This window comes from uncultured Limimaricola sp. (genome assembly GCF_964022235.1).
Lineage (GTDB): Bacteria > Pseudomonadota > Alphaproteobacteria > Rhodobacterales > Rhodobacteraceae > Limimaricola.
On the sequence record NZ_CAXHZL010000013.1, the window covers coordinates 1 to 55,277 of the forward strand.

The following is a 55,277-nucleotide window of genomic DNA, read 5'->3' on the forward strand; positions in this document are numbered from 1 at the left end:
GGATCATGTCACGAGACCCCGACCGCCAGACCGCCGAAATCCAGATCCGCATCGCCATGATGAACCGCTTCTCGGCCCTCGGCAGGGCCGAGATCGAAGCCGTCCGCTGAAGAAAGGCGGGAAAGGGGGCAGTCATGCTCAGGGCTGATTTACGCAACATCGCCGATTGAAATGGTGCCGGCTGAGGGACTCGAACCCCCGACCCCCTGATTACAAATCAGACGCTCTACCAGCTGAGCTAAGCCGGCCCCGACGCCGATGTATCCAGACGATGGCGGGCTGGCAAGCGGGTAGCGCCTGCCAAGTGATACATCTGGCGACAAAACTCCGGGGGGATCGGGGCGGGCCACGCTGGCAACCGCCCCCTTGGGTGCTCTAGAACGAAGGCCTCAAGGCCCGCAGGAGACCGCCCATGACTGAGACCGCCGAGCAGATCCTCGTTGTCGATGACGCGCGCGATATCCGTGAGCCACTGGGGCAGTACCTAAAAAAGCAGGGCTTTCGGGTGCGGCTGGCCGCCAGCGCCTCCGAGGCCCGCGGCATCGTAGAGACGGCGCGCATCGGGCTGGTGGTGCTCGACGTGATGATGCCGGGCGAAGACGGGCTGAGCCTGTGCCGCTGGCTGGTGGCGCGGGGCGGGCCACCGGTGATCCTGCTCACCGCCATGGCCGACGAGACCGACCGCATCGTCGGGCTGGAGCTTGGCGCCGACGACTATGTGACCAAGCCGTTCAACCCACGCGAACTGCTTGCTCGCGTACGGGCCGTGCTGCGCCGCGCGCCGCTGGCCGCCCAGACGCTGGACACGACGCCGCGCCGTTTCGCGGGCTGGACCCATGATCCGGTGGCGCGCGGCCTGCGGCATGACGACGGGCGCCAGGCCGAGCTGACATCGGGCGAGAATCGCCTGCTGGGTCTGTTTCTCGACGCGCCGCGCACCGTGCTCGACCGCTCCAGGCTGCTCGACCTGATGGCCGGGCGCGAGGCCAAAGCCTATGACCGCGCCATCGACAACCAGATCAGCCGCCTGCGTCGCAAGATCGAAGACGACCCCAAGCAGCCGCGTCTCATCGTCACCGAATGGGGCGGCGGCTACCTTCTCGCCGCCGATGTCGAGACGCCGCAATGACCGCATGGCTGATCCGGTTGCTGCCCGAAGGCCTCGCCGCGCGCTTTGCGCTGCTGCTTGCGGCGGCGCTGGTCACGGCCAACCTCGTGGCACTGGGCCTGCTGTCGTTCGAGCGCGACCGCCTTGACCGGGAGGCCGGCGCGGCGCGTGAGGTCGAGCGAATCGTGGCGCTGGTGCCAGCGATGGAGGCGCTGAACCCGCGTGTGCGCGAAGGGCTGGCGCGACAGGCCTCGACCCGGCTGGCGCGGATCAATGTCGGCCCGCAGCCACTGGTTCGCCGGCCTGCCGCACCCGATGCCGAACGCGCGCTGGCTCTACAGACCCGGCTGAATGCCGCGTTGGACGGGCGCGTGGTTCACGTCGCCATGCATGAACGCGGACAGTTCGGAGGAACGCGCGACGGACCGACAGGCGCGCCGGGCCATGATCCGGCAATGCGGAGCGGGCCTTGGGGCATCGCCATCTCGATCGCCCTGGGGCCGGGGGGAGACGCGGGCTGGCTCAACGTGGTCACCTCGGGGCTGAGGCCCCCGACCGGCGTGCAGGAGGAGGTCTTCCTTCTGGTGCTGGGCCTGTCACTTGTCACCGTGTTGGCGGTCGGCCTGTGGTTCGTGCGGCAGCTGACGCGTCCCTTGGGCGCGCTGGCGGTGGCCGCGCGGGCCGCCGGGCGTGGTGATCGAAGCCTGCGCGTTCCAGAGACTGGCGCGCGAGAAATGCGCGCTGCGGCAGCGGCCTTCAATGACATGCAGGCACGAATTGCACGGTTCGAGGCCGAGCGTCTGCGCACCCTTGCTGCAGTGGGGCATGACCTGCGTACGCCGATCACGAGCCTGCGCATTCGCGCCGAGATGCTCGACGAAGATGAGGGCACGCCGATGATCCGTACGCTCGACGAGATGGCGGTGATGGCCGAGGGGCTGGTGACCTTCGCCAAGAGCGGCCACGACGGCGAGGCCTCGGGCGAGGTCGACCTCGGCGCTCTCTTGGCAAGGCTATGCGAAGAGCGCGGAGCCAGTTTCGAGGGTGGTGCCGCGCCTGTGGTCAAGGGACGCCCCGTGGCGTTGTCACGTGCCTTCGGCAACCTTATCGACAACGCGATCCGCTATGGCGGGGCGGCGCGCGTGGCTCTGTCACAGGATCGCGGGCAGGCGGTGGTGCGCATCGTCGATGGCGGTCCCGGCATCCCCGAGGCGCGCCTGGAAGGCATGTTCGAGCCCTTCGTTCGCGGTGAGGACAGCCGCAGTCACGATACCGGCGGGGCCGGGCTGGGCCTGTCGATCACCCGCACGATCATCCGCGCCCATGGCGGAGAGATCACGCTATCAAACCGGACGCCGCATGGCCTCGAAGCGCGGGTGGAGCTGCCGCTTCCCTAGATCGCCAGCGGCGGCGTCGGACCGCTCTCCTCGAGATGCCACACGGCGCTCCAGTCGTCGGCCCGCCGCTCCAGTACGAGGAAATTACGCTCGGCCACGTAGCGCCGCCGCATTCCCGGCGGCGGCAGGATGCGGATCCCGTGACCGGAAAGCGGCCCTTCGCCGAGCCACGCCAGCCAGCCCAGACCCCGCGCATAGCCCTTGGGCGGTGCGCGATGCGCGATGCCGGAGGCCACGAGTTGATGCACCGGGCCGGGCGTGGCCGCCATCTCGGCGCGGGTGGCAAGGTGGATCTCGCCCGAGAGGACCGTCACCGGGCCTTGCGCGCGAAGCTTCAGCACCGCGCGCAAGGCCCGCTTCCAGTCCTCGCGATGCGCCCGGCTTTGCCACTGGTCTCGCAGGTCGTCCTCGTATTTCTGCATCCCGGGCCAGAGCCACATCACAGCCTCAACCAGAGACAGGCGTGGGCCAAGGAGCGGCACCGACGACAGGATCAACCTGCGCCCCGGCTCAGGCGAAGGGTCCTCCAGCAGCTGCCAGCCCGCTTCGCCCATGACACGCCTGCGGCCCCGTTCCGAGCGCAGGTCAGGCGCCATCAGCGTCACCCCGGGCAGGCGCCGCTGCCAGCCGAGCTGCGCGCCGGTGGGATCGACGAAGATCTCCGGCACATCGGCCTCCACCGCGCCGTGCTGGAACAGAAGATACATCTCGCGTGCCACCGAAAACAGCGTGCGGCCCACGGCGCTGTTGGTGGCCTCGACTGGAAGCGACCCCCAGCCGTCGCAGATGTCGTGATCGTCCCAGACCGCCAACGTCGGCACCCGCGATGCGAGATGTCCGAAGGCGGGCGAGGCGAGGCCGCGCATGTAGCGCTCCACGAAGCCCGCCCGCAGATGCGCGGACAATCCGGCGAGGTCGGCCTCGGTCGTGCTGTTTGGGAGATCCTCGGGCCAGCCTTCGCTGAGGGGATGGCCCGTGGTCACCTCGTCGGCATAGATCTGGTCGCCGCCCTGCAGCAGCGCGGCGAAGGGTCGGATTTCGTCCTGCGCGCGCATGGCCTCCCACATCGCGTCGCGCTCGGCTGGATCGCGGCCCATGTCGCCGATTTCCTCCCCGTTGCACGACAGGAAGGCAAAGCGCAGATCGCCGGTGAGGTCGGTCTCGACCGCGTATTGCGCGCCCTCGAAGCCATAGCCGCGATCCTGAGCGCCGAGACGGAAGTCGAAGCGCCAGACAGCCAGCCCTTCGAGCGACGCGATGCACCGTGCTGCATGATCGATATCGCCGGCGCGCAGCGTTCCACAAGACTCGCCCTCGGGGCGGATCACTACGGCGGCGAGACGCAGCCCTTCGGCGTCATGGTCGCGAAGATGCAGGATCGGCCCCGCACGGCGGAGGTCTGGTGTCTTGGTCACGTCGCACTCCTCGGCCCCGGCGGGGCCGGGCGCGTCAATTTTCCGAATAGGTCGCCCAGCTGTCCTCGGCGGGCGGCGGCGGCAATTCCTTGCCCCCGCGTTGCCGATGCAAATGCACCTTGGCGATAAAATTTCCAGAGATCGGTGCCGTGACGAAGAGAAACGCCATCACCAGAAGCTCGTGCAGCGACGCCTCGCCAAAGGCGAAACCATGGATCATCGAGGCCAGCAGCAGCGAGCCCACGCCCAGCGTCGAGGCCTTGGTTGGCGCATGCAGCCGCTTCATCGGCTGGTCGAGCTTGAGCAGCCCGTAGGAGCCGATCAGCGTGAAGGCCGCGCCGATCATCAGCAGCGCCGCGACGAGAAGCTCGATCAGATACATGCCCCCGGTCATTCGATGATGTCCCCGCGCAGCACGAAGCGCGCCAGCGCCACGGTCGACACGAAGCCGAGCATGGCGAAGATCAGCGCGCTTTCGAAATAGATCTGCGTGCCCCAGAGCATCCCGAGTAGGATGATCAGGCCGATGGCGTTGATCACCATGGTGTCGAGCGCGAGGATGCGGTCGCCGGTGTGCGGCCCGATAACGAGGCGGACCATGGCGAGAAGCTGCGCGAGCCCGACCGCGCCGATGGCGATATAGAGGACGGTGTCGATCATTCGAAGATCTCCTTCAACCGGCGCTCATAGCGGGACTTGATGTCGTCGCGCACCGCGTCGGGGTCGGCGGCGTCGAGCGCGTGAACCAGAAGCGCAGAGCCATCGGCCGAGAGGTCGGCGCTGACGGTGCCGGGGGTGAGGGTGATGGTCCCGGCGAGCAGGGTGATCGCCTCGGGAGAGCGCAGGTCGAGCGGGATCCGCACCCAGTTCGGTGCCATGTCGGCGTTGCGTTTGAACAGGACGATCATCGCCACCTGCACATTGGCGACAATGATGTCCCAGATCACGAGGATCATGTAGGACACCAGCCGCCAGGGCCGTCCGATCCGGGGCCGGTCGGGCCAGTAGGCGGCGGTGGAGATCGGGATCAGCAGGCCGAGGATCACGCCGAAGACCACGGTGCCGAGGCTGAGATCGTTGATCAGCAGGCACCAGACGATCACCAGCAGCGTCGACAGCAATGGGTGGGGCAAAAGCTTTCGGGTCACGCGCCTCGACATCTCAGTGGTCCTCCCCGGTGTCGTCGACGGCCTCGTCGCCATGGCTTGTCTCGGTCTCACCCTCAACGCCGTGATCTCCCTCTGCGGCGTGCGGATCTTCCTTGATCTGCTTGCCCGGCGTGGTCAGCACCAGCTCGATGTAGGGCGCGGGCGCGAAGAGCTGCGCCGCCGTCGCCGTGAGCACCCGGTTGACCGGCCCTGCAAAGGCGGTGAGCGCGATGAGCAGCGCGATCAGCCCGCCGATGGCGATCATCGGCAGCACCGGGCGCGGTCCGATCGGGCCACGGGTCGAACCGGGCTGCGCGGTCTCGTCCTCGATCTCGGGGGCGGTTTCGCAGTCCACCCGACCGTCGGGTCCGTCCTGATGCGCCTTCCAGAAGATCAACGAGCCCGCGCGGGAAAAGCCCACGACGGCCACGAGCGATCCCGACAGCACCACCGCCCAGACCCACCAGACCAGCGGGCTGGCACCGGCGGCATCGAGGATCAGGAGCTTGCCCAGAAAGCCCGACAGTGGCGGTAGGCCGGTCATGGCGATGGCCGCGACGAAGAACATCCCCGCGATCAGCGCGCCGCCCTCGATCGGGCGGCCATGCACGAGGAACGGCCCAGCCGCTCCGCGACGGTCCTTGATCTCGTCAACCAGCAGAAACAGCGCCGCCGTCGCGAAGGTCGAGTGAATCGCGTAGTAGAGCGCGGCGGCGATGCCCTCGGGCGTGAAGACCGACACGGCGCTCAGCAGCAGGCCCATCGAGCCGATCACCGAGAACGCGATGAGCCGGTCGATCCGCCTTGCGCCCAGCACGCCGATCATGCCGAGCACCAGCGTCAACAGGGCGGCAGGCAGGAGCCATGTGTCGAACAGCCCTTGGGTGATCTCGAGATCGGGAGGGAAAACCAAGGTGTAGAAGCGGATGATGCCATAGGCGCCCACCTTGGTCATGATCGCGAAGAGAGCCGCGACGGGAGCAGGAGCATGGGCATAGCTGTCGGGCAGCCAGAAGTGCAGCGGCAGCACTGCGGCCTTGATCGCGAACACCATCAGCAAGAGCACCGCCGCGACGCGGATGCCCCCCGAAGCAGAGGCGTCCAACTCAGCCACGCGGCCCGCGAGATCGGCCATGTTGAGCGTGCCGGTCTGGGCATAGATCGTGCCGAGCGCAAAGAGAAAGAGCGTGGAGCCAAGCAGGTTGTAGAGCACGTATTGCGTGCCCGCGCGCAGCCTCTCGCGCCCTCCCGAGTGGATCATCAACCCGTAGGAAGCGATGAGCAGCACTTCGAAGAAGACGAACAGGTTGAAGGCGTCACCAGTAAGGAAGGCGCCGAGGATGCCCATGAGCTGAAACTGGAACAGCGGGTGGAAATGCCGCCCCCGCGCGTCCCAGCCCGAGCCCATCGCGTAAAGAAGAACCAACGGCGCCAGCAGCGTCGTCAGCAGAACCATCAGCGTGGAGAGCCTATCGGCCACCAGCACGATGCCGAAAGGCGCGGGCCAGTTGCCGAGCTGGTAGAGCGTGATCGTGCCGTCCGAGGCCTGCCAGAACAGGCCGACCGCAACAGCCGTGAGCGCCAGCGCGCCCGCCATCGACAGCGCGCGCTGCACCACGATGTGCTCGCGGACCATCAACACGAGGATCGCGGCCAGCATCGCGGGCAGCACGACGGGAATGATCAACCAATGGCTCATCATGCGTCTCCTTCGGGCATCGAGGGGCTGCGCGCGTCGCCGTTCGAGACGGCGGGCCGATCGACGAGATCGTCGTCCGACGACAGCCAGCTTCCCAGCGCCATGATCACCACGACCGCCGTCATGCCAAAGGAGATGACGATGGCCGTCAGCACCAGAGCCTGCGGCAGCGGATCGGTGTAGCGTGTGGCCCCATCGCGCAGGACCGGCGGTGCGTTCATCGCCAGCCGCCCCGAGGCGAAGAGAAACACGTTCACGGCATAGCTCAGGAGCGAGGTGCCGATGATCACCGGAAAGGTCCGCAGGCGCAGCACCATGTAGATGCCCGCCGCGGTCAGCACGCCGACGGCGGATGCGATCAGGAGTTCCATGTCAGTTGCTCTCCTTGCCTGCGCCGACCGCCGGAGCGAGTTCCTCACCGCGCGAGGGATCGATGTCCATCGCGTGATCCGAGGTCTCCGTGCCCGCTCTGTAGCCCAGACGCGAGAAACTTTCGAGCGACAGCATCACGGCACCCACCACGGCGAGGAACACCCCGAGATCGAAGCCCATGGCGGTGGCCAGCTCGAATTCCTCCATCGGCGGGATGCGGAAGTACCCGAAGGCCGAGGTGAGGAAGGGCTGGCCCGCGAGCCAGGCACCGATGCCGGTGAGGCCCGCCACCAGAACGCCCGCACCGATGATCCCGTGGTAGGGATAGCGCTGTCGCCGCGCGGCCCAGGCGAAACCGCTGGCCATGTATTGGGTCACCACGGCGATGGCGACGACGAGGCCCGCGACAAAGCCGCCGCCGGGCGAATTGTGCCCGCGCAGGAAGATGTAGACGCCGACCATCAGGATCACCGGCATCATCACCCGCGTCAGCACCACCATCATCAGCGGATGCGCGTCACCCGCCTGCGGCTCTTCGTGGCCGCGGTTGAGCAGGCGTCGGCGGACGGGGCCCGAGAGCAGTGCTTCGGTCAGCGCGTAGATGACGAGGGCGGCGATGCCGAGAACGATGATCTCGCCAAAGGTGTCGAAGCCCCGGAAGTCCACGAGGATCACGTTGACGACGTTGTCGCCGCCGCCGCCCTTGTAGGAGTTGGCGAGGTGATAGTCCGAGATCGGCGCGATCGGAAACTCGGTCGACAGGATGGTCCATGTCAGCGCCGTCGCGGCAACCCCGCCCAGACCGGCGATGATCGCATCGCGCGTGCGTCGGGCCGCGCCGGATTCGACCGGTGTGCGGTTGGGCAGGAAGTTGAGCGCCAGCAGCAGCAGGATGATCGTCACCACCTCGACCGAGATCTGCGTGAGAGCGAGATCGGGGGCCGAGAAATGGTTGAAGCCGACCGAAACCATCAGGCCGATGATCCCCATCAGGATCAGCACGGCCAAACGGTTGCGATGCGCCGCGATGAGAAAGCCTGCGGCCGCGATCAGCATCGCCCATGCGGCAACTGCGATCGGAGTCACGGGGAGCAGGGGACGGCGGATCTCGGTGCCGGTTGCGCCCGAGAACCACGCATGCGCGCCCACGGCCACCACCGTCAGCACCATGATGGCGGCATAACGTGTGAAGGCCCCGTCGTGCAGCCCCCGCGCGACGCGCCGGGCGCCGCCGACGCACAGGTCGATGAGCCTGTCGAAAATGTGCTTGGCTTCGGGCCGCCGCGCGGCCTCCCAGATCCGCGACAGCGGTGCGAACCCCGCCAGCAGCAGCGCGCCGCCGATCACCGCGATGGCCGACATGGCGAGCGGCAGGGTCAGCCCGTGCCAGATCTTGAGATGCGCGTCGGGCATCTCGGCGGCACCGCCGATCACGGCCCCGGTGACGAGCTTCACGAAGGGTTCGGCCAGCGCCGGGAACAGGCCGATACCGACCACCGGGATGATCAGCAGGGCAGGCGGCAGCCACATGCCAGGGTTCGGGTCGTGCGGATGTGCCGGATAGTCGTCCCGCTTGGGCCCGAAGAAGGTGTGGGCGATGAGCCGGAAGGAATAGGCCGTCGAGAACAGCGCGCCCAGCGTCGCCACCACAGTCACCAGCATGGGCGAGCCGAACAGCGTCGTATGGGTGGCCTCTTCGAGCATCATCTCCTTGGAGAGGAATCCGTTGAGCAGCGGAATGCCCGCCATCGACAGCGCTGCGAGCGTCGCGATGGCGAAAGAGATCGGCATCAGGTGCCGCAGCCCGCCCAACCGCCGCATGTCGCGGGTATGCGCCTCGTGATCTACGATGCCCGCCGTCATGAACAGCGCCGCCTTGAAACTCGCGTGGTTCAGGATGTGGAACACCGCCGCCATCGCGCCGAAGGCCGTGCCGGTGCCCAGAAGGAAGGTAATCAGGCCAAGGTGCGAGACGGTGGAGAAGGCCAGAAGCGCCTTCAGATCATGCTTGAACAGCGCGATCACCGCGCCGAGCACCATGGTGATCAGACCCGCGGAGGACACGATCACCACCCATTCCGGCGTGCCCGACAGCACCGGCCAGAGCCGCGCCATCAAGAACAGCCCTGCCTTCACCATCGTCGCCGAGTGCAGATAGGCCGAGACCGGTGTGGGGGCGGCCATCGCGTGCGGCAGCCAGAAGTGGAACGGGAACTGCGCCGATTTGGTGAAGCAGCCCAGAAGGATCAGCAGCAGGGCCGGGACGTAGAGTGGCGAGGCCTGCACCACGTCGCGCTGCTCAAGGATCACGCTCAGGTCATAGCTGCCGACGATTTGCCCCAGCATCAGCATGCCACCGATCAGAGCCAGCCCGCCCATGCCGGTCACGGTGAGCGCCATCCGCGCCCCCTGACGGCCTTCGGGCAGATGCTTCCAAAAGCCGATCAACAGGAAGGACGACAACGAGGTCAGCTCCCAGAAGATCAGCAAGAGCAGGATGTTGTCGGACAGAACGATCCCCACCATCGCGCCTTGGAACAGCAGCAGGTAGCTGAAGAACTCACCCATATTGTCATCGCGCGACAGATAGTGGCGCGCATAGGCGATGATCAGCAGGCCGACCCCGAGGATCAGGGCCGCGAACATGAAGCCCAACGGGTCGAGGAACAGGTTCACATTGAGGCCCAGCCCCGGCATCCAGTCGAGCCGGGCCGAGACCGTCTCGCCGCGCAACACGGCGGGCAAGTGCGTCAGCAACCCGACCGCGGCCAGCGCCGAGACGAGGAAGGTGGCGGTGAAGCAGGCTTGACGACCGGCCCGGATCATCAGGCCTGGCAGCAGCGCGCCGAGGAACGGGAGGAGGACGATGATGAAAAGCGACATGGCGCGCACTATCGCGAAAGCGGAAGGCGGCGACCAGACGTGGCGCTGAATTTTCGCACCCATCGAGGCGCTTTATTTTGGCTAAATAGCCGTCGCAGCGACAGGATGTCGCGGTAGGGAGGCACGCCCACGCGAATCGGTCCATGTCGCGCTTGGTGTTCATTGAGGTTCGGATCGATGCTTTCGTACCCGCCCTTTACGGGATCGTAGTTCTTCATAAGCGATCCTTGTATCGATCTCGTCTTCCCCAGGTTGCGCGACCTTTTCCTGAGAACCTCCGGCGCAGGGCTGGGCGCGGATCGGCGTGGCCGCGTCAGGCTGCCGGAGCGGTGCCAAGGAGCCTGATGCTACGGTCTGAAAACGGTCCTTTCCAAACGCCGAATGCGAGGGCTGATGCCGGTGTCCACGAAGCCTACGCGAGATTCCGCGCAAGCTATCCGGCGATCGGCGCGATCGGGCAGCATAGGCGGGCTTGAGAATTTGCATCCTTCGCCTGCGATGGGGGGCGCAGAGATCACGCGAAGGAGGCCGCGACACCGCCTGCACGGACGAGAGGCTTCCGGCGCGGCGTGCGGGGCGGTATAGAGGTCAGAGGCCGCCGGCCTCGATTGGCTGGGAGGCCCCCGTGACGCCCCGGATTGCAGCACCCGTTCTGGGATTCCTGACGATGATCGCCCTGATCGTCGGCACGATGCTGTTCGAGACGGACCATCGTCACGCGGAGGAGGGCCATGCGCCCGTGTCCAGCGTCGTGCCGCGCGATCACGCATCACAATCGGGCACGCCCTGCCATCCCGTGCTGCGCTGTCAGGCGCTGTCTTCCGAGGAGGCGGCGGTGCAGATGGATCGCCCCTTGCGCATCGGCCGCATCGATCCGGCCCCGCATCCGGTACTGTCGCCGGGTCTCGCGCTGCGGATCCCGTTCCCGCCCCCTCGATCGCTGGTCTGAATTTTTCCTACAATTCAGACAGGCGAGAGCGAAATGACACGATACGGAACATTGGCCATTGCCGCGGTTGCGGTCATGACCGGCGCCGTCGCGGTGGCGCACAACGGGGCGACCGGGGTGGTCCGCGAGCGGATGGAAGGCATGGTCGCGATGCGCGACGTGATGCGCGACCTCACACCGATGATGCGCGGCGACGCCGCCTATGACGCGGCGCAGGTCACGGCGGGGGCCAAGGCCATTGCCACCCATGCCGGTGATACGATGACCGCCCTCTTTCCCGAAGGCAGCTCTGGCGGCGCCTCCTTCGCAAAGGAGGCTATCTGGAGCGAAGCAGAGACCTTTGCGTCGCTGGCCGAGGAACTGCGCCGCCACGCCGATGGGCTGGCCCTCGCGGCTGCGAACCAGACCGCACCGACGACACCGGATGACGGGGTGCAGATGGCTCCGATGGCCGGACACGAAGGCATGGACATGGGCGGCATGAACACAGGCGCCCCGACGATGGATCACATGGCGATGGGTGAAACGCCGCCGGTCGAAGCCGGACCCGGCCGCGGTCTTTCGGTGGCGCAGCTTCTGGGCGTCGAGCCGCGCCGACCGCAATCGGCCCTGCCAAAGGTCGCGTCGCTTCAAGCCGACACGCCCGGGTCCGTTCGGGCCGCAGGCCCCGATTATGCCGTCATGGCATCGAACGAGGTGTTCCGAATGATCGGCGAGACCTGTTCGGCCTGCCATGGTCGCTACCGGTCGGGAAGCTGACATGAAGGGACTTCTCAGAAGCGTCATCGTCGTGGGGCTGCTGGCCGGTGGCGGCTATGTCGGGCTACGGCTTTGGCCAATCGGGGATCAGGCGCCACGCATCTCGCTCGATGGCGATGCGCGACGCGGGGCTTATCTGGCGCGGGCCTCGGGCTGCGTCGCCTGTCATACCGATACGGCGTCACAGGGTCCGGCGTTGGCGGGCGGCGCTCCGCTCGACACGCCTTTCGGCAGCTTTGCCCCGCCCAACATCACCCCCGACCTCGTCCACGGTATCGGCAGCTGGACACCCGATGATCTGGCGCGCGCGCTGCGCGAAGGGGTCTCTCCTGAGGGTCAACCCTATTATCCGGCGTTCCCTTACGAGTTCTATGCGAGCTTCTCGGATCAGGACATCGCGGATCTCTGGGCGGCGCTCGCCACTGTGCCCGCCGTCGCCGAGACGAGAGTTCAGAGCGACGTGGGCTTCCCCTTCAACATCCGCTCGGGCCTCAAGCTGTGGCGCGCTACGGCGCTGTCGCCCGCGGAGACCGCGCCGCTTCTGGGGCGAACCGCCGAATGGAACCGGGGGCGCGAACTGGTCGAGGGGGCTGCGCATTGCGGAGCTTGCCACACCGGGCGCGGCCCTATGGGCGGTCTCGACGGGGCCAAGCTGGGGGGCAACGACACCTTGCCCGGCGACAACGCCGCTCCGTCGATCCAGACGGGCGATCTCGAGCGCGAAGGCTGGACCCAAGGCGCGCTGGTCTATGCGCTCGAGACGGGGATCACCCCTTCGGGCGATGTGTTCGGCGGATCGATGGCCGAGGTGGTCGAGCAGGGCACAAGCTTTCTCGATGAGGCAGATCGACGCGCGATCGCCGTCTATCTGATGGACAGCGACCCGGTCGGCGGTGCCACGACCGACGCGGTGGCGCAGCTGCGCTGACCCCTTGCGCCGCTGACGCCACGACGCCTCGCGCCCCTCGGCGCGAAGCGATCCGCGTCACCCCGCGCCTCGATTTAAGGATATATACATGAACAAGACCTACCTTTTTGCCGCTTCGGGTGTCGTCCTCGCGGGCGGTTTGCTGTGGCTCGCCTCCACCCCCGACACCGGCGGCATGGGGCATGACATGACGCCGCCGGATACATCGCAACTGGCCCAGGGCGCTGCGATCGTGCAGGTGAGGATGCCCGCCGAACTCGACGCCAAGGCGCAGATGGGCGAGCGCGCCTTTGAGGCCGCCTGCGCCGCCTGTCACGGGGCCGCCGCGGCTGGTCAGAACGGTGTCGCCCCGCCGCTGGTGCACAGGACCTATGAGCCGAGCCATCACGGCGACGCGGCCTTTCTCATGGCCGTGCAGAACGGCGTCAGATCGCATCATTGGAAGTTTGGCGACATGCCGCCGGTCTCGGGGCTGACGGCATCGGACGTTGGCAACATCGTGGCCTACGTGCGCGCACTGCAACGAGAAAACGGCATTGAGTGATGCCACGGCGGTGCCACCAAGGGCGGGCCCGTCCCAGTGGAGCCGGGGCGGGCCGGCAAGGCCCCGCTCCTCGGCGCGCGGGCGGTGCATCCCGGAGGGGTCCCCAGCGTCGCGCGGGTGATGGAGGTGACGGCCGTCCTCTGCCGCCGCGGCACCCGCAGAAATCCATCTGACATCCGCAAGCTCTCGCTCCGGTGCGCTGGACCTTGATTTTTGCACGGCTCGTTTCGCCGCATGGATAACCGTAAAAAGCCACAACCCCTGACCCGCCGAGGCTTTCTCGGCACTGGTGCCGCCAAACTCGCCAACCTGTCGCTGCCAGGTCTTGGTTGCCGCCCGGGCCTGCGATCTCAGGTTCGAGCCGCTGGTACTGCGGCGCGCGGCCAGGCCTTTCGCGGCGTGGTCCGCGGATCGGCGGCTGCTGGGGATGCTGGGCGGACGGATGAAGCCTTGGCACCAGATGCCGTACTTCTGGGCGGATATGAGGACCGAGTTCCCGGATGCCGCCGGTCGAAACGACACCGGCCACCCACAACGGGGTGGCCGGAACTGCATCTTTCAGACGATTGCGTCAGACCGCGCAGTCGAGAAAGCCGCGGTAGCCGACGGTCAGGCCCTGATCGAGGTGGAACACCATCTGTGCATCCGCGCGACGCAGGCCGGGGTTCGTCTCGGTCCACTCGGCCTCGGGGTCGGGCATCACCGTGACTTCGGTGCCCGAAGCCGTCAGCCGTGCGCCATCGCCCAGCGTCTCGACCACGAGAGGTGCCTCTGCGCCCAGCGCGATGAGCGTGCCGGAAAGCTTGATCGCGCCGTTCTCCCCGGCCATGGCAAGCACGGGCTCTCCTTCGTTGGTGCGGCGGAACTCGCAGGCCGCGGCGCTGCCGAGCGCCGTTTCGATCTCTTGGGACGTCAACTCCTTGGGGTCGAGACCGGCAAGCTCTGCCGATCCCAGCGCCCCCTCGACATTGCCCAGTTCAGCCGGGGCTTCGGCCTCGCCGGTCTCGGGGGCCGCCGCGTCGCCGTTCTCTTCGATGTCGGCGATGAGAAAGCGCATCTCGGCGATCTCCTTGCGCTGGGCATTGATGATCTCGTCGGCCAACTTGCGCACGCGTGGATCGGAGATGTCGGCGCGCTCGGAGGTCATGATGGCGATGGAATGATGCGGGATCATCGCCCGCATCCAGCTGATGTCAGCCACCGTGGTCTGGCTGCGCACCAGCCAGAGCGTCAGGCCGAACACCACGATCGCACCGGCATAGATCGCGATGTTGATCGCCTTGTTGGCATACATCGACAGCATGAAGCTCAGCATGATGATCGCCATCACCGCGCCCATCAACAGCGCCATGTAGCCGCGCGTCTCGCTGAAGAAAAGATGCTCGAAGGCATAGGTGTTGATGTACATCAGGCCGAACATCACGATGGTCGAGGTCGCGATCATCGCGGCGAAGCGCCAGTAGGACATGGGGTCGTCTCCTTTCAAAAAGCCGCCGGTTGCAGTGAACATCATCGGCGTTTCCATCCCACCAAACCCAAGGGAGGGCGTTGGGACAAACTGGGTTGACCGGGCCTGGGGTCATCATCCCCCGTGCCCGGTCGCGGTCAGGGGCGGTCTTCTCCAGCCTCGGTCTCCGTCACCTGCTCTTGGAACGCACGCTCGCGGTCGGGCCATTCCGATTTCAGGTAATCCAGCACCGCCTCGATCTCGTCCGCACTCAGCACGCCTTCGAACCCCGGCATGTCGCTTTCATAGCCTTGGCCGACGATGGCCGCTGTGCCCCGCAGGACGATGTCGCGCAGCACCCGGTCGGGGTGGTGCCAGGTATGGCCGGTCTCGTCATGCGGTGGGGCGGGCAGGCGACCCGAGGGGCCGGGGCGGCGCCAGTCGGCCTGTCCTTCCCGATCCGCGCCGTGACAGGCCGCGCAGTTGTCGAGGTAGATCTGGCGGCCATGCTCCTGCGCCCCCGAGGCGGAGGGCCACAGCAGCAGCCCTCCCAACCCCGCGAGTGCCGCCAGACCCAGCGCCGCAGCAAGAGCAATTTGGCGCTTAGGCGCCATCGGAGCCCACCTGCGGGCTGCGCAGGTATTTGATCAGCGCCGCCGCTGCCAGCACCAGCACCATCACCGCCAGCACGCAGACAGCGCCCATGGCGAGCATCATGCCGCCGCCCATGCCGTTCATCATCATTCCGGATCCCATCATGAGAACCTCCATTGGTTGGGTTGAACCGACGCGGGATCGCGCCGGTCCGAAAGGGGGTCAGTCGGCCGGGTAGGGCGACACCACGCCCTCGGCGTCGATCAGCACGACATCGAGCTGCGCCTCGGGGTCGTCGCCCATGCCGGGCGCGCCCATCGGCATGCCGGGCAGGCTGATGCCGATGGCCTCGGGCTTTTCATCGAGAAAGCGCCGGAGCAGGTCGGCGGGCACATGGCCGCTGACCGCGTAGCCGTCGATCAGTGCGGTGTGGCAGCCCTGCTGGCCCAAAGGCACGCCCGCTTCCTTGTTGATCGTGACGAGGTCGTAGGTCTCCATGATCTCCACCTCGAAGCCGTTCTCGCGCAGGTATTCGGCATGCGCAGCACAGCAGCCGCAGTTGGGGTCCTTGTAGAGCGTCATCGTTCCGGCCAGCGCCGGCAGGGCGGTGAACGTGAACAGGGCGGCGGTGGCCAATGTCTTGAAACGTGTCATGTCGGTTTCCTTTGAAATAGGTTCAGGCCGCGTCTGAGACGCGGATCAGCGCCGCCATCCCGGCGGCTTGATGGGCGAGGACGTGGCAGTGCAGCATCCAGTTGCCTGGATTGTCGGCCTTGAAGGCGATCTCGACCCGCTCCTGCGGCGCCATGAGCACCGTGTCGCGCCATTCGCGCCGCGCGGTAGGCTGGCCATCGCGTGTCAGGATGCGGAAGACATGGCCGTGCAGGTGGATCGGGTGCCACCAGCCGGTGCGGTTCTCCAGCGCCAGCACCTGCGAGGTGCCGAGCGGCGCCTCGATCAGGGCCGGGCCGTCATGGCCTGCGGACGCGCGACCGTTAACAAACCACATCTTTCCGGCGCGCATCTGCTCGATCATCTCGGGGGCCGCGTCACCCATCATCATCTGGCCCATCATACCACCGTTGAAAATGACCTCATGGCGCTGGGCGGCCTCGAGATCGGGCTCGGAGAGCGGGTTAGGAGCCAGCGCCATGTCCCAATCGGGAGCAGTGGCGCGAACCGGTGTGTCGCCATGCACCAGCGTGACGAGATCGTAGGTCATGCTGTCGTAAAACACGTCGCGCACCGGCTGCGTACTGCCCGGGGCGCCGGTGCCGTCGAGCACGATATCCGCCCGCATGCCGGGGCCGATCAGCACGACGCCGTCGTCGGGGGCATGCGGCGTCACCGGTTGGCCATCAAGGGCCACGATCACCGGCGACAGCGCTCCGAAGTCCAGCGCCACGACCCGAGCCGTGGCGGCGTTGATCAGCCGCAGTCGCAGCCGCTCGTTCGGGGCGATCTCGACCCGATCGCCCGCTTGGCCGTTCAGGGTCACGAGGTTGCCGATCCGGCCGCCGTGCATCGCGTCGTGCGGCGTATCGAAGTCGGGGTCGATCTGTCCCTTTGCGTCGAGCCGCCAGTCCTGGATCATCCAGACCAGATCGCGGTCGACGCGGATCGGCGCGTCCTCTTCGACGATCAGCGCCCCGGCCAGACCGCGCCCGACCTGTTCGGCACCGCCCATGTGCGGATGATACCAGTAGGTTCCGGAATCGGGCAGATCGAAGGCATAGTCGAAGTCACCGCCCGGTGGGATCGGTGATTGAGTCAGATGCGCGACGCCGTCCATGGAGTTCGGCACGCGCAGCCCGTGCCAATGGATGGTGCTGGGCTGATCGAGCCGGTTCTCGGCCCTCACCGAAAGGCGAGCCCCGCGCCGATAGCGCAGGGCTTGGCCGGGAACCGTGCCGCCAAAGGACCAGACCGGCGTGCCGGGGCGGGGTGGAGGCAGAAGCTGCGACTGCACAGGCGCAAGGGTCAGCCCGACCGGGCTTGCCGCGCGGCCGGTGCGGGGCAGCGCCGCGGCCCCGGCCAGCGCCGCGGCACCGGTCAGAAACCCCCTGCGGGACAAGCTATGTGAAAGTGTCATGAAGACATCCGTGTACTGAAAGGGTCGCGCCACGCGCGACATCTATCCACCCCGGTGGGGCAAATGCTCTCAGACGGTGTATCGGGGGGGTCTGGCCTGCGGCAAAGGTTGGCTGCCCTGCAGTGTATCGGTCGCAAAGGAGCGCAGCAGCAAGCGTCCATGCGGGGCGTGGGACGGGACCAATTCGGCCGCCGTCAGGGCAACGGATGTCATCGCGCAGGCCCCGGTGGTCATGCAGCCAAGCGCGGCCATTCCGTCGTCCGCCGTGCAATCGGCGCACTCTTCTGCTGCCGTCATGCCTCCGGCATGCATCTGTGCGAAATCCGCCCCTTTGACCGACGCGACATGCATCAGGGGGCCGAGCAGCAACAGACAGATGGCGATCAGGCGCAGCATCCCCGCAATATGCGCAGGCGCATCCCGGCTCGCAAGGGGCTGCGACATCACCGCTGGGTCACCTTCGGGGCACCGGGGCCGGTTGCCGACGGCGATCCGGATCGAGCACCCGGACCCGACATCGGGTCGCCACAACATTTGATGCGAGGCGCCTTTCGGTCAAAGCGGCACGACGCGGCTGAGGAGGGGCGCGCGCTGCTGGCACAGTGCAACCCTTGCCGCCGTGCCGCGTGACAACGGCAAAACGATATGCGATAGAGCTGCCCGCTCTCGAACGCGTCTCGCCCAACTTTGTCCTGTGCGCCCGTTCTTGAACGAGGGGTTGCCGGTCGGAGAAGAACAGGTCGCGACGTCATTCACCACGCCCTGTAGGGCCCATTCGACGGAGACAGTCATGTCGGACATATCCAAGGCGGCCCGCCTTTCCGTGGCCCCTATGATGGACTGGACCGATCGCCACTGCCGCCACCTGCACCGGCTGCTGTCGCGGCGGGCGCTGCTCTACACCGAAATGGTCACCGCCCCGGCAGTGATCCACGGTGATCGTGACAAGCTGCTCGGTTTTGGCGTGGCGGAGCATCCGGTGGCGTTGCAGCTTGGCGGCTCGGACCCTGAGGAGCTGCGCACGGCGGCGCGGCTCGGGGCGGAGCGGGGGTATGACGAGATCAACCTCAACTGCGGCTGTCCGTCGGACAGGGTGCAGTCGGGGGCCTTTGGCGCGGTCTTGATGACCCGGCCCGAACTGGTCGCCGAATGCTGCGCCGAGATGATCGCGGCCAGCCCGGTCGAGGTCACCGTGAAATGCCGCATCGGCGTCGACGATCAAGAGCCAGAGGAGGTGCTGCCACGCTTTCTCGAAACCGTCGCGGCCTCCGGCGTCAGCCGCTTTACGATCCACGCCCGCAAGGCTTGGTTGCAGGGGCTGAGCCCGAAGGAAAACCGCGACGTGCCGCCGCTCGACTACGATCTGGTTCTGCGGATGAAACGCGCGTTTCCGCATTTGCATCTGTCGGTCAATGGCGGCATCGGCACGCTCAAAGAGGCCGAGGGCTTTCTCGACGCCGGTCTCGACGGGGTGATGATCGGCCGCGTCGCCTATCATGCGCCCGCCGATATCCTGTGCGACGCCGACCGGCGTATCTGGGGCGAGGGGGCGCAGACCCGCGCCGAGGAGGCAGTGCGCGATATGCTGCCCTATATTGAGGCGCATCTCGCAGCGGGCGGACGGCTGCATCAGGTGACGCGGCACATGCTCGGGTTGTTCGCCGGACGCCCCGGCGCGCGAGGTTGGCGACGGGTGTTGTCGGAGGGCGCGTCGCGGCCCGGCGCGGGGCCCGAGCTGGTTCTCGAGGCGCTGGCCCGGGTCGAGGATCTGCAACAGGCGGCCTGAGGCCTGCACGCCGCCTCTTGCCGAAGTCTGCCCCGCCGGGCATCGCTGTGGCTAACCGAGCGGGAGCGCCAGATGCCTGATACCATGTTGCTTCTTTCCATGGGGGCGATGCTGCTCGCCATCGGTGCCTTCGCGGGCGTGCTCGCAGGGCTCTTGGGAGTCGGCGGCGGCATCGTTCTGGTGCCCGCCTATTTCTATGCCTTCGCGGCGCTGGGCTACGAGACGCCGCAGCTCATGCAGATATGCCTCGCCACCTCTCTTGCCACGATCATCGTCACCTCGGCCCGATCGGTTCTGAGCCACAACCGCAAGGGGGCGGTCGACTGGTGGGTGCTGCGCGGCTGGGCGCCGGGGATCGCGTTGGGGGCTCTCCTGGGCGTGCTGGTCGTCGCACAGCTGCGTACTGCGACGCTGCAGCTGATCTTCGGCGGGCTGGCGCTTTGCGTGTCGCTCTACATGGTGCTGGGGCGCAGCCACTGGCGGCTTGGCGACACGATGCCGGGCGGGATCGCGCGGGGCCTGATGTCGCCGGTGGTGGGGTTCTTGTCGGTGCTCATGGGCATCGGTGGCGGCAGCTTTGGCGTGCCGATCATGACGCTCTATGGCATGACCATCCACCGCGCCGTGGCGACGGCTGCGGGCTTTGGCCTCTTGATTGCGCTTCCATCGGTCATGGGATTCCTGCTTACGCCGCTGCCCAAGGGCGTGGCGCCGCCGATGACCTTGGGCTCGGTGAACCTGCCCGCCTTTCTCATCGTCATCGCGATGACGCTGCTGACGGCCCCGATCGGTGCCGCGCTGGCGCATCGCACGGATGCGAAACGTCTCAAGCGGGTGTTCGGCGGCTTTTTGATCCTCGTTGCGCTCAACATGCTGCGCAAGGCGCTGATCTAACGCTCCAGCCGCGCCTTGCGACCGCCGCGCCGACCCTTGGGCGCGGCCTCGCGACTTGGCAACTCGGCCATGATCCGGGCGCGCTCCGCAGGTGCCATCCGGCCCCAGGCGGCGATCTCGTCCATGGAGCGCGCGCAGCCCAGGCACAGTCTGGTCTCGGGATGGATCGCGCAGAGTTTCACGCAGGGGCTCTCGATTTCGGCGCGCTGCCAGACCTCGTCGCTCATGACCGCGCCATGTAGCCTAGCCGGTCGAGCAGGCCCTGCAGAATGTAGCTCGCCGCCACCGCGTCGATCAACTCGCCACGGCGCTTGCGCGAATGATCCGATTCAAGCAGCGCGCGCTCGGCGGCGACGGTCGAGAGGCGTTCGTCCCAGTAGCCGATTGGGATCTCGGTGAGCCGCGACAGGTTGCGCGCGAAGGCGCGGGTCGACTGGGCGCGCGGACCCTCGGAGCCATCCATGTTGCGCGGCAGACCCAGAACAAAGCCGGAGATGGCCCGGCCCTGCGCGATCTCCAGCAGCCGCCCTGCGTCGAGCGTGAACTTCTTGCGCTGCACCGTCTCGAGCGGGGTGGCGACCGAGCGCAGCCCATCGGAGACGGCGACGCCGATGGTCTTGGTGCCGAAATCGAGCCCGGCCAGCGCACCCGCGCGCGGCAGAGCGGCGGCGAAGTCTTCGGCGGTCTCGAAGATCATTGCGCCACCCCTGCGTCGCGGGCTGCCGCGCGGATCTGGTCCAGTTCGCCGGTGCCTGCAAAGACCTCCTGCGCTTCGGTCCAGATCTGTGCGGCGCGGTCACGCTCGCCCAAGACCCCCAAGGCCCGGATCAGCCGCGCCCACTCGGAGGCCGAGCCGCCGGACTCGGCCAGACGGTCCGACAGCCCCTCGACCATGCCGCGGATCATGCCGTCGCGGTCCTCCACGCTCATGTCCTGCGCGGCCGCGACATCGGCGGCGGAAGGGCCGGGCAGGGTGGGCAGCGTGTAGTCCACCCCCGCAAGGGCGGCGGCGCGACCGATCTGCGCGCGCGCCAGTTCGACATGCGGCGAGGCCGGATCGCCCTGCTCAATGGCCCGCTTCCAATAGCGGAAGGCGAGATCGGGACGTTCGGTCTGGGCCTGCATCAGACCCATGTAATAAAGCGGACCTGCGGCATCCAAGCGCTCGGATAGAAGCTGCACGAGATGCGCCTCGGCCTCGGGCGTCACAAGGCCGCCCGTCGCCGCCACCATTCGGTCCACGAGCGCCAGCCGATCCTCGAAGGTAGCCGTCTCTCCCTTGATCGCGATCACGCGTTCCTGCGCCCGCGCGGCGGCGGCATAGTTGCCCAAGGCCGCCTCGTGGCGCGACAGGAGCTGCCAGCCGGTCAGGTCGTCGGGACGCTCAGGCACTGCCGCGCGCAGCTGGGCGACCATGTCGAGGTAATCCTGCGGCGCGTTGGCGGGGGTGGCGGGCGCCACGGCCTCGGCAGCGCTTTGCGAAGGGCGCGCCGCGCGCAATGCCTGCGCCGCTTCAATCCTGTCGCCCAGCGGCTGATCGCGGACCCCGGGCGCTCCGAGATCGGCATAGAGCGCGAGCGCGCCGCCGATCACCAGCACCGCGCCTATGATCGCGGCGGGCAGAACCGGGCCACGCGAACTCTGCTGTTGCGACGTTTCCGCCTGCTGCGTGCGATCGGCCGCGATGAGACGGCGAGCGATTTCGGCCCGGGCGCGCTCGGCCTCCTCGTCGGAGATCAGCCCCCGGGCGCGATCGGTGTCGATCTCGGCCAGCTGACCTCGGTAGAAGGTGACGTCCGGCGCAGTCCCCCCAAGCGCACGATGCTGGCGCAATGGTACTGCCAGCGCCACGGCGACAACCCCCGACAACCCGGCAGCGATGATCCAGAACAGCATGCGACACTCCTATTCCCCTGTTCCCTACCGCGGCTAGGCGATCCGAGAAAGCCCCGGACCGGTGGCAGGTCGTCGCGGCAAAGGGCGAAATACGCCGGACGCATTGGCAAAACCGCCTGTGGCAATGGATCTCGGCACCACAAAAATTTGATGGAACGCGGAACCGGCCTCATCGGGTGACGTTGGCCAGTCAAATGACACATCAACGGAGCATCACGCATGTCCGACCCGAATTTCAACAACAACAACGTCACTCCGCCGCCGAAGAAGGGTGGCACCTCGATCGCGCTGATCGTTGGCGGTCTCGTGGTGGCCGTGATCGTGCTGTACTGGCTCTTTGCCGGTGGCAACGGTGTGGATAACGCCGACATGGTCGGCGAAGAGACCAACATCAACGTAAAGGCTGGTGCCGAGTCCGCTGCCGAGAGCATCGAAGATGCGGGCGACGCCGTCGAAGCCGAGGTCGATGAGACCGCTGCCGAGATCGATGCCACTGCGGCCGAGGCTGAGGCTGAAATCGACGCCACCGAGACCATCGAGGTCGAGGGCGAAGCCGAGGTGGTGCAGTAAGACGCACTCCTGCGTTCGGGTCGCTGATCGGACGATGAAAATAGGGGCGGCGGCCAGTCAGGCCGCCGCCCTTTTTCATGCCGATCAGGCGCGGTGCCTGACCGGCGTCAGCCTTCGAAGGCCTTCAGCCCGCTGCGCGTCGACGGTGCGAGCCTCGCGATCTCGGATTGAACCTCTGTGGCGTCGAGCGGCGTCCAATCGGCGCTCGACGTCACCAGTCCCGATTGGGTCATGACCGCCCCAATCGCGGCATAATCCACCTCGCCCCAACTGGTGCGATCGGGGCGTTGTGCCGTCTGCTCGATCCAATTGCGCTGCAACGCATCGACCGCGACCCCATCTGCGCCGGTAAAGGCGCGGATTTGGCGGGCGAAGAGCTCGCCCAGACCACCGGGCCTGCGGGCGATGATCCCCACCTTCTGCTCGGCATGCCCGACCAGAGCCAGCAGATGCAGCGGCGAACAGTCCACCGCTACAACATGCGTCGCGGCCTTGTAGGCGGCGATCTGTGTCAGATAATCGTGCTTTTGCGGGTGAAACACCTCGTATCCATCGGCTTCCAGCCAAGCCTCGAGACGCGCCTCGCCAAGGATCGAGCCGCGCCCCGCAGGCAACGCGCTGCGCGAGATATAGATCTTGTGCGCCCCTTTGGGCGCCACGTCGCGCCCGGCATGGCGGCGCATGTAGTCGCGGAACTCCGGAGCCCCTTCGATCATCTCGAACATGCCGAACCCTTGGACCGGAACGCACAGACGCTCGACCCGCGTCGGCCGCTCGAGGCTGTGCATCGGCACATCGACCCCCAAGGCCCCCAGAAAGGGGCGGTAGGTTTCGGCCACATGCTGCACCCGGTGCTGGAACTTGGGCACGTAAAGCACGCCGTCGATCTCGCCCCGAAGAGCGTCCAGCGCCCAGAGCCGGGAGATGCTTTCGACGAGGAAATGCCCGAAATGCCCGAACAGCGGCCCGAGAAACAGCCAACGCCCCGCAAGCTCGTCCACTGGTCCCTCAGGCGGCGCAGGCGCCACGGTCACAGGGGACATGCCGCGCCATGTCATGGCCTCGGCAACCGGTCGGCCAGCGTCGTCGAGAACCCCCGACCGCTGCACCGCCCGGTTCGGCCTGCCCGGCGCTGGTGGAACCACCAGTGCTCGGTCGAGCCGCCGGATCTGCGCGGAGATCGGGCCGGACAGGTTGGGCGGTCGTGTCGCATCGCTGGGCATCGGTCGTCCTCTCGGGTCTCGGTGTTCCCGTCTTAAACCGGATCGTCGCGTGCTGCAGGTCCAACTGCCCCAAGAGCCGCATTCTCGCCTCAGGCCTGATGTTGTCTGGACGCAGAGCCGTGGCTAGGCTCGGCTACGAAGCCAAAGGAGCCGCGCCATGGACCGCAATATCGAAGCCGTTCCTGCCTCCGAGGCCCTTGCGCGCGCACGTGGCAACCAGTTGCGCCGATATCCATCGCCCGAGCGCGATGGCGACCGGCTCTATCCGCTCGCCGCCCCGACGGCCAAGCCCAGCTTTTCGATCGAGGATGACGACACGATCTTTGCCATCGGCTCGTGCTTTGCGCGCAATGTCGAGCGCGCGCTCGACGCGGCCGGGCGTCGGGTGATCAGCCGTGAATTCGAGTTGGGGCCAATTGGCGAAAGTCTCGGAGACGCCGCCAATTTCTTCAACAAGTACTCCATCCACTCGGTGCTCAACGAGCTGGGCTGGGCGCTGGAGCGCGAGAGCTTCCCCGGCGCGAAGATCCTTTATGCTAACGGTGGCGGCCAGTTCAGCGACGCGCAGCTGGGCATGGCGCGGCTCGATTTCCCGGTCGAGCAGATCCTCGATTTCCGCCATCGCTATCTCGACGCCATGGCCCGCGTGGCCGAGGCCGACGTGGTCATCGTGACGCTGGGCTATGTCGAGACATGGTATGATCGCAGCCTTGGCCTCTATCTCAACGTGGCCCCGCCGCAGGCTGCGGTGAAGGCCGAGCCGGAGCGGTTCGAGTTCCGGGTGCTGAGCTATGCCGATGTGCTCGACGGGTTAGAGCGGCTGCATGCGCTGCTGCTGCGCCACCGCCAAAAGCCGCTGAAGATGCTCGTCACCGTTTCGCCGGTGCCGCTGCTGGCGACGTTTCGCGACATGGATGTGCTTGTGGCCAACGCCTATTCCAAGGCCGTGCAGCGCGCCGCCATAGAAGAGTTCGTGGCCGGGCGCGGGGGCGTCGATTATTTTCCCTCCTATGAGTTCGTCACCCTGTCCAACCCTGCCGTGGCTTGGTCACGGGGCGACTACCGCCATGTGTCGCCGGATCTGGTGAACCGGATCATGTCGGACGTGCTCGACCGCTACGTGGGGCAAGGGCCAAGGGGCAGCGGCGCCACCGTCTCCGAGATGACGCCGGAGGCCCTGATTTCGTCGATGCGGATGCTGGCCAAGCTCGGCGATCACAAGGCGCTGCGTAGCCTTGCTGCGCAGGAGCGTCGCCTCGTCGACGACAGCATCGACGCGCTGATGTTCGAAGCGACGGCGGCGCGGCGTCTGGGCGATCTCGACGGCGCCTATGCGGTGCTGACACGCGCCGCAAGGATCGCGCCCGGCCGCCCCGATCCGGTCGAGCGGCTGATCACCCTGTGTCGCCCGCTCAAGCGGCGCGAGGAGGCGCGCAGCCTGTGCGACCGCCATGCGCGCGAGTTTCCCGAGCGCAGTGCCTTTCGCGAACGGCTCGACTGGCTCTAGACCTGTCCGGTCGCTTCGGATTTTCCTGCCTGTCCCATTGACCTTTGGCGGTCAGGGGTTCTGTTATGTGCGCAAATCCACCACTGGCAGAAAAGCGAGACCGACATGGCTTTCGAACTTCCCGACCTTCCCTACGCTCACGACGCGCTGGCCTCCAAGGGCATGTCGAAGGAGACGCTCGAGTACCACCACGACCTTCACCACAAGGCCTATGTCGACAACGGCAACAAGCTGATCGCCGGCACCGAGTGGGACGGCAAGTCGATGGAGGAGATCATCCGTGGCACCTACGACAAGTCGTCGGTTGCCCAGAACGGTATCTTCAACAACATCTCCCAGCTGTGGAACCACAACCAGTTCTGGGAAATGATGACCCCCGATCAGAGCAAGATGCCCGGTGAGCTTGAAAAGGCGATCACCGACAGCTTCGGCTCGGTCGACAAGTTCAAGGAAGACTTCGCCGCCGCTGGCGCAGGCCAGTTCGGCTCGGGCTGGGCCTGGCTGGTGAAGGACGAAGGCGGCGCGCTCAAGGTCACCAAGACCGAGAACGGTGTGAACCCGCTGTGCTTCGGCCAGACCGCGCTTCTGGGTCTCGATGTGTGGGAGCACTCCTACTACATCGACTACCGCAACAAGCGTCCGGCCTATATCACGAACTTCCTCGACAACCTCGTGAACTGGGAGAACGTCGCCTCGCGCATGTAAGCGACCGGGCACGTCTCGACATCGGCCCCCGCGGGACACCGCGGGGGCCTTTTTTGTGCGCGTTCGCGCCCGGAACTCCCGCAGCCATGGATCGTTGGTCCCTAGAACACAAACAGGAGGCTTCGATGGCTGAGAGGGCAAGATCCAAGGACGGAACCCGCGAGACCGAGGCTTACGTCAGCGAAGAGGACAAGACGGGGGCGGGCAACCAGCCCGGCCGCGAGGGCGGCGACCTGACCCGCAAGGTCGGAACGCGCGACGATCTCAAGCGCGCCGAGCAGGACGATCCCGGCGTCACCCGCGTGCGCAAGAGCGATGAGAAGGACGGCGATTGATGGCCAAGATCGATAACGGAACATGGGTTCTCGTCGCCGATGGTGAAAAGGCGTTGATCCTCGAGAATACGACCGACGCCCAGCACCCCAACCTGCGGGTGGTGCGCAAGGAGGAGCAGGAGAACCCACCGGATCGCGAGCAGGCCACGGACAAGGCCGGTCGCCTCGCCGATGGCGGTCCGAACCAGGTCTCCGGCTTGGCCGAGACGGACTTTCACCAGCTCGCCAAGGATCGCTTTGCCGGTGATCTCGCGGATTTTCTCTATCGAAACGTCCACAAGGGCCGGTTCGAAAAGCTGGTGATCGTGGCAAGCCCCCATGTGCTGGGCGTGTTGCGCCCCGAGTTGCACAAGGAGGTCACCGACACGGTCGTGGCCGAGATCGCCAAGACCCTTACCAACCACCCGGTGGCCGAGATCGAAAAGGCAATTGCGACCGAAATCGCAGGCTGAACCGAACTGAAGGGGCGCCCAAAGGGGCGTCCCTTCATTCTGAGAGGGTCTCCGAAAGCGCCTTTTCGAGAGCCTTCACATTGGGGACATACTGGATGAAGCGCTTGAGGCTATCATCCGCAAAGCCTTCGTCGATCACGTGGTTGACGAGCTGGCGCAGGGGCTGCCAGTAGCCATCGGTATCGAGCAGCAGGACCGGCTTGTCATGCAAGCCAAGCTGGCGCCAAGTCAGCACTTCGAAGAATTCGTCGAGGGAGCCCGCGCCGCCGGGCAGCATGACGATCGCGTCGGCGTTCATGAACATCACCTTCTTGCGCTCGTGCATGGTCTCTGTGACGACATAGGTGTCCAGATCGGTCTTGCCGACCTCGGCGTCGACGAGGTGGCGCGGGATCACACCGAAGCTGGCGCCGCCCGTGCCCTGCGCCGCGCGCGCCACCGCCCCCATCAGCCCCACATCGCCTGCGCCGTAAACCAGCCGCCAGCCCTTGCGTGCCAGCATCTCGCCGGTCTCGACCGCTGCCGCCTCGTAGGAGGCGCGCAGGCCGGGGCGCGAGCCGCAAAAGACGCAGACCGAGGCTGAAAAGGAGGATGCGGGCATGATGGGGTCTCCGGGTTGTGTCGCACCGTCGTAGAACGCGGGGCCGCGCGGCTCAAGCGTGCGGCGTGGCCCAGACCGACACAGTCTGGCCATCGGCGCGGCCGCGCCCTAGGTTGAACCGCCCGCCGCCAGCCCCGGAGCCCGCCGATGCGACGCCTGTCAAAGACCGACGCCAACCTCTCGGGGCAGCCCGTGCAGGGTTGGGACACGATCCGACAGGTGATGCCCTACCTCTGGCCCGAGGGCGAGGGATGGGTGAAGCGCCGCGTGGTTCTGGCGGTGTCGCTTCTGGTCTTCGCCAAGCTGATCGCCGTCGCCACACCGCTGTTCTACAAGGCCGCCGTCGATGCGCTGGCGGGCGAAGGCGAGAGTGCAGCAATGCTTCTGGCGCTCGGTGCTGCCGGTCTGACCCTGATCTACGGGCTCGCACGCCTCGCCAACGTCGGCTTTCAACAGCTGCGCGACGTGGTGTTCACGCCGGTGGGTCAGCGGGCGCTGCGCAAGTTGGCGTTGCGCACCTTCCGGCACATCCATGCGATGAGCCTGCGCTATCACATCGGCCGCAAGACCGGCGGCCTCAGCCGGATCATCGAGCGCGGCGTCAAGGGCGTCGATTTCCTGCTGCGCTTCCTTTTGTTCTCCATCGGGCCTCTGATCCTCGAGCTGCTGCTCGTCGCGATCGTGCTCTTTTTCCTGTTCGACGTGTGGTACCTCGTCGCCGTTCTTGGCACGATCGTGGTCTACGTCGCCTTCACCTTCAAGGTGACGGAATGGCGGGTGAAGATCCGCAAGCAGATGAACGATCAGGACACCGACGCCAATCAAAAGGCGATCGACAGCCTGCTCAATTTCGAGACGGTCAAGTACTTCGGCGCCGAGAACCGCGAGGCCATGCGCTACGACGGCGCGATGGAGAAATATGCCGAAGCCGCGGTGCGCACCAACTACTCGCTGGCCTTCCTCAACTTTGGCCAGTCGCTGATCATCACCACCGGCCTCGTCATCGTCATGGTCATGGCCGCCGTCGGGGTGGAGCGCGGTGAGCTGACCGTGGGCGACTTCGTGATGGTCAACGCTTACATGATCCAGATCACCATGCCGCTCAATTTCCTCGGCACCGTCTACCGCGAGATCCGGCAGGCGCTGATCGACATGGGCGAGATGTTCGAGCTTCTGAACCAGCCACCCGAGGTCACCGATACGCCGGGTGCCCGGGCACTCGACGTGCCACGCGGCGAGATCGTCTTCGACGACGTGCGCTTCGACTACGAGGTGGCGCGCGGCATCCTCAAGGGCGTGTCCTTCACCGTGAAGCCCGGTGAAACCGTCGCCATCGTCGGCTCGTCCGGGGCGGGCAAATCGACCATCGGGCGGCTGCTGTTCCGCTTTTACGACGTGACTGGGGGCGCGATCCGCATCGATGGGCAGGACCTGCGCGAGGTCACCCAAGAGAGCCTGCACGCGCAGATCGGCGTGGTGCCGCAGGATACGGTGCTGTTCAACGACACGATCCTCTACAACATCGCCTATGGACGCGAGGGAGCCACGCGCGAGGAGATCGAGGCTGTCGCCCGCGCCGCGCAGATCCATGAGTTCATCATGTCGCTGCCCGATGGCTACGACACCACCGTGGGCGAGCGTGGACTGAAACTGTCGGGCGGCGAAAAGCAGCGCGTCGGCATCGCCCGCACACTGCTCAAGGACCCGCCGATCCTGCTTCTGGACGAAGCGACGAGCGCGCTCGACACCGACACCGAGCGCGAGATTCAAGGCCAGCTTCGCGCCATGGGGCAGGGGCGTTCGGTGATCACCATCGCACATCGACTGTCCACAATTGCAGATGCCGACCGGATCGTGGTGCTGGAGGCTGGAAAAGTCGTGGAATCCGGCTCTCACGAGCACCTTTTGGCGCAAGAAGGCCGCTACGCGCAGCTCTGGTCGCGCCAGCAGTCCGAAGAGGCCGAGGCCGCCTGATTGCGCGGCTGAACCGATCGGTCTAGTCTGCGCGCGAGTCGCCTGCTGCGTGCAGGCCAATCGCCGTTCCGCGCGCCGCGCGCGGAGTTCAAGGACAGCCCTATGTTATCCCCGATGTTCCGCACCGCCGTGGTGCTGGGCCTGCTCTCCGCCGTGGGCCCCTTCACGATCGACATGTATCTTCCCGGTTTGCCGGGTCTTGCCGCCGATCTGGACGTGGACGAGGCCGCGGCGCAGGCAACGATCAGCGCCTATTTCCTCGCCTTCGGCCTCGCGCAGCTCTTCTACGGCCCGCTCGCCGATGCGGCGGGGCGCAAGACACCTGTCTATATCGGCGTCGGCGTGTTCCTCGTCGCCACCATCGGCTGCGCGTTGGCGCCCAGCCTGTCGTGGCTCGTGGCGTTCCGCGCGTTGCAAGGGCTTGGGTGTGCGGCGCTGATGGTGGTGCCACGCGCCATGGTGCGCGACATGTATACCGGCCATGAGGCGACGCGTCTGGTGGCGATGATCATGCTCGTCATCTCGGTCTCGCCGATGCTGGCGCCGCTCACGGGTGCCATCATGATGACCTTCACCAGCTGGCGCGGCATCTTCTGGGCGCTCGCGGTCATCGCGGGGCTGGCCTTGCTGCTCACGACCTTCGGCCTCAAGGAAACGCTGCCCGTGGATCGGCGGCGCCCCGTGCGCCCGCGTCTGCTCGCGGTCTCGGCCAAGCGACTGTTCCGCGATCCGACCTTCATGGCGCTGACCTTCGTGTCGGGCTTCGGCATGGCGAGCTTCTTCGTGTTCATCGCGTCCGCCAGCTTTGTCTACACCCAGCAATACGGGCTGACGCCGCTACAGTTCAGCCTTGCCTTCGCAACCAACGCCGTCGGCTTTTTCGGCGCGAGCCAGTTCGCCGCGACCTTGGGTCGTCGCATCGGTCTCACGCGGATGCTGCGGCTGGCGCTGATGGGCTTTGCCTTCTTCGCCCTGACGCTGCTGGCGATCACGGCGGCGGGCTATGCGACGCTGCCGGTGCTAATGGGGCTCTTGCTGTGTGGCAACGCCTGCCTCGGTCTCGTCATCCCGACGAGCCAGGTGATGGCGCTCGACCCGCATGGCGAAATCGCGGGTCTTGCCTCCTCGCTGGGCGGCACGCTGCAGATGCTCACCGGCGGCCTGATGGTGGCGATCACGGGGCCGTTCTTCAACGGCACGGCGCTGCCGATGGTCGCAGTTATCGCGGGCTGTGCGGTGATGGCGCTGGGCCTCGCGCTTGTGGCACTTGGCCGGGGAGAGCAGACCGCGCAGGCGGCCTGACGTTTTCCCACGGAGTGATGAACGACAATAAGGGCCGCCCTTCGGGGCGGCCCTTTTCGATGCAGCCTATTCTGCCGCGCGCAGCGTCGACGCTGGAACAGTCATCGGCCCGTCGCCATCCTCCCAGATGATCTCGGGCGTCTTGATGCGGCGCGCCTCGCGCCGGAGCGCCCAGTCGCGCGCCGCCCGGCTGCCGCGCCCCATGGAAAGCCGCGCCAAGAGCCGAGACATCCAGTGCGCGTAGCGTGCGGCCCATATCCTGAGCGCCAGCATCGCCGGCGTGAAGACCAGCGTCAGCATCGTGGCGATGCCGAGACCGAAGACCACCGCCGTCGCGAGCTGCTTCCACCACAGCGCCGTGGGGCTGTCGATCGTATAGCCGCCGCCGAAGAAGTCGAGGCTGAGCCCGAACATCATTGGCGCGAGGCCTGCCATCGTCGTGACGGTGGTGAGGAAGACGGGGCGGATGCGGTCCTCGGCGGTGCGGATCACGGCCTCGGTGCGCGGCATGTAGCGCTCGTAGTCCTGATAGGTGTCGATCAGCACGATGTTGTTGTTCACCACGATCCCGGCCAGCGCCACGATGCCGGTGCCGGTCATGATGATCGAGAAGGTCTGCTCCATCACCAGCATGCCGATCAGCACGCCAGCGGTCGACATGACGACGGCAAGCAGCACCAGCGTCGCGTTGTAAAAGCTGTTGAACTGCGCCAGCAGGATGATGAACATCAACCCCAGCGCCCCCGCGAATGCCGATTGCAGGAAGGCCTGGCTCTCGGCCTGGTCCTGCTGATCGCCGGTCCACTCCCAATCTATACCGGCGGGGAGGGGGGCGGTTTCGAGCCATTCGGTCAGGGCCTCGATCCGCTCGTTGGCGTTGATCGAGGCGCGGGTCACTTCACCCGCATCGATGCGCGCCTGCAGGGCGTCGTCGATCTCGGCGTCGGCGATGATACGGATGTCCTCACCCTTGGTCAGCTTCACAAGGCCGGGGGTGACGTCCGCCTTGACCTCGAAATACCGCTGCTGCGCGACACGGTTGATCTCCGCGAGCTTCTGCACCGGCTGGCGGGTGACAAAGTTCGACAGCGGCACCAGCCCTGACGGCGTGCGCACGCGCAGGCTGTCGAGAGTGGACAGCACCCGGTCCGCTTCGGGCAGGCGCACCCGGATCTCGATCTCTTCGTCCGAGCTGTCGACGCGCATGGTGTCGAGCATGATGCCGCGAGTGACGAGCTGCACCATCGCGCCCACCGTGGCCACATCCGCGCCGAACCGCCCCGCCTTTTCGACATCGACGTCGATCTGCCAGTCGATGCCCGGCAGTGGCAGCGTGTCCTCGATCAGGGTCAGGCCCGGCATCTCCTCGAACCGCGAGCGCGCCTGCGCGGTGGCGGCGCGAAGCACCTCGAAATCATCGCCGGTGAGCCGCAGGTTGACCGGTTTGGACGCGCCGGGACCTTGCGCGAGATCGAGGATCTCGATGCGGATGCCCGGAATGCCATTGAGCCGCGCCTGCAGGCGCTCGAACACCACGTTGCCGTCGAGATCGGCCAGATCATGGCCCGTCTCGCGCGCATAGGCGGCGCGGTCTTCCCAAGGGACCAACTCGACCTGCAATTGGCCCACCGCATCGGCCGGGCCACCGGCCCCGGCGGTGTTGGAATTGAGCCCGCCCGCGCCCGCGAAGGCAAAGACCGAACCGATGCCTGGAAAGCCCACGACCGCCGCTTCGGCCTCGGCCACGAGCGCGTCCTTCTCGGCGAGGCTGAGGTTTCCGCGGGCCTGCACGTAGATGATTGCCTGCTCAGGCTCGGTCTCGACAAAGAACTCCACGCCGTTGTTGTGGGTGCCAAAGTAGGTGAAGGTCGAAAAGACGAAGGCGCCAACGGCCCCGATCGTCACCAGCGGCATGATCGGGTTGCCCGCGATCAGCGCGATGACGCGTCCGAACAGCGTGCGCCGGTATCCCGCGTGCACCCGCCTTGGCGCGCGGCGGATCTTGGCCGCGCCGCCGGTAACGGTGGTGGCGATCGCCCCCAGAAGCGCCAGCACGAGGCCGGGGGCCGCGTCGACCAGCCCCGTGGCGGGGCGGGCCTCGCCCGACAGGTAGCCCGGGTTGAGCGCCAGCATCAGCCCCACGAAGATCAGCGCGGCGGCGGGGGGCACCAATGCCGCGCGCACCACCCAAGGCAAGCGGCGGCGCAGTGTGTCCGAGGCATGGCCGAAGCTGCGGCTCATCCGGCCCAGCACGCCGCCCATAACCGGCAGGTAAATCAGCGCCACGACGAGCGAGGCCGAGAGCACGAAGATCAGCGTCACCGGCAGCATGCCCATGAACTGTCCCGCCACGCCGGGCCAGAACAGCATCGGCAGAAAGGCGCAAAGCGTCGTCGCGGTCGAGGAGACCACCGGCCAGAACATCCGCTTTGCCGCCTCGACATAGGCATGCATCGGCCCGACACCGTCGGAGATGCGCTTGTCGGCGTATTCGACCACCACGATGGCCCCGTCGACCAGCATGCCGACCGCGAGGATGAGGCCGAACATGACGATGTTCGAGATGGTGATGTCCATCACCGCCAAAAGCGCGAAGCACAAAAGGAACGAGGTCGGGATCGAAAAACCCACCAGAAGGGCCGGGCGCGGTCCCAATGCGGCCAGCACCACAATCATCACCAGAGCGATCGCGGTCAGCACCGAGCCTTCGAGCTGGCTCACCATCGAGGCGACCTGTCGGCTCTGGTCGTTCGAAGTACCGACCTCGATCGCCGTTCTGAGATCTTCGGGCCAACCAGCCTGTTCGGCTTGAACCGTTTCGCGTACGAGGGCTGCCGTGTCGATCAGATTGTAGCCGCGCCGTTTCACGACTTGCAGCGCCACGGTCGTTTCGCCGTTGAAACGCGCCGTGGACGTCCGATCCTCGAAGGTGAGGCGGATCGTCGACAGATCGCCCAGTGTCACGACCCGGTCGCCGTTGGTCTTGACCGGCAGTTCGTAGATGTCGCGCGGATCGTCGAAGCTCGACGGGATCTTGACCGAGAAGGCACCCTGAGCGGTCTCGATCTCACCGGCCGCGATGAGCAGGTTGTTGCTGGTCACCACCTGCAACAGTTCGGCTGCCGTGACGTTGTAGGCCTCGAGCCGAAGCGGGTCGATCTCGACCTCGAGCATCTCGTCGCGTTGGCCGGTGAGGTTGGCCGAAAGCACGGCGTCAAGACCTTCGAGCCGGTCCTGCAAGGATTTGGCGACGCGGATCAGCGTGCGCTCGGGCAGGGCGCCGGTGAGGTTGACGATGATGATCGGAAATTCGGAAAAGTTGATCTCGTTGACCGACCAGGCGTCGGCCCCGTCGGGAAACTCGGCTTCGGCGGCGTTCATGGCGTCGCGCACGTCGGCCATGATCTTGGTCTTGTCCCAGCCGAACTCGAATTCGAGCGCCACGCCCGCGTAGCTCTCGGCGGCGGTGGAGGTCATGGTCTTGAGGCCGTCGAGATCCGACAGTCGGGTCTCCATCGGCTTGACCAAGAGCTGCTCGCTGTCCTCGGCCGAGATGCCGGGGAAGGGGACCGAGACGAACAGGGCGGGGATCTCGATGTCGGGCTCGCCCTCCTTGGGCAGCCCGACATAAGCCGCACCTCCCGCCACGAGGCTCAGCACGATGAAGGCCAGGATCATCCGCGCCCGGGACGCGGCCCAGTCGACGATACCGGTCACTGCGCGGCCTCCCGAAAGTTCGGCGATACGCGCACGCCATCGGTCACGTATTCCTGACCGACGACGATGACGGCGGCCTCGGGCTCAAGCCCGGCCACCAGCACGCCTTGGGCGGTGTCGCGAAGCAGGGCGACGGGGGCGAAACGGGCCACGGGACCGCTGGCGTCGCCCTCGACGAGCCGCACCCCGAGCCGACCCTCGTCGTCGAGCGTCAGCGCCGATTGTGGCAGCAGATGCGCCTGCGTGCCGTTGGTCTCGATCATGATCTCGGCGGTCTGGCCGTCGCGGATCACGAGATCGGCATTGGGCACCACCACCTCGACGCGGAACGTGCGGGTCGTCTCGTCCGCCGAGCGTGACACGAAGCGCACTTCGCCGGCCAGCGGCGGGCCGGAGGCCAGCCGTCCGCGGGCGCGCGCCCCAAGGCGGATCTTGTCGACATCGACCTCTGGCACGAAGCCCACGAGCTTGATCGGGTCGAGCTGGACGATGGTGGCGCAGGGCGCGCCGGTCTGCATGAGAAGACCCAACTCGGCGGTGTCGGTTTCCAGCAACCCGTCGAAGGGCGCGCGGATCGAGAGCTTGTCGATCTCGCGCTCGGCGGCGGCGACGGCCGCGCGCGCCGCGTCGATCCCGGCCTGCGCCGAGACGAGGCCCGAGGCGGCGCTCTGCACCTGCGCGGCTGCCGCTTCCATCGCGGCCTCGGCGCTGATCACCGAGGTTTCGCTCTGGTAGCCGCCTTGGCTGAGACGCTTGGCGTTGCTGAGGTTGATTTCGGCCTCGCGCAACCGGGCCTGCGCCTCGGCCTGCGTCGCCTGCGCGGTGGGCACCCGGCTTTCGGCCTCCGAGAGCCGCGCCTTGGTCTCGGAGAGCTCGATCTCCCGCGTGCCGGGGTCGAGTTCGCAAAGCAGATCGCCGGTCTCGACGAAGGCGCCCTTGCGCAGCGGCTCGGAGATCACCCGGCCTGCGGTTTCGGCGCGCACTTCCACTTGACGCGCGGCCTCGGTGCGCCCGCGCAACACCACCGCGTCGTCGACCTCCTGCGCGGTGGAGCGCACCGCCACGACGCCGACACCGGCGACGCGGGCCTCCGTCTGTTCGCTCTGATCGCCGGTTTCGGTGGCGCCCTCGATCTGCGCGATCGCCTGGAGCCGATCACGATCGATAATCAGAAGATACAGAAAGGAGGCCACCAGGATCGCGGTGACGACGGGGATCAGTTTCATAAGACGTCCTCTTCGGCCCTCGGGCCCATCCTGAGCGGGTCAATCCTATCACGAACGCGGATCGACGCAGGGCCGATTGTCCCGCCCGAGATGCCTGAACCGTTCAGTTCAGACTACGCCGCACGGGCCTCGCTCTCAAGCTCTCACGCAGCGCGCGCGACACGACGCCACGCTTGTGCCGTCTCTCGCGTCATACCGCACGACTTGGCGGCACCACGCGAAGGCGGCGGGCGGGTCTTGTCCCTGCGCCCGGCTTCACGATAAGACGGGCGCGATCGAATACGGCACCGAAACCGGTGCGCATCCAACAGGGCGCCACGGCGCAACCCAAAGGGGGAGACCAGCGCGTGAGCAATCCCGACAGCTTCATCGACGAGGTCAGCGAAGAGGTCCGCCGCGAGCGGCTCTTTGGTTTTCTGCGGCGCTATGGCTGGATCGGCATTCTCCTTGTTCTGGTGATCGTGGGCGGCGCGGCGGGCTATGAATGGCGTCAGTCGCGCATCGCGGCCGAGGCCCAGGCCCGCGGCGACGCGCTTTTGGCCGCACAGGCCGAAACCGACGCCGAGGCACGCGTCGCGGCCCTGTCGCAGATCGTGCAGGAGACCCCGGATGCGGTCGTGCCCGCCTTCACCCTCGCGGCCGAGCAGGTCGCGGCGGGAGAGGCCGTGGCGGCGGTGGCCACGCTCGACGCGCTGGCCGCCAGTGGCGAGGTCCCCGAGATCTACCGCGATCTTGCGGCGCTCAAATCCGTGCTGATCGACGCGGGCCGCACGCCCGAGGACCGGCTCCTTGCGCTCGAGGCACTGTCGGTGCCGGGCGCACCGTTCCGGATGCTGGCGCTGGAGCAGATCGCCCTCGTGCGTCTCGGCATGGGTGAGCGCGAAGCCGCGCTTGATCAACTGCGCGCGATCCTTGAAGACGCCGAGTCGTCGACGGACTTGCGCGATCGCGCGGCAAGCCTGATGGTTGCGCTGGGCGCGACGCCCGAAACAGTGGCCGGGACGGCGGACACGCAGTGACGAACAAGCGGCCGGTACAGGTCGCACAGCGAAAAAATACAACGCGAGGGGCAGTCATGCGGCGCAGCGGAGTGATCGGAGCAGGGGCTTTGGCCCTCCTTGCGGCCTGCGGCCAGCCAGACGAACGGCTACCCGGCACTCGCATTGGCGTGTCGCTTCCGGGCGGCGCTGCCGCCGCGGGCGGCACCGCCGCACCGCTGGCGCTCATCGCCCCCGTGCCGAACGCCGACTGGCCGCAACGCGGCGGTGGAGCGGATCATGATATCGCGCACCCGGCCCTCGGGGCCAATCTCGCCCCCTTGTTCCGCGTTGGACTGGGCGCCGCCGAAACCCGCCGGGCGCGCATCACTGCAGAACCGGTGGTTGCCGCGGGTCGCGTCTTTGCCATGGATGCGCAAACCGGCGTCTCGGCCTTCACCACCGGCGGTGCGCCACTGTGGCGTCAAAGCTTGATCCCCGCTCGCGACGCGGCCACCGACGCCTCGGGCGGAGGCTTGGCCACCGATGGCGCACGGGTCTATGCGACCACCGGCTATGGCGAACTCGTGGCGCTCGACGCGGCAAGCGGCGCGCGATTGTGGACCCAGGATCTCGGAGCGCCCGGTGCGGGCGCTCCGGCGGTCGTGGGCGACATGGTCTATGTGGTGTCGCGGGACGGCAAGGGTCTCGCGCTCGACGCGCGCTCTGGCCGTGTGCAGTGGCAGGTGTCGGGCGTCGAGGATGTCTCTCGATTTGACGGCGGCGCGGGACCGGCGGTGAGCGGCGATCTCGCGGTTTTCCCCTTCGCCTCCGGTGAAGTCGTCGGCGTGTTTCCCGAAGGCGGGCGGTCGCGGTGGTCTTCTGTGGTGGCCGGTCGCCGCCCCGGCCAGGCCGCGGCGCTGACCGTCAGCGGCATCTCCGGTGATCCGGTGATCGAGGACGGTCGCGTCTATGTCGGCAACGCCTCGGGGCGGCTGGCGGCGCTCGACAGCTTTACCGGCGAAACGATCTGGACCGCCGCCGACGGCGCGCTTGGCCCCGTGGTTCCCGCAGGCAACGCGCTGTTCGTGATCAACGACATCGGCCAGATCCTGCGGCTTGATGCCGCGACCGGCACGACCCTGTGGCGCACCGATCTTCCCCAAGGCGAAACGGCGGGTTTCTTGCGCCGCAGCCGCTCCATTGCCCATTATGGCCCTATCCTCGCCGGTGGCCGACTGCTCGTGGCCTCCTCCGACGGGGTGATCCGTCAGGTCGATCCGGTGTCGGGGCGCCTTCTGGCCGAGCTGCCGCTCGAAGGCGGCGCGGCCTCGGCTCCGATCGTCGCGGGCGGTGTGCTCTACGTCGTCACCACCGATGGCGCGCTTGCCGCTTTCCGTTGACGCACAATCGGTGTATGGGGCGCAATTCCGTACGCGAAAGACCCTGAGATGAGCTTCACCCTCGCCATCGTCGGACGGCCCAATGTCGGCAAGTCCACGCTGTTCAACCGCCTCGTCGGCCGCAAGCTGGCGTTGGTGGACGACCAGCCCGGTGTGACCCGCGACCTGCGCGAGGGTCCGGCACGTCTGGGCCCGCTGCGCTTTACCGTGATCGACACCGCCGGACTCGAGATCGCCACCGACGAAAGCTTGCAGGGGCGCATGCGCCGCCTGACCGAGCGCGCCGTCGACATGGCCGACGTTTGCCTGTTCATGATCGACGCTCGCGCGGGCGTCTTGCCCGCCGACGAGATCTTCGCAGATATCCTGCGCAAGCGTGCCAAGCACGTGATCCTCGCGGCCAACAAGGCCGAGGGGCGCGCGGGTCAGGGCGGGCTTATCGAAGCCTATTCCTTGGGCCTCGGCGAGCCCCTGGGCTTGTCTGCCGAGCATGGCGAAGGGATGAGCGAGCTTTTGTCGATGCTCGAGCCGCTCGCGGGTGAGTTCGAGGCGCGCGCCGAAGAGAACGCCCCGGTGATGGACATCGACGTCGACGAAGAGGGGCTAACCGACGAGGATGCGCCCTTTGCCCCGACCAAGGAGCGCCCGCTGCAGGTCGCCGTGGTGGGTCGCCCCAACGCGGGCAAGTCGACGCTGATCAACAAGATCTTGGGCGAAGAGCGTTTGTTGACCGGCCCCGAAGCCGGGATCACCCGCGATGCCATCTCGCTTGCCATCGAGTGGAACGACACCCCGTTCCGCATCTTTGACACCGCCGGCATGCGCAAGCGTGCCAAGGTTCAGGAAAAGCTCGAGAAACTGTCGGTCTCCGATGGTCTGCGCGCGGTGAAGTTCGCCGAGGTCGTGGTTGTCCTGCTCGACGTGGACATCCCCTTCGAGCAGCAGGATCTGCGCATCGCCGATCTTGCCGAGCGTGAGGGGCGGGCCGTGGTCATCGCGGTCAACAAGTGGGACCTCGAGGACGAGAAGCAAGACAAGCTCAAGGTTCTGAAAGAGAGCTTCGAGCGTCTGTTGCCGCAGTTGCGCGGCGCGCCGCTGGTCACCGTCTCGGCCAAGACCGGGCGCGGCCTCGACCGCCTGCATGACGCGATCCTGCGCGCCCACGCCGTTTGGAACAGCCGCATTTCCACCGCGCAGCTCAACCGTTGGCTCGTTGGCATGTTGGAGCAGCACCCGCCGCCCGCGCCGGGCGGCCGCCGCATCAAGATGCGCTACGCCACGCAGGTCAAGACGCGGCCCCCCGCCTTCGTCGTGATGACCTCGCACCCGGACTCGGTGCCCGAGAGTTATTCTCGCTACCTCGTCAATGGGTTGCGGAACGACTTTGATATGCCTGGAACGCCGATCCGGTTGTTCTTGCGCGATCAGGGCAAGAAGAACCCGTTCCAGAACCGCAAGAAAGCCCAGCCCTCCAAGTTGCGAAAGCACATGAAGGACTGACTTTAGAAGAGCGCCGCAAGGCGCTCTTTTTATTTGTGAAATGACCTTAATCTAGAGCTGCCCGGCCAAGCGGATGCCGCGATGGCGGTTTGGCTCACAGCTTCAGGACGTGACCCGGCGTGCCAAGGCCAGCGCACCGAGGATCGCCATCAGGCTTGCCAGGGCGACAAGGCCCGGCATGTTCAACCCGTTGGCCACCACGATCGCCATCAGCGCCCAGACCACCGTCAGCCCGTAGGACGCCGCGCGCGGGCGGCGCGATTGCACGAGCAGCGCCAGCAGCGTCGCAAGGATCACACAGAGGATCGCCCAGCCGGTCTGCCCCATCACGAGGCCGTAGCCCGCCGCCGTGGAGCCCAGAGACACGAAGCTCGCCGCCGAGAGCCAGCCCGCGAAAATGCCATAGGGCACGCGGGCGAGCCAGACGTCGCGCTCTGCCGCCAGAAGGAACGCCCCGATCGCGCCTGCAGCCATCACGAAGATGGTGATCGTCGCCCAGATCGCGCTCGCGTTGGCGATGGCGAGCCACGGCACCCCGACGCCCAGCGCGACCAACAGTGGCAGGCGCGCGCGGTGCCAATCCTCGGCCTCGCCGCGCTTCCATGCGCCGAAGACGGCGGAGACGATGAGCCAGAGATAGATCAGCCCCCAGATCGAGAAGGCCCAGCCCGCGGGCTGAACCGGCGGGTCGATCTGTGGCACCGGGAGTTGGTCGGCGGTAAAGCCCGTGAAAGGCGATGTCACCAGCGGGGCAGCCGCAAAGGCGGCGGAGAGGGCGAGCACGCCCCATGCAATGAGGGTTTTCATAACCCCACTACGCACCGCGCCGCCCGGCGGTTCAACCGGGCGGCGCGAAATTCCTCAGCCGTGACGTTCAGTCGCGGATCAGCTCACCCGAGGCCGAAAGCTTGGTGCGGCCACCGAGGTAGCCGTGCAGCGCTTCGGGGATCGTCACGGAACCGTCCTCTTCCTGACCGTTCTCGAGCACCGCGATCAGTGTCCGGCCCACGGCGAGGCCCGAACCATTGAGCGTGTGCAGGAACTCGGGCTTGCCGCCGCCCTCTGGGCGGAAGCGGGCGTTCATGCGCCGCGCCTGATAGTCGCCACAGGTCGAGATCGAGCTGATCTCGCGGTAACGGTCCTGACCCGGTAACCAGACCTCGATGTCATGGGTTCGTCGCGCGCCAGCCCCCATGTCGCCTGCACACAGGAGCATCGTGCGGTAGGGCAAGCCCAGCTTCTCGAGGATCGCCTCGGCGCAGCCCGTCATCCGCTTGTGCTCGGCCTCGGACTGGTCGGGATGGACCACTGAGACCATCTCGACCTTCTCGAACTGGTGCTGGCGCAGCATGCCCGAGGTGTCGCGCCCGGCGCTGCCTGCCTCGGAGCGGAAGCACTGCGTGTCGGCCACGTAGCGGCGGGGAAGGTAGCTTTCATCGACCACGCAATCGGCCACGAGGTTGGTCAGCGTCACCTCCGCCGTCGGGATCAGCCACCAGCCGGTGGTGGTCTGGTAGCTGTCCTCGCCGAATTTCGGCAACTGACCGGTGCCGATCATCGCCTCCTCTTTGACCAGAACCGGGGTCATGGTCTCGGTGAGGCCATGCTCTTCGACGTGAGTGTCGAGCATGAATTGCGCCAGCGCCCTGTGCAGCCGGGCGACGCCGCCCGACAGCACTACGAAGCGCGAGCCAGAGAGCTTGGCGGCCACTTCGAAGTCCATGCCGTCCTTGACCGCCGGAAGCTCGAAATGCTCCTTCGGGGCATAGTTGAACTGCCGCGGCGTGCCGTGGCGCTTCATCTCGACGTTGTCGTCTTCGTCCTGACCGGCGGGTACATCCTCATAGGGCAGGTTGGGGATCGTCAGCAGCAACTCGCGCAGGGCCGCGTCCTCGGCCTGCGCCTCGTCGTTCAGCCGCGCGATCTCGGCCTTCTTTTCGGCCACCAGCGCACGCAGGCGCTCGAATCCGGCCTCATCGCCGCGTCCCTTCGCCGCGCCAACCTCCTTGGAGGCCCGGTTCTGATCGGCCTTGGCGGTCTCGGCGGCGTGGATCTTGGCCCGGCGCGCGTCATCAAGCGCCAGGATCTGCGACGACACGCCAGACATCCCACGGCGGGCCAGGGCGGCGTCGAAGGCGTCGGGGTTGTCGCGGATGGCGCGGATGTCGTGCATTGTCTCGTCCGTCATAGGGGGTTTCACGGCCCGGGGGCCGCGCCCATATGGACCGAAACGGCAGCGCTTGTGAACCGCCAAACCGGCGTGCGTTCCCGCCGGGGGGCGCGGTTGCCAATCATCAACCCCGGCAGTAGGGTGCCGCGACTTTTTCAAAGGCGTGAGACCACGCCCCGGACCGACATAAAGGACCGCCATGCAAGGCATCGAATCCCTCATCCCACTGATCCTGATCTTTGCGATCATGTGGTTCTTCCTGATCCGCCCGCAGCAGAAGAAGCTGAAAGAGCACCAGAAGATGGTGGCGGCGCTGCGCCGTGGCGACCAGGTGATCACCCAAGGCGGGTTGATCGGCAAAGTGGTCAAGGTCCGTGATGACAACAACGAGGTCGAGGTCGAGATCGCTCAGGGCGTGAACGTCCGCGTGGTACGCTCGACCATCGCCACCGTGACCTCCAAGACCGAACCGGCCAAGGCCTGATCCCCCAGATCCGGCCCCGGGCCAGAGGACCAAGACGATGATGCACATCCCCACCTGGCGCCGGATCCTGATCTGGCTCGTCTGCCTGGGCGGGCTTTTCTTCGCGCTGCCGAACCTGTTCTACGATCGGGTCGAGACCGCGAACGACGCCCGCGCCGTGATAGAGACCGGCCTGACCGACGCCGAGTTGCAAGCCGACGCCAGCCTTTGGCCCGAATGGATGCCCTCGGGCCTCGTGAACCTCGGGCTAGATCTGCGCGGCGGTGCGCATCTGCTCGCCGAGGTGCAGGTCGAAGAGGTCTATGCCGCGCGCATGGAGGCGATGTGGCCGGAGGTGCGCGACGCGCTCGCGGCCGAGCGCGACACCGTCGGCTTCGTCACCCGCGAAGAGGGTGACCCCTCCGAACTGCGCGTGCGCATCTCGGAGGCCGCGCAGGCGGCGGCTGCGCTCGACATCGTGCGCGGCCTCGCCACCCCGGTGACGAGCCTGACCGGCGCCGGCACCAACGATATCGACGTGCGCGCCGAAGGCGCCGAGATCGTCGTCACCCTGAGCGAAGCCGAGCGTGCCGCCACCGACGACCGTACGATCCGCCAGGCGCTTGAGATCGTGCGTCGCCGGATCGACGAGGTCGGCACCCGCGAGCCGACGATCCAACGTCAGGGCGAGGATCGCATCCTGATCGAGGTGCCGGGCGTCGGATCGGCCGAGGAGGTCAAGGAGATCATCGGCACCACCGCGCAGCTGACCTTCCAGCCGGTCGTCTCGCGGTCCTCCAACGCCGACGAGAACCCCGGCCCCAACAACGAAATCCTGCCCTCGCTCGACGAGCAGGGGGTGTATTACATCCTCGAGCGCAACCCGGTCGTCTCGGGCGAGGAACTGGTCGACGCGCAGCCCGCTTTCGACCAGAACGGTCGCCCGGCGGTGAACTTTCGCTTCAACCCGACCGGCGCGCGGGCCTTCGGCGACTATACCGCAGAGAACATCGGTTCGCCCTTTGCCATCGTGCTCGACGAGGAGGTGATCTCCGCCCCCGTCATCCAGAGCCACATTCCCGGCGGCTCGGGCATCATCACCGGCAACTTCACGGTCGAGGAATCGACGCAGCTCGCCGTGCTGCTGCGCGCGGGCGCGCTGCCTGCCGGGCTCACCTTCCTCGAAGAACGGACCATCGGCCCCGAGCTCGGCGCCGACAGCATCGAGGCGGGCAAGCTGGCCGCTATCGTCGGCGCGCTCGGCGTCGTGGTCTTCATGATTGCGAGCTATGGCCTGTTCGGCGTCTTCGCCACCGTGGCTCTCACCTTCAACATGGTGCTGATCTTTGCGGTGCTGTCGATCCTGGGCGCGACGCTGACACTGCCCGGCATCGCGGGCATCGTGCTCACCGTCGGCATGGCGGTGGACGCGAACGTGCTGGTCTACGAGCGTATCCGCGAAGAGCTCAAAACTGCGCGCGGTCCGGCCCGCGCCATCGATCTGGGCTACGAAAAGGCCCTCTCCGCCATCCTCGACGGCAACGTGACCACTTTGATCACCGCGCTCATCCTGTTTCTCGTGGGCTCCGGTCCGGTGCGTGGCTTTGCCATCACCCTCGGTCTCGGCATCCTCACCTCGGTCTTCACCGCGATCTTCGTGACGCGTCTGTTGATCGTGATGTGGTTCGAGCGCCGCCGCCCCAAAACCATCGAGGTCTGACATGCGGCTGCGCATCGTTCCCGACGACACCAAGATCGACTTCTTCCGCGCCGCGAAGATCACCTTCGGCGCCTCGATCGTGGCGATGATAATCAGCATCGTGCTGTTCTTCGCCATGGGGCTGAACTTCGGCATCGACTTCAAGGGCGGCACCACGATCCGCACCGAGTCCGAGAGCGCCATCAACGTCGCTGCCTACCGCGACGCCATCGCCCCGCTGGAGCTTGGCGACGTGGTGATCACCGAGGTGTTCGATCCTTCCTTCGGGGATGACAAGAACGTCGCCTCGGTGCGCATCCAAGCGCAGGAGGGGGTCGAAAGCGTCACCGCCGAGACCATCGCCGAGGTCGAGGCCGCGCTGCAGACCGTCGACCCGACACTGACCTTTCCGAGCGTGGAGAGCGTCGGCCCCAAGGTCTCGGGCGAGCTGATCCAGTCGGCGATCTTTGCCGTGCTGGGCTCGCTTGTCGCGATCCTGTTCTACATCTGGCTGCGGTTCGAGTGGCAGTTCGCGGTCGGCGCCATCGCGGCGCTGGTGCATGACGTCACGCTGACCATCGGCATCTTTGCGGCCTTCCAGATCAAGTTCGACCTCGCGATCATTGCAGCCTTGCTGACCATCGTCGGCTACTCGATCAACGACACCGTGGTGGTCTTCGACCGGGCGCGTGAAAACCTGCGCAAGTTCAAGACCATGCCGCTGCGCGACCTGCTCAACCTTTCGGCCAACGAAACGCTGAGCCGCACGGTGATGACTTCGGGCACCACGCTCTTGGCGCTGCTGGCACTCTTGGTTCTGGGCGGCGACGTGATCCGCGGCTTTGTCTTTGCGATCTTCTGGGGCGTTATCGTTGGCACTTATTCGTCAATCTATGTCGCCAAGAACATCGTGCTCATGCTCGGCGTGAAGCGCGATTGGGACAAGAAGAACGACCCCAAGGCGGGGACGCAGTTCGCGAACATCGACGCCTGATCCGGTCAATCCGTCGGATCGGGGCATTTGCAGAATGGTGAACAGGGGGCATGCCAATGCGGCTGACCGAGATCGACTACGACGACTCGATGCCCATCGACGGCTATGGTCCGGGCTTTTTTCGGATCGGCGGCAAGGTGGTCGAGGGGCCGGTGACGCTGGCGCCCACAGGGCTCAAGAGCTGGGGTGGCTACGAGGATCTCGACGCCGTCCTCGCGCTGGCGGGACGCATCGACGTGCTCTTCGTCGGTACGGGGGCCGAGATCGCCCATGCGCCGCGCGCCTTCCGGGACCGGCTCGAAGAGGTGGGCATCGGCGTCGAGACCATGGCGACCCCTGCCGCCTGCCGCACCTACAACGTGCTCTTGTCGGAAGGGCGGCGCGTCGCGGTCGCGCTGCTGCCGGTCTGACCGACCTCGTTGTCACCGACCTTGGCGTGGAGCGCGGCGGCATGCCGGTGCTCACGGACGTGTCGTTCCGCCTCGCACCGGGGCAGGGTCTGGTGCTGCGCGGGGCCAACGGTATCGGCAAGACGACGCTTTTGCGCACTGTCGCAGGGCTTCAGCCACCGCTCTCGGGCAGGGTCGAGGGAGCGGGCGAGCGGGCGGGCTATGCCTCCCATGCCGACGGGATCAAGCCCGCTCTGACCGTGACCGAAACCTTGCAGTTCTGGGCCGATCTTTACCGCAGCGATCTGTCCGAGGAGGTGTTCGACCTCTTCGACCTTACCGATCTGCGCGACCGTCCCGCGGGCACGCTGTCGGCCGGGCAGGGACGCCGTCTCGGTCTCGCGCGGCTTGCGGTCATCTCCCGCGAGGTCCTGCTGCTCGACGAACCCACCGTTTCGCTCGACGCCTTCTCCGTCAAACGCTTTGCCACATTCCTGCGCGATCACCACCTCGCGCGCGGCGGCATCGCCGTGATCGCCACCCATATCGACCTCGGCCTCGATCTGCCCGAGATGGATCTTACGCCCTACCGCGCGGCCCCCGAGGCGCGGGGCGGCTCTGACGAGGCGTTCCTGTGAGGGCATTGCTCTCGCGCGACCTGCGCCTAGCGGTACGCGCGGGCGGCGGATTTGGCCTTGGGCTGGCGTTCTTTCTGATCGTCGTGGTGCTGGTGCCCTTCGGGGTCGGCCCCGAAACCGCGATCCTCGCGCGCATCGCGCCGGGCATCCTGTGGGTCGCGGCGCTGCTCGCCGCTCTGCTGTCGCTCGATCGCATCTTCGCGCTCGACCACGAGGACGGCTCGCTGCCGCTGCTGGCCACCGCGCCGCTACCTCTAGAGATGTTGGCCCTGGCCAAGGCGCTCGCCCATTGGATCACCACCGGCCTGCCGCTCGTCGTTGCAGCCCCGCTTCTGGGCATCCTGCTGCACCTGCCGGGGACGGCGATGCCATGGCTGCTCGTTTCGCTCGCTCTCGGCACGCCCGCACTCTCGCTCATCGGTACCTTCGGCGCGGCGCTCACCGTGGGCCTGCGCCGAGGCGGGCTCTTGTTGTCGCTCATCGTGCTGCCTCTCTATGTGCCGGTGCTGATCTTCGGGGCCGAAGCCGCGCGGCGCGGGGCCGAGGGGTTGCCCGCCACCACGCCTCTGCTGCTCTTGGCCGGAATCGGGCTAGGCTGCGCCGCCTTGCTGCCATTTGCCACGGCCGCAGCCCTGAGGGTCACGCTGCGTTGACACTCAGGGCCATTGAGCCGCGACGCGCGCCGGGATAGGAAAAGCCATGTCGATCTGGACTTACGCCAATCCGAGGAAATTCCTCGACACCACCGCCCCTTGGGTGCCGTGGCTCATGTGGCTCTCTGCCGCCGTGCTTGGTGTCGGTCTGGTCTGGGGCTTTTTCTTCACGCCCGAGGCCGAGCGCTTCGGCTCCTCGGTCAAGATCATCTACCTGCATGTGCCCTCGGCGCTGATGGCGATCAACGCGTGGCTGATGATGCTCGTGGCCTCGCTGATCTGGCTGATCCGCCGACATCACGTCTCTGCTCTGGCGGCCCGCGCGGCCGCGCCGATCGGCATGGTGATGACGCTGATCGCGCTCATCACCGGGGCGATCTGGGGTCAGCCGATGTGGGGCACCTGGTGGGCGTGGGACCCGCGTCTGACCTCATTCCTGATCCTGTTCCTGTTCTATCTGGGCTACATCGCGCTTTGGGCCGCAATTCCCGATCCCGACAGTGCCGCCGACCTGACCTCGGTGCTCTGCCTCGTCGGATCGGTCTTTGCGATCCTGTCGCGCTACGCCGTGAACTTCTGGAACCAAGGCTTGCATCAGGGCGCATCGCTTTCGCTCGACAAGCAGGAGAACGTGGCCGACGTGTTCTGGTTGCCGCTGCTGGTCTGCATGGCGGGGTTCGTGCTGCTGTTCGTGGCCCTCGTGCTGCTGCGCACCGGCACAGAAATCCGCGCGCGTCGCATCTCTGCCCTGCGCGCGCGCGCGCGTCGCGGCGAGCCGGTGCGCGCATGATGGATCTGGGCAAATACGCAGCCGAGGTGATCTCGGCGTGGGGCCTCAGCCTCGCACTGCTGGGCGGTCTCGTCTGGTGGAGCCTCGCGCGTGACCGCAAGGTCCGGGCCGAACTTGAAAGGGCCGAGCGCGATCATGGCTAGGTTCTCACCGCTCATCATCCTGCCGCCCGCGATCTTCGCGGCCCTTGCAGGGCTCTTTGCCGCCGGCATGCTGCGCGACAATCCCGACGAACTGCCCTCGGCTCTGATCGGGCAAGCAGCCCCACTTACCGAGACTGGCACCTTGCCGGGGCGCAGCCCCTTTGATCCCGCGGTGCTCGCGGATGGTGAGGTGAAACTGGTGAACTTCTGGGCCAGCTGGTGCGCGCCCTGCCGGGTCGAGCATCCGAACTTCGAGGCGCTGGCTGAAGAAGGGCTGCCGATTTACGGCATCAACTACAAGGACGACGCTGCCAACGCGAACGCCTTCCTCGAAGAGTTGGGCGACCCGTATACAGCGATCGGCACCGACGATGGCCGCGTCGCGCGCGACTGGGGCGTCTACGGCGTGCCGGAAACCTTCGTTGTCGACGGGCAGGGCCGCATCATCTCGCGCATGGCAGGTCCGGTCACCCAACGTGCGATCACCGAGCGGTTGAAGCCGGCGCTCGAAGAGGCGGCGAACTGAGCCGACCGGCCTTCTCCACCAATCCATATTATAACGTCATGGCGCACCAGAGCAGCGTTTGCAGGGCAGTAGTCCGTCTGCGCAGCCATGTTCGACGGGGTCTTGGCGAACGGAACGAAACACGCGATCTCTTTCCATAGGCCTGTAACTCAACAGGAAACCGCCCCGGCCATAGGCCGGGGCGGTTTTTGTTTCAGCGCTCGTATCCGAAGATCAGGCGGCGGATTGCGCGAGGTTGCGCAGCACGTAGTGCAGCACACCGCCGTTCTTGATGTAGTCGATCTCGACCGCCGTATCGATCCGGCAGCGCAGCGTGATCTCCTTGGTCGAGCCATCGGCCATGGTGATCGTCGCGGTCACGTTCTGCAGCGGCTTCACGTCCGACAGGCCCTTGATCGAGACGCTCTCCTCGCCGGTGAGGCCGAGCGATTTGCGGGTGTCGCCTTCGGCGAACTCGAACGGGATCACGCCCATGCCGACAAGGTTCGAGCGGTGGATGCGCTCGAAGTTTTCGGCGATGACCGCCTTCACACCTAGAAGGGCGGTGCCCTTCGCGGCCCAGTCGCGCGACGAGCCTGCGCCGTACTGCTCACCACCGAAGATCACCAGCGGCTTGCCCTGCTCCTGCCACGCCATGGCGGCGTCATAGATCGCCATCTGGCTGCCATCGGGGCCCTTGGTGTAGCCGCCCTCGACGCCGTCGAGCATCTCGTTGCGGATGCGGATGTTGGCGAAGGTGCCGCGCATCATCACTTCGTGGTTGCCGCGGCGCGAACCGTAGGAGTTGAACTCGCGCACCGGAACCTGACGCTCGACCAGGTACTTGCCAGCGGGGGTCGTGTCCTTGAACGAACCTGCCGGCGAGATGTGGTCGGTCGTGACCATGTCGCCGAGGATCGCCAGCACGCGGGCGTCCTCGATGTCATGGATCTCGCCCGGCTCCTTGGACATGTTCTGGAAGTAGGGCGGGTTCTGCACATAGGTCGACTGCGGCGGCCAGTTGTAGGTCTCGCTGTCGACGGTGTCGACCTCCTGCCACTTCTCGTCGCCCTTGAAGACGTCGGCATACTTGGACTGGAACGCCTCGCGGGTTACGGTCTTCTGCACCAGCTCGGCGATCTCGGCCTGGCTGGGCCAGATATCCTTGAGATAGACGTCGTTGCCGTTCTTGTCCTGACCCAGCGGCTCGCGGGTGATGTCGACGTTCATGTCGCCCACCAGCGCATAGGCCACCACGAGCGGCGGCGAGGCGAGGTAGTTGGCGCGCACGTCGGGGGAAATCCGGCCCTCGAAGTTGCGGTTGCCCGATAGCACCGAGGTCGCGATCAGGTCGTTGTCGTTGATCGCCTTCGAGATCTCCGCTTCGAGCGGGCCCGAGTTGCCGATGCAGGTCGTGCAGCCATAGCCCACGAGGTTGAAGCCGATCGCATCGAGATCTTCCTGCAGGCCGGCGGCCTCCAAATAATGCGACACGACTTGGGAGCCGGGCGCCAGCGAGGTCTTAACCCAAGGCTTGCGGTCGAGGCCCAGCTCACGTGCTTTGCGGGCGACGAGGCCAGCGCCGATCATCACATAGGGGTTCGACGTGTTGGTGCAGGAGGTGATCGAGGCGATCACGATCGAGCCGTCGTGCAGCTGGTAATGTCCGTCATCGGTGGAGACGAAGCCGCGCTTGTGGTGGCCCTCGTCGCCCGGGATGTCGACCGGCTCGGGCTGGCCGCCTTCGCCTTCCCAGCGGATCTCGGAATTGGCCGAGGTATCCTTGCCCTCGCGCTGGCCCTTCACATACTCACCGAACGCCTTGCCGGCCACGTCGAGCGCGATGTGGTCCTGCGGGCGCTTGGGGCCGGAGATGGCGGGGACGACGGTGCCCATGTCGAGCTCGAGCGTGTCGGTGTAGACCGGCTCGTAGCCCGGATCGCGCCACATGCCGTTCTCCTTGGCATAGGCTTCGACCAATGCGATGCGGTCCTTGTCGCGGCCGGTCTGCTCCATGTAGCGCAGCGTCTCGGCGTCGATCGGGAAAAAGCCGCAGGTCGCGCCGTATTCCGGGGCCATGTTGCCGATGGTGGCACGGTCCGCGAGCGGCACGTTGTCGAGGCCGTCGCCGTAGAATTCGACGAACTTGCCCACGACGCCCTTTTCGCGAAGCATCTGCACGACGCGCAGCACGAGGTCGGTGGCGGTGGTGCCCTCGAGCATCTTGCCGGTGAGCTTGAAGCCCACGACCTCGGGGATCAGCATCGAGATCGGCTGACCCAGCATCGCGGCCTCGGCCTCGATGCCGCCCACGCCCCAGCCCAGAACGGCCGCGCCGTTGACCATAGTGGTATGGCTGTCGGTGCCGACGAGGGTATCGGGGTAGGCGACTTCCTCGCCGTTCTGGTCCTTGTCGGTCCAGACCACCTGCGCGAGGTATTCGAGGTTCACCTGGTGGCAGATGCCGGTGCCCGGCGGCACGACGCGGAAGTTCTCGAACGCCTTCTGGCCCCATTTCAGGAACTGGTAGCGCTCGATGTTGCGCTCGTACTCGCGGTCGACGTTCATCTGGAACGCGCGCGGGTTGCCGAACTCGTCGATCATCACCGAGTGGTCGATCACGAGATCGACCGGGTTCAGCGGGTTGATCAGCTGCGCGTCGCCGCCCAGCGCCTTGATGCCGTCGCGCATCGCAGCGAGATCGACCACGGCGGGCACGCCGGTGAAGTCCTGCATCAGCACGCGCGCGGGGCGGTAAGCGATCTCGCGGGGGTTCTTGCCGCCGTTGGCGCCCCACTCGGCAAAGGCCTTGATGTCATCGGTCGAGACCGAAAACCCGCCGTCTTCGAAGCGCAGCAGGTTTTCCAGCACGACCTTGAGGGCCGAGGGCAGGCGGGTGAAGTCGCCGAGACCGGCCTCGGTGGCGGCGGGGATCGAGTAATACGACAGGCTCTGCGATCCGACCGTGATCTTGCGGCGGGTCTTGGCGCTGTCCTGGCCAACTTGAATCGGCATGAAGTGTCCCTTCTGGCTGCGAGCTGTGGGTCTGGCCCCGCTTCTGCCGCAAGGGCAGCAGGCGATCAAGGCCGTTGCCCGCTATGTATACAACGGCACACAAATGTCCAGATCCCTGGTGATCGCGCGAAACGCACGCGTCTCTCGCGGCGGGTTGATTGGTGTTGCAATGCCGAACAGCTTAGACCGATGGGACAATCCCGGTGGAGAGCATGAATGCGCGAATATTTGGCGGCACTGAGCATGGCGGGCTGTCTTGCCCTGAGCCCGGCGCTCGCCGAGTCCCCCGTGGTGGTCGAGCTTTTCACCTCGCAGGGCTGCTCGAGTTGCCCGCCCGCCGACGAAATGGTGCGCAATCTCGCCCAGCGTGACGATGTGATCGCCCTAGGGTTGCACGTCGACTACTGGGACTACATCGGCTGGGCCGACAGCTTTGCCCAGCCCGGCTTTACCAAGCGCCAGAAACGCTATGCTTCCGCAGTCGGTGAGCGGATGGTCTATACGCCGCAATTCGTCGTGGGCGGGGTCGAGCGGATCGTCGGGGCCAAGCCGATGAAGGTGATGCAGGCGGTGATGGACCGCGCCGAGGCGCCCGAGCGCATCACCCTTTCCGTCGCACGCGAGGGTGAGACGCTGCGAATCCGAGCCCAACGGCGCGATGCGCGGGCGGTGCCAGTCATGGTGCAGCTGGTGCGTTATCGCCCCGAGGCCAGCGTTGCCATCGAACGCGGCGAGAACGCGGGCCAGCGGTTGGTCTACGCCAACATCGTAACGTCCTGGGAAATGCTGGTGCGCTGGACTGGAGAGGAAGCGCTGGAGATCACCGCGCCGCTCGACGGCGAACTGCCGGGCGCTGTGATCGTGCAGGAAGAGGGGCCCGGTGCGATCCTCGCGGCGGCGCGGCTGCCCTAGCGGGCGGCACGGGCCGCTTTCCAGCGGTTGTGCACCCAGAACCACTGCCCCGGATCGCGCTCGATGCGCACCTCGAGCCGCCGGGTCGCTTCGCGCATCATCTCGACAGGCGACCCCCGGGGGATCGGAGCTTCGAGGGCGATATCGAAGCCGATGCCGTCGGGGTGGCGAATGCCGAAATAGGGCACCAAGGGGGCGTCGAAGCGCAGCGCCAGTTCGGCCGCCGTGAGCGCCGTGCGGGCGGGCCGTCCGAGAAAGTCGATCTCGACGCCGCTCCGGTCGTGCAGGTCGAACAGGATCGTCGCCATGCCGCCCGACTTCAGATGCCGCAAAAACCCCGTGAGCCCGCGCCGGCCCTTTGCAAAGACCGGGCCTGACACGTCCTGCATGGTGGCGGCGTAGTGATCGTTGACAAAGCCGTTGGACATCGGCCGATAGAGACCGCCGATCTCGTAGCCCATCGCCGTCAGCACCCGGCGCGGCGCCTCGTGATTGCCGAAATGACCCGTCACGAAGATCACCGGTCTGCGCTCGGCGCGCGCGTGGGCGATGGTCTCCAACCCGGCGTCCTCGTGCAGCGTGTCGGGTAGGGCATGCGCGAACTCCGCGCCCGAGTAGTTTTCGATCAGGGTGCGTCCGAGGTTGTCGCAGACGGCACGGGACAACGCGGCGCGGCGCGCGGCGGGCATGTCGGGAAAGATCAGCCCGAGATTGGCCGAGGCCCTGCGGCGATAGCCCGCAAGCGGGCCGAGAGTTCGGGCGGTCAAGGCACCCATCGCCGCCACCCGCCTTTCGTAAGGCAGGCTGCGCGCGACACCGATCGCAGCGCGCAAGGCCAGATCGACCGCCCGGTCCGCCGTGCCACGGCCGCGGGCCGTCATCGTCCTATCCTCTGCCAAAACCCGTTCTCCGCCAAGCCGCGCCCCGGCCATAAGGTGGAGCGTCAGGGATGCCAAGCCAAGGGTCAGGCGACCCCTTCCTCGTCGTCCTGTGGCGTGACGAGGGTAATTTCCCCGGCATCCGCCGCCGCGCGGACCGCCGTCACGACCTCGCTCATCGCGGTTTCCCCCTCAAGCCGTCGCACGGTACCACGCTCGGCAATCTCGTCGCGCAGCCCTTGGGCCATCCGCTGCGAGATGTTGTCGAGCAGATGCGTGGCCGCGGCGTCTAGACTGCCGCCTTCCGCCTGTGCCGCGGTAAGTGCGGTGATCAGCACCGGTTGTTCGATCCGACGCAGGACCGTAGGCGCGTCTGTCGCGGCAAGGCGAGCGGGGAGGTCGGCGAAGGTGAAGATGGCCCGCCGCACGTCGGCCGCGAAATCGGGATCGTCGTCGTCGAGGCCGCCCAGCACGGCATCGCGCGTGGCGCTACCGCTCGAATTGAGAATCTCGCCCAGCCGGTCCGGCGCCGGGTTGGTGAAGGCCTGGGGCACCTCGACGCAATGCTCGGCCGCCAAGGCCGCGCCGATCCGCTCGACCGTGTCGGGGGCGATGGCGGAGGTCTGCGACATGGCATGCGTGATCCGGCGTGCCCGCTCGCTCGGCAACAACCCCAGGAGCTCCGCCGCCTTGGCAACCGGCAGCTTCGACAGGGCCACGGCGGCGATTTCGGCGGATTCGGAGGTCATCAGTGGCACCAGCGCAGGGCAGGAGAGCGCGGTGAGCCGCGCCCAGGGGTCATCCCCGCGCGGCGGTCCGGCTTCGGCGCGCAATCGTGCGGCGGTGGCCGGGCTGATCCGTCCATCGAGCGCCTGCAACGCTCGGTCAATTCCGCCCGGTGCGGCGAGGCCGAGCCCCTCGATCCGGTCGGCAAATTCGGAAGCCACGGCCGAGAGCGTGGCCCGGTCCACCAGCCGCAGCGCGCCAAGCTCGCGCGTCAGGCTGATCTGCACCTCTTCAGGCAGGGCGGCCAGATCGAGCTTGCGCCCTTCGGCGATCATCAGCTGAACCACCATGGCCGCCTTGCGACGGCGGCTCATCTGGCCGGGTGCAACCGGCTCCATGCCGGTCTTGTTGATGGGCTGAGGTGCTGACACGGGTCCCGGCCTCCCTGGGCTGCGATGCTGCAGGCAGGCTTAGGGCAACAGGGTAAACAACAGGTTCCCGCCCTAGCTGGTCACCACCTCGATCGACAGTTCTCCGAGCCGGGCGCGCATCGCGGGACCGAGCGTTTCGACATCGCGGGTCAGCTCGTGCAGCCGCGCCAGTTCTGCGCGCGCCTCGGCGATCTCCGCTGCCTCGAAGGGGCGATCGGGATGCGCAAGCCCCCCGAGGCTGCGCGCGCCGTCCACCATCGAGATGCTGACGCCATGACGCAGCCCGAAGCCTGCGGCCTGCGTCATGACGCCAAGTGGATCCTCGCTCGGATCGATGTCCTGCCAAGGGCACACACCCTCGTTCGTCATTGCCCAGCGCACCGTCGGATCGCGCAGCAGCAAACCCTGCTTGGCATAGGTGGAAACCCATTCCGGGGGGTAGCAGTTGAACATCAACTTCGGCGCGGCGAAATGAATATGCAGTCCGATGGCAAAGCCACCGGGTGCAATCTGCTTGAGATGAGCCAAACTATGGCCGATACTGATATCATTAAGCAATGTCATCTGGCGGTTTCACCTCAGCGTTCGCAAATCGCACCCGTCAGGACGATGTCCGGGGGGCAAAGATCAAAGTTGGCGCCATGAGTGAACGATCGCAGATTGACCCATCCCGAGCAGGACCCGTCTTGTGACGACTCCTCTCGATACTGAGCTGCTGGGACGCCTCGCCCCGGTCGGCTACTATATCGCGCTGCGGGTCGGCTTTGCATTCCCGCTCGAAGAATACAACCATCTGCCGAAAGCTTGGGTCGATATTTATACCTCTGAGCGACTAATTCTCGATGATCCGGCGATCCGTTGGGCCTATTCCAACGAAGGCGCGGCGCGCTGGAGCGCGCTGGAGGACCCGCAGGGTGTTTTTGTGAAGGCGCGGCGCCTGCGTCTGCGCTATGGGGCCGTCGCCGCGGCCACTGATTCAAGCGGCGCGCGCTCCTACGGGCTTTACCTACGCGAGGATCGGGAGTTCAGCGACCGCGAACTCGGGGTCGTCGTGGAGATGCTGGAAGCGCTGCATTCCGAGGCGGCTCCACCGAGCAACCTGACGCAGGCCGAAATCGAGGTGCTGCGCATGGTCAAGAACGGCTACCGGCTCAAGCAGATCGCCCATGCGCTGGGTGTGACCGAAGGGGCGATCAAGCAGCGGCTGAAAAACGCCCGCACCAAGCTTGGCGCCAACACCGCGACTCAGGCGGCAACCCTGGCCGCGGGATTCGGGTTGATTTGAAGGGGGCGGCGGGCCCGCTTGGGGCCCGCCTTGAATGTTCAGCCGAAGACGCGGGCGAAGATCGTGTCGACGTGCTTGGTGTGGTAGGCGAGGTCGAACTTCTCTTCGATCTCCGCGGGCGACAGCGCCGCGGTGACCTCGGCGTCCGCCAGAAGCTCGGTCTTGAAATCCGCGCCCTGTTCC

The 55,277-nt window shown here is 66.6% G+C and carries 56 protein-coding genes, 1 tRNA gene and 1 pseudogene (1 of these 58 running past the window's edge); 30 read left to right on the forward strand and 28 right to left on the reverse strand.

All coding sequences use genetic code 11. The features are described from left to right. Window positions 1-110, forward strand: a pseudogene (locus AADJ02_RS15055) (IS5/IS1182 family transposase); the annotation flags it as partial. A 62-nt stretch (window positions 111-172) separates the two neighbouring features. On the opposite strand, the gene AADJ02_RS15060 reads toward AADJ02_RS15055, so the two are convergent. Then, window positions 173-248: transfer RNA gene (locus AADJ02_RS15060), tRNA-Thr, on the reverse strand. A gap of 164 nt (window positions 249-412) precedes the next feature. Here AADJ02_RS15060 and AADJ02_RS15065 point away from each other — a divergent pair. Both AADJ02_RS15065 and AADJ02_RS15070 read left to right on the forward strand, forming a co-directional pair. Next, window positions 413-1,129, forward strand: coding sequence for a response regulator (locus AADJ02_RS15065; RefSeq protein WP_341213831.1), 717 nt, complete (start codon window positions 413-415; stop codon window positions 1,127-1,129). Then, window positions 1,126-2,505 (forward strand): ATP-binding protein, encoded by a 1,380-nt coding sequence (locus AADJ02_RS15070; protein WP_341213832.1) that lies wholly within the window; start codon window positions 1,126-1,128, stop codon window positions 2,503-2,505. The genes AADJ02_RS15065 and AADJ02_RS15070 overlap by 4 nt, the downstream gene beginning before the upstream one ends. On the opposite strand, the gene AADJ02_RS15075 is transcribed toward AADJ02_RS15070, so the two are convergent. Genes AADJ02_RS15075 through AADJ02_RS15105 form a run of 7 tightly spaced genes read right to left on the reverse strand, consistent with a single transcriptional unit; the run spans window position 2,502 to window position 10,022 of the window. Further along, on the reverse strand, window positions 2,502-3,920 hold the full coding sequence (locus AADJ02_RS15075; protein ID WP_341213833.1) for an alkaline phosphatase D family protein: 1,419 nt from the start codon (window positions 3,918-3,920) through the stop codon (window positions 2,502-2,504). The two genes, AADJ02_RS15070 and AADJ02_RS15075, sit on opposite strands and share 4 nt — an antisense overlap. Before the next feature lie 34 nt (window positions 3,921-3,954). After that, entirely contained in the window at window positions 3,955-4,302 is a 348-nt protein-coding gene (locus AADJ02_RS15080) for a Na+/H+ antiporter subunit G (protein ID WP_341213834.1), read from the reverse strand. Window positions 4,303-4,310: 8 nt separating this feature from the next. After that, window positions 4,311-4,580, reverse strand: coding sequence for a K+/H+ antiporter subunit F (locus AADJ02_RS15085; RefSeq protein ID WP_341213835.1), 270 nt, complete (start codon window positions 4,578-4,580; stop codon window positions 4,311-4,313). Further along, window positions 4,577-5,080 carry a Na+/H+ antiporter subunit E gene (locus tag AADJ02_RS15090; RefSeq protein ID WP_341213836.1) on the reverse strand — a complete coding sequence of 168 codons (504 nt, stop codon included), beginning with the start codon at window positions 5,078-5,080 and terminating at the stop codon, window positions 4,577-4,579. The genes AADJ02_RS15085 and AADJ02_RS15090 overlap by 4 nt, the downstream gene beginning before the upstream one ends. Window position 5,081: 1 nt before the next feature. Further along, window positions 5,082-6,767 (reverse strand): monovalent cation/H+ antiporter subunit D, encoded by a 1,686-nt coding sequence (locus AADJ02_RS15095; protein WP_341213837.1) that lies wholly within the window; start codon window positions 6,765-6,767, stop codon window positions 5,082-5,084. Continuing rightward, entirely contained in the window at window positions 6,767-7,138 is a 372-nt protein-coding gene (locus AADJ02_RS15100; protein WP_341213838.1) for a Na+/H+ antiporter subunit C, read from the reverse strand. Before AADJ02_RS15100 ends, AADJ02_RS15095 begins: the two co-directional genes overlap by 1 nt. Window position 7,139: 1 nt before the next feature. Beyond that, on the reverse strand, window positions 7,140-10,022 hold the full coding sequence (locus AADJ02_RS15105; protein ID WP_341213839.1) for a monovalent cation/H+ antiporter subunit A: 2,883 nt from the start codon (window positions 10,020-10,022) through the stop codon (window positions 7,140-7,142). A gap of 625 nt (window positions 10,023-10,647) precedes the next feature. On the opposite strand from AADJ02_RS15105, the gene AADJ02_RS15110 reads away from it, so the two are divergent. From AADJ02_RS15110 to AADJ02_RS15125, 4 genes are all read left to right on the forward strand, one after another. Then, window positions 10,648-10,971, forward strand: a complete 324-nt coding sequence (locus AADJ02_RS15110) for a hypothetical protein (RefSeq protein WP_341213840.1) — start codon at window positions 10,648-10,650, stop codon at window positions 10,969-10,971. Between the two features lie 33 nt (window positions 10,972-11,004). Beyond that, complete coding sequence (locus tag AADJ02_RS15115; protein WP_341213841.1) at window positions 11,005-11,730, forward strand: cytochrome c; 726 nt, start codon at window positions 11,005-11,007, stop codon at window positions 11,728-11,730. 1 nt (window position 11,731) lies between these two features. Continuing rightward, entirely contained in the window at window positions 11,732-12,658 is a 927-nt protein-coding gene (locus tag AADJ02_RS15120) for a cytochrome c (RefSeq protein WP_341213842.1), read from the forward strand. A gap of 88 nt (window positions 12,659-12,746) precedes the next feature. Continuing rightward, the gene (locus AADJ02_RS15125) at window positions 12,747-13,202 is read left to right on the forward strand and encodes a c-type cytochrome (RefSeq protein ID WP_341213843.1); all 456 of its coding nucleotides are present in this window, start codon (window positions 12,747-12,749) and stop codon (window positions 13,200-13,202) included. A gap of 571 nt (window positions 13,203-13,773) precedes the next feature. Here the strand turns inward: AADJ02_RS15125 and AADJ02_RS15130 are convergent. The 6 genes from AADJ02_RS15130 to AADJ02_RS15155 form a co-directional block, all read right to left on the reverse strand. Next, window positions 13,774-14,670 carry a DUF305 domain-containing protein gene (locus tag AADJ02_RS15130; RefSeq protein WP_341213844.1) on the reverse strand — a complete coding sequence of 299 codons (897 nt, stop codon included), beginning with the start codon at window positions 14,668-14,670 and terminating at the stop codon, window positions 13,774-13,776. A gap of 137 nt (window positions 14,671-14,807) precedes the next feature. Continuing rightward, a complete protein-coding gene (locus tag AADJ02_RS15135) occupies window positions 14,808-15,263 on the reverse strand; it encodes a cytochrome c (RefSeq protein WP_341213845.1) in 456 nt (151 codons plus the stop codon). Further along, window positions 15,253-15,408, reverse strand: coding sequence for a hypothetical protein (locus AADJ02_RS15140; RefSeq protein ID WP_341213846.1), 156 nt, complete (start codon window positions 15,406-15,408; stop codon window positions 15,253-15,255). Before AADJ02_RS15140 ends, AADJ02_RS15135 begins: the two co-directional genes overlap by 11 nt. 57 nt (window positions 15,409-15,465) lie before the next feature. Next, window positions 15,466-15,897: a DUF411 domain-containing protein gene (locus AADJ02_RS15145; protein ID WP_341213847.1), complete on the reverse strand. Its 432-nt coding sequence runs from the start codon at window positions 15,895-15,897 to the stop codon at window positions 15,466-15,468. Window positions 15,898-15,919: 22 nt separating this feature from the next. Continuing rightward, window positions 15,920-17,335, reverse strand: a complete 1,416-nt coding sequence (locus AADJ02_RS15150) for a multicopper oxidase family protein (RefSeq protein WP_341213848.1) — start codon at window positions 17,333-17,335, stop codon at window positions 15,920-15,922. A gap of 69 nt (window positions 17,336-17,404) precedes the next feature. Further along, complete coding sequence (locus tag AADJ02_RS15155) at window positions 17,405-17,731, reverse strand: hypothetical protein (protein WP_341213849.1); 327 nt, start codon at window positions 17,729-17,731, stop codon at window positions 17,405-17,407. 394 nt (window positions 17,732-18,125) lie between these two features. Here AADJ02_RS15155 and dusA point away from each other — a divergent pair, with 394 nt between their 5' ends. Further along, entirely contained in the window at window positions 18,126-19,121 is a 996-nt protein-coding gene (gene dusA / locus AADJ02_RS15160; protein ID WP_341213850.1) for a tRNA dihydrouridine(20/20a) synthase DusA, read from the forward strand. Window positions 19,122-19,193: 72 nt separating this feature from the next. Next, window positions 19,194-20,015 carry a sulfite exporter TauE/SafE family protein gene (locus AADJ02_RS15165; protein ID WP_341213851.1) on the forward strand — a complete coding sequence of 274 codons (822 nt, stop codon included), beginning with the start codon at window positions 19,194-19,196 and terminating at the stop codon, window positions 20,013-20,015. Here AADJ02_RS15165 and AADJ02_RS15170 read toward each other — a convergent pair. From AADJ02_RS15170 to ccmI, 3 genes are read right to left on the reverse strand one after another with little or no spacing between them, the layout of a single operon-like run. Next, the gene (locus AADJ02_RS15170) at window positions 20,012-20,242 is read right to left on the reverse strand and encodes a DUF1289 domain-containing protein (RefSeq protein ID WP_341213852.1); all 231 of its coding nucleotides are present in this window, start codon (window positions 20,240-20,242) and stop codon (window positions 20,012-20,014) included. The two genes, AADJ02_RS15165 and AADJ02_RS15170, sit on opposite strands and share 4 nt — an antisense overlap. Further along, on the reverse strand, window positions 20,239-20,712 hold the full coding sequence (ruvX, locus tag AADJ02_RS15175) for a Holliday junction resolvase RuvX (RefSeq protein ID WP_341213853.1): 474 nt from the start codon (window positions 20,710-20,712) through the stop codon (window positions 20,239-20,241). The genes AADJ02_RS15170 and ruvX overlap by 4 nt, the downstream gene beginning before the upstream one ends. Further along, window positions 20,709-21,911, reverse strand: coding sequence for a c-type cytochrome biogenesis protein CcmI (gene ccmI, locus AADJ02_RS15180; RefSeq protein ID WP_341213854.1), 1,203 nt, complete (start codon window positions 21,909-21,911; stop codon window positions 20,709-20,711). Before ccmI ends, ruvX begins: the two co-directional genes overlap by 4 nt. 219 nt (window positions 21,912-22,130) lie before the next feature. Between ccmI and AADJ02_RS15185 the strand changes: the two genes are divergently transcribed. Then, on the forward strand, window positions 22,131-22,481 hold the full coding sequence (locus AADJ02_RS15185; RefSeq protein WP_341213855.1) for a hypothetical protein: 351 nt from the start codon (window positions 22,131-22,133) through the stop codon (window positions 22,479-22,481). Between the two features lie 107 nt (window positions 22,482-22,588). Here AADJ02_RS15185 and AADJ02_RS15190 read toward each other — a convergent pair whose 3' ends face one another. Continuing rightward, window positions 22,589-23,704 (reverse strand): glycosyltransferase 61 family protein, encoded by a 1,116-nt coding sequence (locus tag AADJ02_RS15190; protein ID WP_341213856.1) that lies wholly within the window; start codon window positions 23,702-23,704, stop codon window positions 22,589-22,591. 157 nt (window positions 23,705-23,861) lie between these two features. On the opposite strand from AADJ02_RS15190, the gene AADJ02_RS15195 reads away from it, so the two are divergent. The 4 genes from AADJ02_RS15195 to AADJ02_RS15210 all read left to right on the forward strand — a co-directional run bounded on the left by AADJ02_RS15195 (window position 23,862) and on the right by AADJ02_RS15210 (window position 26,703). Further along, window positions 23,862-25,211 carry a GSCFA domain-containing protein gene (locus AADJ02_RS15195; RefSeq protein ID WP_341213857.1) on the forward strand — a complete coding sequence of 450 codons (1,350 nt, stop codon included), beginning with the start codon at window positions 23,862-23,864 and terminating at the stop codon, window positions 25,209-25,211. A gap of 105 nt (window positions 25,212-25,316) precedes the next feature. Beyond that, window positions 25,317-25,916, forward strand: a complete 600-nt coding sequence (locus AADJ02_RS15200) for a superoxide dismutase (protein WP_341213858.1) — start codon at window positions 25,317-25,319, stop codon at window positions 25,914-25,916. A 125-nt stretch (window positions 25,917-26,041) separates the two neighbouring features. Beyond that, window positions 26,042-26,251, forward strand: a complete 210-nt coding sequence (locus tag AADJ02_RS15205) for a hypothetical protein (protein WP_341213859.1) — start codon at window positions 26,042-26,044, stop codon at window positions 26,249-26,251. Then, window positions 26,251-26,703: a host attachment family protein gene (locus AADJ02_RS15210; RefSeq protein WP_341213860.1), complete on the forward strand. Its 453-nt coding sequence runs from the start codon at window positions 26,251-26,253 to the stop codon at window positions 26,701-26,703. Before AADJ02_RS15205 ends, AADJ02_RS15210 begins: the two co-directional genes overlap by 1 nt. Window positions 26,704-26,737: 34 nt before the next feature. Here the strand turns inward: AADJ02_RS15210 and AADJ02_RS15215 are convergent, their stop codons facing one another. Beyond that, window positions 26,738-27,304 (reverse strand): TIGR00730 family Rossman fold protein, encoded by a 567-nt coding sequence (locus AADJ02_RS15215; protein WP_341213861.1) that lies wholly within the window; start codon window positions 27,302-27,304, stop codon window positions 26,738-26,740. Between the two features lie 147 nt (window positions 27,305-27,451). Between AADJ02_RS15215 and AADJ02_RS15220 the strand changes: the two genes are divergently transcribed. Next, window positions 27,452-29,278, forward strand: a complete 1,827-nt coding sequence (locus tag AADJ02_RS15220) for an ABC transporter ATP-binding protein/permease (RefSeq protein ID WP_341213862.1) — start codon at window positions 27,452-27,454, stop codon at window positions 29,276-29,278. A gap of 102 nt (window positions 29,279-29,380) precedes the next feature. After that, on the forward strand, window positions 29,381-30,580 hold the full coding sequence (locus tag AADJ02_RS15225; RefSeq protein ID WP_341213863.1) for a multidrug effflux MFS transporter: 1,200 nt from the start codon (window positions 29,381-29,383) through the stop codon (window positions 30,578-30,580). A gap of 66 nt (window positions 30,581-30,646) precedes the next feature. Here AADJ02_RS15225 and AADJ02_RS15230 read toward each other — a convergent pair whose 3' ends face one another. Next, window positions 30,647-34,297 (reverse strand): efflux RND transporter permease subunit, encoded by a 3,651-nt coding sequence (locus tag AADJ02_RS15230; protein ID WP_341213864.1) that lies wholly within the window; start codon window positions 34,295-34,297, stop codon window positions 30,647-30,649. Beyond that, window positions 34,294-35,523, reverse strand: coding sequence for an efflux RND transporter periplasmic adaptor subunit (locus AADJ02_RS15235; protein ID WP_341213865.1), 1,230 nt, complete (start codon window positions 35,521-35,523; stop codon window positions 34,294-34,296). The genes AADJ02_RS15230 and AADJ02_RS15235 overlap by 4 nt, the downstream gene beginning before the upstream one ends. Window positions 35,524-35,870: 347 nt before the next feature. Here AADJ02_RS15235 and AADJ02_RS15240 point away from each other — a divergent pair, with 347 nt between their 5' ends. From AADJ02_RS15240 to der, 3 genes are read left to right on the forward strand one after another with little or no spacing between them, the layout of a single operon-like run. Then, complete coding sequence (locus AADJ02_RS15240; RefSeq protein ID WP_341213866.1) at window positions 35,871-36,542, forward strand: tetratricopeptide repeat protein; 672 nt, start codon at window positions 35,871-35,873, stop codon at window positions 36,540-36,542. A gap of 56 nt (window positions 36,543-36,598) precedes the next feature. Then, window positions 36,599-37,903 (forward strand): PQQ-binding-like beta-propeller repeat protein, encoded by a 1,305-nt coding sequence (locus AADJ02_RS15245; RefSeq protein WP_341213867.1) that lies wholly within the window; start codon window positions 36,599-36,601, stop codon window positions 37,901-37,903. A gap of 48 nt (window positions 37,904-37,951) precedes the next feature. Further along, entirely contained in the window at window positions 37,952-39,403 is a 1,452-nt protein-coding gene (gene der, locus AADJ02_RS15250) for a ribosome biogenesis GTPase Der (protein ID WP_341213868.1), read from the forward strand. Window positions 39,404-39,505: 102 nt separating this feature from the next. Here the strand turns inward: der and AADJ02_RS15255 are convergent, their stop codons facing one another. Together AADJ02_RS15255 and serS are read right to left on the reverse strand one after the other, a co-directional pair. Beyond that, window positions 39,506-40,210 carry a hypothetical protein gene (locus AADJ02_RS15255; RefSeq protein ID WP_341213869.1) on the reverse strand — a complete coding sequence of 235 codons (705 nt, stop codon included), beginning with the start codon at window positions 40,208-40,210 and terminating at the stop codon, window positions 39,506-39,508. Window positions 40,211-40,277: 67 nt separating this feature from the next. Continuing rightward, a complete protein-coding gene (gene serS / locus AADJ02_RS15260; protein WP_341213928.1) occupies window positions 40,278-41,576 on the reverse strand; it encodes a serine--tRNA ligase in 1,299 nt (432 codons plus the stop codon). A gap of 196 nt (window positions 41,577-41,772) precedes the next feature. On the opposite strand from serS, the gene yajC reads away from it, so the two are divergent. From yajC to AADJ02_RS15305, 9 genes are read left to right on the forward strand one after another with little or no spacing between them, the layout of a single operon-like run. After that, window positions 41,773-42,057 carry a preprotein translocase subunit YajC gene (gene yajC, locus AADJ02_RS15265; RefSeq protein WP_341213870.1) on the forward strand — a complete coding sequence of 95 codons (285 nt, stop codon included), beginning with the start codon at window positions 41,773-41,775 and terminating at the stop codon, window positions 42,055-42,057. Window positions 42,058-42,094: 37 nt separating this feature from the next. Then, a complete protein-coding gene (gene secD / locus AADJ02_RS15270; protein WP_341213871.1) occupies window positions 42,095-43,756 on the forward strand; it encodes a protein translocase subunit SecD in 1,662 nt (553 codons plus the stop codon). 1 nt (window position 43,757) lies between these two features. Next, window positions 43,758-44,729 (forward strand): protein translocase subunit SecF, encoded by a 972-nt coding sequence (gene secF / locus AADJ02_RS15275; protein WP_341213872.1) that lies wholly within the window; start codon window positions 43,758-43,760, stop codon window positions 44,727-44,729. A 56-nt stretch (window positions 44,730-44,785) separates the two neighbouring features. After that, complete coding sequence (locus AADJ02_RS15280; protein ID WP_341213873.1) at window positions 44,786-45,139, forward strand: Mth938-like domain-containing protein; 354 nt, start codon at window positions 44,786-44,788, stop codon at window positions 45,137-45,139. Continuing rightward, the gene (ccmA, locus tag AADJ02_RS15285; protein ID WP_341213929.1) at window positions 45,136-45,756 is read left to right on the forward strand and encodes a heme ABC exporter ATP-binding protein CcmA; all 621 of its coding nucleotides are present in this window, start codon (window positions 45,136-45,138) and stop codon (window positions 45,754-45,756) included. The genes AADJ02_RS15280 and ccmA overlap by 4 nt, the downstream gene beginning before the upstream one ends. Further along, complete coding sequence (gene ccmB / locus AADJ02_RS15290; protein ID WP_341213874.1) at window positions 45,753-46,409, forward strand: heme exporter protein CcmB; 657 nt, start codon at window positions 45,753-45,755, stop codon at window positions 46,407-46,409. Before ccmA ends, ccmB begins: the two co-directional genes overlap by 4 nt. A gap of 46 nt (window positions 46,410-46,455) precedes the next feature. Continuing rightward, window positions 46,456-47,199, forward strand: a complete 744-nt coding sequence (locus tag AADJ02_RS15295) for a heme ABC transporter permease (RefSeq protein ID WP_341213875.1) — start codon at window positions 46,456-46,458, stop codon at window positions 47,197-47,199. Next, window positions 47,196-47,342 (forward strand): heme exporter protein CcmD, encoded by a 147-nt coding sequence (gene ccmD, locus AADJ02_RS15300; RefSeq protein WP_341213876.1) that lies wholly within the window; start codon window positions 47,196-47,198, stop codon window positions 47,340-47,342. The genes AADJ02_RS15295 and ccmD overlap by 4 nt, the downstream gene beginning before the upstream one ends. Beyond that, window positions 47,335-47,868 (forward strand): DsbE family thiol:disulfide interchange protein, encoded by a 534-nt coding sequence (locus AADJ02_RS15305; RefSeq protein WP_341213877.1) that lies wholly within the window; start codon window positions 47,335-47,337, stop codon window positions 47,866-47,868. Before ccmD ends, AADJ02_RS15305 begins: the two co-directional genes overlap by 8 nt. A gap of 213 nt (window positions 47,869-48,081) precedes the next feature. Here AADJ02_RS15305 and acnA read toward each other — a convergent pair whose 3' ends face one another. Continuing rightward, window positions 48,082-50,862, reverse strand: a complete 2,781-nt coding sequence (gene acnA, locus AADJ02_RS15310) for an aconitate hydratase AcnA (RefSeq protein WP_341213878.1) — start codon at window positions 50,860-50,862, stop codon at window positions 48,082-48,084. Between the two features lie 216 nt (window positions 50,863-51,078). Here acnA and AADJ02_RS15315 point away from each other — a divergent pair, with 216 nt between their 5' ends. Further along, on the forward strand, window positions 51,079-51,774 hold the full coding sequence (locus tag AADJ02_RS15315; protein WP_341213879.1) for a DUF1223 domain-containing protein: 696 nt from the start codon (window positions 51,079-51,081) through the stop codon (window positions 51,772-51,774). Here AADJ02_RS15315 and AADJ02_RS15320 read toward each other — a convergent pair. From AADJ02_RS15320 to AADJ02_RS15330, 3 genes are all read right to left on the reverse strand, one after another. After that, window positions 51,771-52,655, reverse strand: coding sequence for a lysophospholipid acyltransferase family protein (locus tag AADJ02_RS15320; protein WP_341213880.1), 885 nt, complete (start codon window positions 52,653-52,655; stop codon window positions 51,771-51,773). The two genes, AADJ02_RS15315 and AADJ02_RS15320, sit on opposite strands and share 4 nt — an antisense overlap. An 83-nt stretch (window positions 52,656-52,738) precedes the next feature. Further along, the gene (locus tag AADJ02_RS15325) at window positions 52,739-53,809 is read right to left on the reverse strand and encodes a FliG C-terminal domain-containing protein (protein ID WP_341213881.1); all 1,071 of its coding nucleotides are present in this window, start codon (window positions 53,807-53,809) and stop codon (window positions 52,739-52,741) included. A gap of 72 nt (window positions 53,810-53,881) precedes the next feature. After that, on the reverse strand, window positions 53,882-54,337 hold the full coding sequence (locus AADJ02_RS15330) for an autoinducer binding domain-containing protein (protein ID WP_341213882.1): 456 nt from the start codon (window positions 54,335-54,337) through the stop codon (window positions 53,882-53,884). 160 nt (window positions 54,338-54,497) lie between these two features. Between AADJ02_RS15330 and AADJ02_RS15335 the strand changes: the two genes are divergently transcribed. Beyond that, window positions 54,498-55,094 carry a LuxR C-terminal-related transcriptional regulator gene (locus AADJ02_RS15335; RefSeq protein ID WP_341213883.1) on the forward strand — a complete coding sequence of 199 codons (597 nt, stop codon included), beginning with the start codon at window positions 54,498-54,500 and terminating at the stop codon, window positions 55,092-55,094. Between the two features lie 38 nt (window positions 55,095-55,132). On the opposite strand, the gene purB is transcribed toward AADJ02_RS15335, so the two are convergent. Next, window positions 55,133-55,277 carry the 3' portion of an adenylosuccinate lyase gene (gene purB / locus AADJ02_RS15340; RefSeq protein ID WP_341213884.1) on the reverse strand. 1,157 nt of this gene lie beyond the right edge of the window, so the window shows 145 of its 1,302 coding nt (coding positions 1,158-1,302); its start codon lies beyond the right edge, outside the window; the stop codon is at window positions 55,133-55,135.

Bases quoted from the DNA above. Each gene is read 5' to 3' on its own strand.
- AADJ02_RS15065 (WP_341213831.1), top strand. From the start codon at position 413: ATGACTGAGACCGCCGAGCAGATCCTCGTTGTCGATGACGCGCGCGAT.
- AADJ02_RS15070 (WP_341213832.1), top strand. From the start codon at position 1,126: ATGACCGCATGGCTGATCCGGTTGCTGCCCGAAGGCCTCGCCGCGCGC.
- AADJ02_RS15080 (WP_341213834.1), bottom strand. From the start codon at position 4,302: ATGTATCTGATCGAGCTTCTCGTCGCGGCGCTGCTGATGATCGGCGCG.
- AADJ02_RS15085 (WP_341213835.1), bottom strand. From the start codon at position 4,580: ATGATCGACACCGTCCTCTATATCGCCATCGGCGCGGTCGGGCTCGCG.
- AADJ02_RS15090 (WP_341213836.1), bottom strand. From the start codon at position 5,080: ATGTCGAGGCGCGTGACCCGAAAGCTTTTGCCCCACCCATTGCTGTCG.
- AADJ02_RS15095 (WP_341213837.1), bottom strand. From the start codon at position 6,767: ATGAGCCATTGGTTGATCATTCCCGTCGTGCTGCCCGCGATGCTGGCC.
- AADJ02_RS15100 (WP_341213838.1), bottom strand. From the start codon at position 7,138: ATGGAACTCCTGATCGCATCCGCCGTCGGCGTGCTGACCGCGGCGGGC.
- AADJ02_RS15105 (WP_341213839.1), bottom strand. From the start codon at position 10,022: ATGTCGCTTTTCATCATCGTCCTCCTCCCGTTCCTCGGCGCGCTGCTG.
- AADJ02_RS15115 (WP_341213841.1), top strand. From the start codon at position 11,005: ATGACACGATACGGAACATTGGCCATTGCCGCGGTTGCGGTCATGACC.
- AADJ02_RS15120 (WP_341213842.1), top strand. From the start codon at position 11,732: ATGAAGGGACTTCTCAGAAGCGTCATCGTCGTGGGGCTGCTGGCCGGT.
- AADJ02_RS15125 (WP_341213843.1), top strand. From the start codon at position 12,747: ATGAACAAGACCTACCTTTTTGCCGCTTCGGGTGTCGTCCTCGCGGGC.
- AADJ02_RS15130 (WP_341213844.1), bottom strand. From the start codon at position 14,670: ATGTCCTACTGGCGCTTCGCCGCGATGATCGCGACCTCGACCATCGTG.
- AADJ02_RS15135 (WP_341213845.1), bottom strand. From the start codon at position 15,263: ATGGCGCCTAAGCGCCAAATTGCTCTTGCTGCGGCGCTGGGTCTGGCG.
- AADJ02_RS15140 (WP_341213846.1), bottom strand. From the start codon at position 15,408: ATGATGGGATCCGGAATGATGATGAACGGCATGGGCGGCGGCATGATG.
- AADJ02_RS15145 (WP_341213847.1), bottom strand. From the start codon at position 15,897: ATGACACGTTTCAAGACATTGGCCACCGCCGCCCTGTTCACGTTCACC.
- AADJ02_RS15150 (WP_341213848.1), bottom strand. From the start codon at position 17,335: ATGACACTTTCACATAGCTTGTCCCGCAGGGGGTTTCTGACCGGTGCC.
- AADJ02_RS15155 (WP_341213849.1), bottom strand. From the start codon at position 17,731: ATGCTGCGCCTGATCGCCATCTGTCTGTTGCTGCTCGGCCCCCTGATG.
- dusA (WP_341213850.1), top strand. From the start codon at position 18,126: ATGTCGGACATATCCAAGGCGGCCCGCCTTTCCGTGGCCCCTATGATG.
- AADJ02_RS15165 (WP_341213851.1), top strand. From the start codon at position 19,194: ATGCCTGATACCATGTTGCTTCTTTCCATGGGGGCGATGCTGCTCGCC.
- AADJ02_RS15170 (WP_341213852.1), bottom strand. From the start codon at position 20,242: ATGAGCGACGAGGTCTGGCAGCGCGCCGAAATCGAGAGCCCCTGCGTG.
- ruvX (WP_341213853.1), bottom strand. From the start codon at position 20,712: ATGATCTTCGAGACCGCCGAAGACTTCGCCGCCGCTCTGCCGCGCGCG.
- ccmI (WP_341213854.1), bottom strand. From the start codon at position 21,911: ATGCTGTTCTGGATCATCGCTGCCGGGTTGTCGGGGGTTGTCGCCGTG.
- AADJ02_RS15185 (WP_341213855.1), top strand. From the start codon at position 22,131: ATGTCCGACCCGAATTTCAACAACAACAACGTCACTCCGCCGCCGAAG.
- AADJ02_RS15190 (WP_341213856.1), bottom strand. From the start codon at position 23,704: ATGCCCAGCGATGCGACACGACCGCCCAACCTGTCCGGCCCGATCTCC.
- AADJ02_RS15195 (WP_341213857.1), top strand. From the start codon at position 23,862: ATGGACCGCAATATCGAAGCCGTTCCTGCCTCCGAGGCCCTTGCGCGC.
- AADJ02_RS15200 (WP_341213858.1), top strand. From the start codon at position 25,317: ATGGCTTTCGAACTTCCCGACCTTCCCTACGCTCACGACGCGCTGGCC.
- AADJ02_RS15205 (WP_341213859.1), top strand. From the start codon at position 26,042: ATGGCTGAGAGGGCAAGATCCAAGGACGGAACCCGCGAGACCGAGGCT.
- AADJ02_RS15210 (WP_341213860.1), top strand. From the start codon at position 26,251: ATGGCCAAGATCGATAACGGAACATGGGTTCTCGTCGCCGATGGTGAA.
- AADJ02_RS15215 (WP_341213861.1), bottom strand. From the start codon at position 27,304: ATGCCCGCATCCTCCTTTTCAGCCTCGGTCTGCGTCTTTTGCGGCTCG.
- AADJ02_RS15220 (WP_341213862.1), top strand. From the start codon at position 27,452: ATGCGACGCCTGTCAAAGACCGACGCCAACCTCTCGGGGCAGCCCGTG.
- AADJ02_RS15225 (WP_341213863.1), top strand. From the start codon at position 29,381: ATGTTATCCCCGATGTTCCGCACCGCCGTGGTGCTGGGCCTGCTCTCC.
- AADJ02_RS15235 (WP_341213865.1), bottom strand. From the start codon at position 35,523: ATGAAACTGATCCCCGTCGTCACCGCGATCCTGGTGGCCTCCTTTCTG.
- AADJ02_RS15245 (WP_341213867.1), top strand. From the start codon at position 36,599: ATGCGGCGCAGCGGAGTGATCGGAGCAGGGGCTTTGGCCCTCCTTGCG.
- der (WP_341213868.1), top strand. From the start codon at position 37,952: ATGAGCTTCACCCTCGCCATCGTCGGACGGCCCAATGTCGGCAAGTCC.
- AADJ02_RS15255 (WP_341213869.1), bottom strand. From the start codon at position 40,210: ATGAAAACCCTCATTGCATGGGGCGTGCTCGCCCTCTCCGCCGCCTTT.
- serS (WP_341213928.1), bottom strand. From the start codon at position 41,576: ATGCACGACATCCGCGCCATCCGCGACAACCCCGACGCCTTCGACGCC.
- yajC (WP_341213870.1), top strand. From the start codon at position 41,773: ATGCAAGGCATCGAATCCCTCATCCCACTGATCCTGATCTTTGCGATC.
- secD (WP_341213871.1), top strand. From the start codon at position 42,095: ATGATGCACATCCCCACCTGGCGCCGGATCCTGATCTGGCTCGTCTGC.
- secF (WP_341213872.1), top strand. From the start codon at position 43,758: ATGCGGCTGCGCATCGTTCCCGACGACACCAAGATCGACTTCTTCCGC.
- AADJ02_RS15280 (WP_341213873.1), top strand. From the start codon at position 44,786: ATGCGGCTGACCGAGATCGACTACGACGACTCGATGCCCATCGACGGC.
- AADJ02_RS15295 (WP_341213875.1), top strand. From the start codon at position 46,456: ATGTCGATCTGGACTTACGCCAATCCGAGGAAATTCCTCGACACCACC.
- ccmD (WP_341213876.1), top strand. From the start codon at position 47,196: ATGATGGATCTGGGCAAATACGCAGCCGAGGTGATCTCGGCGTGGGGC.
- AADJ02_RS15305 (WP_341213877.1), top strand. From the start codon at position 47,335: ATGGCTAGGTTCTCACCGCTCATCATCCTGCCGCCCGCGATCTTCGCG.
- acnA (WP_341213878.1), bottom strand. From the start codon at position 50,862: ATGCCGATTCAAGTTGGCCAGGACAGCGCCAAGACCCGCCGCAAGATC.
- AADJ02_RS15315 (WP_341213879.1), top strand. From the start codon at position 51,079: ATGCGCGAATATTTGGCGGCACTGAGCATGGCGGGCTGTCTTGCCCTG.
- AADJ02_RS15320 (WP_341213880.1), bottom strand. From the start codon at position 52,655: ATGACGGCCCGCGGCCGTGGCACGGCGGACCGGGCGGTCGATCTGGCC.